Origin of the sequence: Mycolicibacter nonchromogenicus (genome assembly GCF_002101775.1) — a bacterium.
Taxonomy (GTDB): domain Bacteria; phylum Actinomycetota; class Actinomycetes; order Mycobacteriales; family Mycobacteriaceae; genus Mycobacterium; species Mycobacterium nonchromogenicum.
Genome location: NZ_LQPI01000033.1, coordinates 112,913 through 169,548 on the forward strand (window position 1 = coordinate 112,913; position 56,636 = coordinate 169,548).

The window sequence follows — 56,636 nt, forward strand, 5'->3', positions numbered from 1 at the left end:
CAGCCGAATGACCTCCCGGCGGTAACGGGCGAACGCGAACGGGGTCGTGGCGATCGCTTTGCCGTAGAACAGCGTGTGGTCCCCGATGCGGCTCATCGCGGCGATCGGTCGCCGAAGCTGCCGGGCGACACCGGGATAGACCGCGGTCAGAGCTCGAAGCGCCACGGCTCAGCGCGCCGTCATCTTGATGCCGATCGCGGTGACGACAACGTTGACCACGAACAGTGACATGAAGGCGTAGACGACGGTTTCGTTCACCGCGTTGCCGACGGCTTTGGCGCCGCCGCCGGAGATGGTCAGGCCGCGGTAGCAGGCGACCATGCCGGCGATCAGTCCGAACAGCGCCGCCTTGACGCAGGAGATGATCAGCTCGGGAACCCCGGTCAGCAGGGTGATTCCGGCCGCGAACGCGCCCGGATTGACGTCTTGGACGAAGACCGAGAAGACGTAGCCGCCGAGGATTCCGATGATCACCACGAGGCTGTTGAGCAGCAGCGCCACCAGGCCCGCAGCGAGCATCCGCGGCGTCACGAGCCGCTGAATCGGGTTGATGCCCAAGACCTCCATGGCGTCGATCTCTTCGCGAATGGTGCGCGACCCCAGGTCGGCACACATCGCGGTGGCACCGGCTCCCGCCACGATCAGCACCGTCACCATCGGCCCGACCTGGGTCACGGCACCGAACGCCGCGCCGGCGCCAGACAGGTCGGCGGCGCCGAGCTCGCGCAGCAGGATGTTGAGGATGAAGCTGACCAGGACCGTGAACGGTATGGCCACCAGCAGGGTGGGCGCGAGCGAAACGCGCGCCACGAACCAGGACTGCTCGATGAATTCGCGGGCCTGGAAGGGCCGTTTGAACAAGAACCTGACAGCGTCCACCGACATGGTGAACAGGCCCCCGACCGCCTCCATGGGACCCGCCAGGCGAGCCATCGCCGAACCCGGGGACCAGTGGATCAGGTCCTTCATCCCCATCAGGCTCCTCCCGAGACAGTGCGCGTGAATCCTATCCGATTAATACATTCTGCGATACTCGATTCTAATTTCTATGCACACCCATTCTCATCTGAGGCAAATGCCTTCGAGGCCCGTCACAGCCGACCGTCGACGCGCAGATCAGGGTGCACCCACTCCGGTGACCTGCGCTCTTTGAAGGCGCGGAATCCTTCGACGGCCTCCGGCGCACCCAGACTGGTGTTCATCCCGATCCGGTCGAACAGCCCGAGGTAGGAGTCCAGGCTGGACTTGACCACGGCGCGCGCTGCCGGGGCGGTACGACAGCACTGCGCCAGCACATCGCGGGCGGCATCAGCCAGATCCTCGTGCGGGACCACGCGTGCCACCATGCCCCAGTCGAGAGCTTCCTGCGCGCCGAAGGTGCGGCCGGTGAACATCAGGTCGCGGGTGCGGACCGGGCCGATCACCCGCGCCAGCATCTGGCTGTAGTAGGTGTCGGCGATGCCGCGGAACAGCTCGGGCACCCGGAACGTGGCCCGGTCGCTGACCACCGCCACGTCACTGCAGAGTGCGATCTGCAACCCGCCGCCCTGGCACAGCCCGTTGACCGCGGAGACCACCGGCTTGACCGAACTGCGCAGCGTGTCGAAGGGGGTGATGTCCATACCCAACGCGGCCCCGAACGTCAGCCAGTCGTCCGCCCCGCCCCCGCCCATGTCCCCGCCGGGGGCGAACACATCTGCGGTCCCGGTGATCAACAGCCCGGCCAGGTCCGGATCCTGATTGACCCGGCCCACGGCATAGCGCAGGCCGAAGTACATCGCCGGCGTCATCGCATTGCGGGCCTCGGGGCGGTCCAGAGTGCAGACCGCGATCGGCCCCTCACGCCGAAACGTCAGGTACGGCGTTCCCAGCCAGTCCCCCTCGGGGGGCCGTGGCCCCTGCGCATGAGCATCCATCGAACCCCGGCCTCTCTTCTTCGTGCACGACCGGGCTCAGCCGGCCAGCTCGCCCACCAACTCCAGCGTGCCCAGATCGCGGATAGCCTGACACCCGCGCTGCAGCATCGTGACGAACATGTCGTCGCCGCGCTCGGTATCGGTTGCGAACACCAAGCCGAGCGCGCAGATCAACGGTACTTGCAGCGCACCGAACCGGTAGTCCTGCCAACAGGTTTCGCGGTCGTAATCGCGCACACCGTGACCCAGCAACGCGTTGTGATACTCGGTGACCAGGTCAGACTCGATGTCTTTGCGCAGCTCGGGCGTCAAGCTGGTGCCGGTGAAGAAAGCCAGGTCCCGGGCCGGCAGCCCGACACCCAGCGTCTGCCAATCGACCACCCAGATCTGTTCCCCGTCGGGACTGAACAGCATGTTGTCCAGTCGATAGTCGCCATGGATCAACGCGAACCGGCCCAACCGCGCCGACACCCACGGGGTGACCACGTCCAGCGCCGCCGTCAATGTCGCGCAGTCGGTGTCACCGAGCTGGGCGCCGAGCCGCTCCACGCAGGTCTGCGCGCACATCCGGGCGATGTCACCCATGCCCTTGGCGCCGGCCTCGTCCAGCTGGGTCATGGCCAGTCCGGGGAAGGTCAGCCATCGCTGATCGCACCAGGTGGGAGCGTGCAAGCCGGCCAGCGCCCGCACCGCCAGCCGAGCCTGGCGTTCACCGCAACCCGCGATCTGATCGCCCTGGACCGCGGGCGCCCGGTCGGAGAGCAGCAGCGCGTACTCGGTTGCGTCATCGTTGATTTCACAGTGGAAGCACTGCGGTATCGGGATCTGGACGCCGTCGGCCACCTCCTGGTAGAAGGCGCACTCGCTGCGATAGCCCAGGACCACGCGGTCGCGGACGGCGTCGTCGCCGGCGGGCAGTTTGATCACGAAGCTGGCCGGCAGATCCCCCGGGTCGCCCGCGTAGCGGGCCGCCACCCGATAGGTGGCCCCGGTCTGGCCGGTGCCGACCGGAGTGACGTCGACCGAGGCCACCTCGACAGGTTCACCCCGAGCGCTCAACACCGCCGACAGCCACTGACTGGTCACGTCATGCGGATAGCGCGGTATCTGCACGGGAGTCATCGGTCGCGCTCAGGCGCAAGGGAACTCATAGTCAATGCCCGTCCGGGCAGCCAATTCCACCCACGCCGGGTGACGCTACAGTAAGAATTTCAGTATGGTCAACGAAACGAGGCGCTGCAGATGACGAACGGCTGGCAGGAGACCCTGGAGGACCTCGACCGCCGCCGTCGACACACGTGGGCCATGGGTGGCCCGGAGCGGGTCGCGAAGCACCGCGACAAGGGCAAGCTCGACGCACGTGCCCGAATCGCACACCTGCTGGACCCGGGCAGCTTCCGCGAACTGGGCACCATGGTCGGCGGGCAGATCGCCGCGGACGGCATCGTGGTGGGCTCGGGGCTGATCAATGGCTCTCCGGTGATGGTGGGCGCCGAAGATTTCACCACGCTGGCCGGCAGCATCGGCCCCGGCGGCAACGCCAAGCGCTACCGGATCGCCGAGCTGGCGCTGCGCGACAAGATCCCGTTGGTAATGCTGTTGGAGGGCGCCGGATTCCGTCCCACCGGCGAGCATTACGGGCGCACCCCGACCGACCTGCTGGCCCAGGCGCAATGCTCGGGCAAGGTGCCGACCGTCGCCGCGGTCCTGGGTCCCTCAGCCGGGCACGGCGCCCTGGTGGGTCCGGTCTGCGACTTCCGGATCATGAGCCGGCACGGCGCGATCTTCACGGCCGGCCCGCCGGTGGTCAAAGAATCCACCGGCGAAGAAATCTCCAAGGAGGACCTGGGCGGTCCCGAGGTCGCGCTGAACAGCGGTGTGGTGCACAACTTCGGCGCCGACGACGAGACGGTGCTCGACGACATCCGCCGGTACCTGTCGTACTTCCCCTCCAGCGCGTGGTCCTACCCCACGGCGCTGACGCCGGATGCGGCTGCGCAATCGCGGCCCACTCCCGAACTGCTCGACATCGTCTCGCGAGACAATCGCCGGGTCTACGACATGCGGTCGGTGCTCGACGTCGTCTTCGACCGGCCCGACTGGTTCGAGGTGCAGCCGCGGTTCGGCCGGGCGATCATCTGTGCGTTGGCCCACCTGGGTGGCCACCCGGTGGCGGTGGTGGCCAATCAGCCGCAGGTGCTGGCCGGCTCCATCGACACCGACGCCGCGGACAAGGCAGCGCACTTCATCATGGTGGCCGACTCCTTCCACCTGCCGATCGTGTTCCTGGCCGACAACCCCGGCATGCTGCCCGGCAGCCGCTCCGAGCGAGCCGGGGTGTTGCGGGCCGGCGCCCGGATGTTCGCCGCTCAGACCGCGGCCACCACCCTGAAACTGCATCTGACGCTGCGCAAGGCCTACGGCTTCGGTTCCATGGTGATGTCGCTGCTGGGATTCGACTCCCAGGTGGCCACGTTCGCCTATCCCGGTGCGACGATGGGCGCGATGAGTGCCGCCGCGCTCAGCGCGGCCTCGCATGCCGGGGAAGATCTGGCCGCCAAGCTGCGCGACACCGAACTGCAGGCGTCGTATCACTCTGCCCACCAGCTCGGCTTCGATGAACTCATCGATCCCCGGGAGACCCGTGACGCGCTGCTGTCCGCCCTGCAACGCGGGCTGCACAGCCGCCAGGCCGCCGCCGAGCCGGTGACCCGAACCGTCATCATGCCCTGACGGGCACTTTGCGTGAGGCGCTGCTGGGCGGCTGGGAGTTGTCGACGTTCGATTCGGTCGACGTCGTCACCGGCGCGCTGTCACACCCCATGGGCACAGCGCCGCGCGGACTGATCCTCTACACCGCCGACGGGTTCATGTCCGCGCAGCTGACCGGCAGCGCCGACGCCGCGCCGCCCGACGAGACCCTGCCCGCCTACATCGCCTACGGTGGCCGATTCCGCGTCGACGAGGACACCGCCACCGTGCACCACGAAGTGAGCATCTCGATACTGCCGGAGCTGCTGACGGCCCCGCAGCTCCGGCAGGCACGCGTCGACGGCGACCGGCTGACGCTGTCGGCGACGACCACCAACGACGGTGTGACGACGCGCAGCACCCTGGTCTGGGTCAGACGTCGATGATCACCTTGCCGACCGCCTTGCGCTCGGCGACGTAGCGCAAGGCGGTGGCGGTCTCGGCGAGCGGGAAGCGGGCGCCGATGTAGGGGCTGACCTTGCCCTCGGCGAACAGCTGCTGCAGTTCGGCGAGGTCACGTTCATTCTCGGCCGGGAAGTCGGTGGCGAACGTCCGGATCTCCATGCCCTGCACCGTGATGCCCTTGAGCATCACCAGATTCAGCGGGATCGCCGGAATTGCGCCGGCGGCATACCCCAAGGTGATGAACCGCCCGCCGCGGGCCAGGCTGCGCAGTGCCGGCTCGGCGTAGGAGCCGCCGACCGGGTCGAGCACGGCCTGCGCGCCGTCGCCGGTGATCTCGCGGATCCGCGTCTTGAGGTCCTCCCGGTCGTAGTCCACCGTCGCGGCAGCGCCGCGCTGGCGACACACCTCCAGCTTCTCCGGGCTCGACGCCGCGGCAAGCACCTTGGCGCCCAACGCCACCCCCAGGTCGACCGCGGCCAGCCCGACTCCCCCGGCAGCACCCAGCACCACCACCCAATCGCCTTCTTTCACTTGGGCAATGGAGCGCAGGGCGTGATAGGCGGTGCGGTAGGTGACGCCGAAGCCGGCCGCGGCCGCGTAGTCGATGCCGTCGGGGATGCGGGTGGCCACCGCGGCGGGCACCAGCGCCTGCTCGGCGAAGCCGCCCACGAACGACGTTCCGACCACCCGGTCGCCGGGAGCGTAGGGCACGCCGTCGCCGACGGCGATCACCTCGCCGGCCAGCTCACTGCCGGGGGTGAACGGCACCGGGATCTTCAGCTGGTACTTGCCGTCGATCATCAGCACGTCGGGGAAGTTGACCGCCGCGGCGTGCACCCGGACCACCATCGTGCCGGGCGCGGGTGTGGGGTCGGGCAGCTCGCGCAGCACCAGATCTTCGGGCGGGCCGTAGCGCTCGCAGACGATCGCGCGCATCAGGCCACCCCCAGCCCGCGAAGGCAGAACGACACCAGATGATCCACATCGGCCTGCTTCGGTCGCCGGCCGGCATTGAGGTAGCCACGCATGGTCGACAAGGTAGCGCCAAACACCAGATCGGCATCCCGGCGGGGGTCGTCGCCGCCGAGCGCGCTGATCGGACCGGTGAGCAGCTCACGCAACGGCGCCAGAATCTCCTCGTCGGAGCGCTGCCGGTCGGTGCTCACCGGCAGCTGCGTGCTGGCGGCGCGGCTCAGGCTCAGCAGGTGCGGGTCGGAGAGCTGCGCCAAGATGCCGCGAATCCAGCACGCGACTTCAGCTGCAGGCGTCTGCTCCTTCGCCAGTTGATGCTCCAGGTAAGACCCCACGATCGCGACACCACGCTCCATGACTGCCAGGATCACGTCGTCCTTGCCCGCGAAGTAGCGGTAGAACGCCTTGTTCGACGTGCCCGCCTCGGCAACGATGTCGCTCACCCGGGGCGGATCGGGCGCACTGCGCTGCAGCACCGTCACCGTCGCGGCCAGGATCCGTTCCACCTCGGCGGTGGCCTCGCGCTGGCGTTCGTCGAGGGCGCGGTGCACCGCGGCATCGACACGTGAGGTCATGGCACTGCCGGGATCCGGTCCAGGCGGTCGCCGTACTTGGCGCGCGCGGCCTCGATGCGGTTGTCCAGGAATTCGCTGGGCCACTCCGGGTCCTCGGCGTCGTAGTCCTTGAGCAGTAGCCGGGCCAGGTTCACCTTGTGCGCCTCGGTGGGGCCGTCGGCCAGGCCCAGCGCCACCCCGCCCAACAGCACGTTGGTCAGCGGCAGCTGTTCGGTCAGGCCCATCGCTCCGTGCACCTGGATCGCCCGCAGACCGATCGACTTGAGCACCTGCGACGCCAGGATCTTGCAGACCCCGATTTCGGCGCGAGCCGCCTTCTCGTCGCCGGAGTCGATCAGCCACGCCGCGTGCAGAACCGTGAGCCGAAACGGGATCAGCTCGGCGTAGGAGTCGGCGATGAAAGCCTGCACCAGCTGCTTGTCGGCCAACGAACTGCCCTGGGTGAAGCGACTTTTCGCGCGGCGGGCCATCATGTCGACAGCCCGCTGGGCCACCCCGATCGAGCGCATGGCGTGATGCAGGCGCCCGCCGGCCAGACGGCTCTGCAGGATCAGGAAGCCCTGACCCGGCTCGCCCAATATCGCGTCGGCCGGCACCCGCACATTGTCGTAGCGGACCAGTGAATGACCGGCTTCGTGAGGATGCGACCCCACCAGATGATGGGTGGCCTCGATGACCAGACCCGGGGTGCCGGCCGGGATCAAGAACGTCGACGCCCCGCGGTGCACCGGTACATCCGGGTCGGTGATGGCCACCACGATGAAGAACGACGCCACCGACGCGTTGGAGGAGAAGTACTTACGCCCGGTGATCACCCAGTCATCACCGTCGCGGACCGCCCGAGTGGTGAACACCCGCGGGTCGGCTCCGCCCTGCGGCTCGGTCATGGAGAAACAGGAGAAGATCTCCCCTGACAGCAGACCGGCCAGGTAGCTGTCCTTCTGCTCTGTGGTGCCGAACCGTGCCAGGATCTCGGCGTTGCCGGTGTCGGGGGCCTGGGTGCCGAACACGATGGGCGCCCAACTGGACCGGCCCAGGATCTCATTGATGAGGGTCAGTTTGACCGCCCCGAATCCCTGGCCGCCGAGCTCCGGCCCCAGATGCGGTGCCCACAGGCCCTGTTCGCGTACCTGGGCCTTGAGCGGGTCGACTATCCGGCGGCGTTCCTCGGTCAGCGGCAGATATTCGCAGCCGGGAAACAGCACCTCCAGCGGCTCCACCTCGTCACGCACGAACTCCCGAATCCATTCAAGCTTCGCCTCGAATTCCGGCTCGGTTGAGAAGTCCCACGCCATTTTTCGCTCCCTTTCAGTGGGTCAGACACTGCCGCCGTCGACCCGCAGGATCGAGCCGGTGGTGAAACTTGACGCGTCCGACATCAAAAACAGTGCTGCGCCGACGATCTCCGACGGATCCCCGGCGCGCTGCAGTGCGGCGGCACCGAACGGATTGTCGGCCTCGGTGAAGTCCCACGCCTTGGAGATATCGGTGAGGAACGGCCCGGGCATCAAGGTGTTAACCCGCACCGTCGGCCCGAACGCCTGCGCCAGCGCTTCGGTCACCACGTTGAGCCCGGCCTTGGCCGCGGCATACGGGACGAAGGTGGGGTGCGGGCGCAGCGAACCGTGGGTGCTGACGTTGATGATGGATCCGCGGCCCGCGGCCACCATCCGTTCACCGATCAACGCCGACAGGCGAAATGGGCCTTTGAGGTTGAGATTCACCACGGCGTCGAACATCTTCTCGGTGACGTCGGTCTGTCGGGAGTAGACCGGTGACATGCCGGCGTTGTTGACCAGCACGTCCACTCGGCCGAACCGCTCGTAGGCTGCGCCGACCAATCCGTCGAGCTGCTCCCAGCGCCCGACGTGCACCGCGTAGGGCATCGCGGAGCGCCCCGTCTCGGCCTCGATCGCGGCGGCGGTGGCCTGGCAGGCGTCGAGTTTGCGGCTGGCGATCACCACATCGGCACCGCACCGGGCCGCCGCGAACGCCATCTCGCGGCCCAGGCCACGGCTACCGCCGGTGATCAGCACCACCCGATCGGTCAGGTCGAAGAGCGAATCCGCGTAACCCATCTCAGCCTCGCTTCACCGGTAGCGAGCGGGCGAGTTCGGCTGCGGCACTGATCAACTGCGGGATCATCGGGCCCATCGCGGCGGCGATCTGCGGGTCGACCCGGCCGCCGGTGACCGAGGCCGCGTAGGTCTTCTCCAGCACGATTCCCAGCTTCCAGTTGGCCAGCACCAGGTAGTAGTCGATGTTCTCGGTGGACAATCCGCTGACCTGTTCGTAGCGTTCCAGCAGCTCCGAGCGGGTCGGCATGCCCGCGAGGTCGGCGTAATAGCCTTGGGTTCGCGGATTCTCGCCGTCGTAGCCGAGCAGCGCCCAGGCCAGGTCCAAAAGTGGATCGCCGATGGTCGTCATCTCCCAGTCGATGATCGCGACCAGTTTCGCGGGTGCGCCGTGGGCGTACATCACGTTGGCGAACTGGTAGTCGCCGTGCATGATTCCCGGCGTGTAGTGCGCCGGATGGCTGCGGCGCAGCCAGTCCGCGGCTTCGTCCAGGCCGGGCAGGTCGCGTACCCGGTAGCTGTCCAAGAACGCCAGCCAGCGGTCCACCTGGCGCTCGTGAAATCCGTCCGGGCGGCCGAACCCGTCGAGCCCCCGCGCGCGCCAGTCCACGCGTCCCAGTCGGGCCGCTCCCTCGACCAGCTCGAAAGCCAGGCCGCGGCGGGTCTCCAGGTCCGTGTCGAAGGGAGCCGGCCAGGCGTTGCCGGTCGAATTCCAGCCGTCCACCTCGGCCATCACGTAGAACGGTGTGCCGAGCAGTTCGCCGTTGTCGTCGGCGGCGATCAACTGCGCGTGCGGGACGTCGGTGCCCGACAGCGCCCGCACCAGGCGGATCTCCCGACGCAGCCCATCGATGCGGGCGGCGTCCGCCCGGGGGCCCGGCATCCGCAGCACCGCGGTGGCCTCGCCCCGGCGTACCCGGTAGAGGGTGTTCTGCGAGCCACCGCTGAGCGGTTCCAGCACTGGCAGTTCGCCTTTTCCGGGTGTGTCGGGGGCAGCATGGGCGTCGAGCCAGCGGCCCAATGCGCTGCTGTCGAGCCGTGCTGTCTGTTCATCCGCCATCGCCGGCACCTCGCAATCTCTGGGTGGAGAATAGCGTTCTCCACCCGGAGATTGGGCGGTTTGAGCGAGATCCGGGGGTTGGGAAGCCCTCGCCTACTGGCGCGAGCGTGCATGGTTGTACGCGCTACACGGCGTGTCGGCGAGCAGACACGCACGCTCGCGCCAAGGAAAACTAGCCCAGCACGTCGGAGATGGGGGCTCCCGCGGCGATCTTGGCCCGCGCCCCCATCACCTTTCCGGGGCGACCCGCGCCCACCACGCCGGCGAGCACACCGTCGCGTTCGTAATACGCCAGGAACTTGTGACCGTCGTCCTCGACCAGGTGCACGGTGTCGGTGGCCTCCGGCTCGCCCAGGCACTGGATCTTCAGGTCGTACTGGTCGCTCCAGAAGTACGCCGGCACCGCCACGTCATGCAGGGACTCCCGGCCCAGCATGGTCGGAACCATCACGCGGACCTGGGTCACCACGTTGCTCCAGTGCTCAACGCGCACCTGGTGGCCGTCGCGGCCCCGCCAGAACGCCACGTCGCCGACGGCCCACACGTTCGGCACACTGGTGCGCCCGGTCGCGTCGCACACCACGCCGTTGCCGACCTCAACCCCGCTGCCGGTCAGCCACTCGGTCGCCGGCGTCGAACCGACGCCCAGCACCACCACGTCGGCGGCCAGCTCGGTGCCGTCGGAGAGCACCACGGTCTCGACGCGGCCCGAGCCGCGAACCTCGGCGACGCCCACACCGCTGCGGACATCGACCCCGTTGGCCCGGTGCAGCCGCGCCACCAGTTCGCCGATCTGCTCACCGAGCACGGCGGCCAGCGGCGTGGGCTGCGGCTCCACCAGCACGACATCCACGCCCAGCTTGCGCAGGCTGGCTGCCGCCTCACACCCGATGAATCCGGCGCCGATCACCACCGCACGGTCGGCTCCGGCCGCGTCGTCGCGCAGCGCCAGGCTGTCCTCGAACGACCGGACCACGCGGATGCCGTCCAAATCGCCGAAGCTCGGGATGCGCCGCGGCACAAGACCGGTGGCGATCACCAGCTGGTCGTAGCCCAGGACGCTGCCGTCTGCCAGCGTCACCGACTGCGCGGCGGTGTCCACGCTGCGCGCACCGGAACCCAGCCGCAGGGTGATGTTGCGCTCGGCGTAGAACTCCGGGGGCTCCAGCGTGGTCTCGTCACGCTCGCCGCGCAGCACCTCTTTGGTCAGCGGCGGCCGGTCATACGGCGGGCGGGTCTCGTCGGAGACGATCGTGATCGGCCCCGCGTATTCCTCGCGCCGCAATTCCTCGGCCGTGCGCACAGCCGCCAGGCCGCCGCCGACGATAACGATCCCGTTGTCGGGCACCACGATCTCCCTGTTTCTTCCGGCCAGGGGCGATCAGTACTTGAGCGCGCCCTTGTCCACCTGGATCTGAACTCCCGTCAGGATTCCAGAGCCATCGCCAGCCAGCCAAACCACTATGTCGGAGACCTGGTCAGGGGTCATGAACGACTGCGGGTGCAACGGCATCGGAGGGAAGGCGTGCAGGTATTCCGGGCGCTCGGTGAAGATCTCGGCCATCACCTGCGGCTCGATCATCGGGGTGTCCACCGAGTAGGGGTGAATCGAGTTGACCCGGATGCGGTGCGCCCCGACCTCGAGAGCCAGCGTGTTGGTCAGACCCACCAGTGCGTGCTTGCTCGCCGCGTAGTGGCCATTGCCGGGAGTGGCCTTCAGGCCGGCCGACGAGCTGACGATCACGATCGAGCCGCCGTTGTCGGCCTCGATCATCGCCGGCACCGCCGCCCGGATGGTCCGCCAGGTGCCGGTCAGGTTCACGTCGATGACGGTGTTCCACTGCTCGTCGGTGAGCTCCCACAGCCGGCCCCAGCTCAGCACGCCGGCGTTGGCCACCACCACGTCCAGGCGTCCGAACTGCTCGACACCGTCGTCGACCAGCTTGCGCAGACCGGCGTCGTCGCGCACGTCGACCGCGCGGGCCAGCACCTTGCGGCCCTGCGCTTCAACCGCACTGACCGTCTCGGCGAGTTCCTCGGGCGTGGCGGCCGGGTAGGTGATGCAGTCCGAGGCCGGCGCGCAGATGTCCGCGGCGATGATGTCGGCACCGGCGGCCGCCAGCCGGATCGCGTGCGAACGGCCCTGGCCGCGCGCCGCACCGGTGACGAAGGCCACCTTGCCCTGCAGATTGTGGTTCTGGCTCTCACTCACTCGACGAGGCTAGCAGCTGTATATGGAACGTGTTCTAATCCGAGGCCTCAGAGGTCGGCGATGATCTCGGCGCGCTTGCGTGCGTACTCTTCGTCGGTCACCGCCCCGGACGCGTGCAGTGCCGACAACTGCTGCAGGCGCTCCCCGACCGACGGCTGCTCACCGTCCGGGGCGGCTGCCGGGTTGGCTGCCGGCTGCGCGACTGCTCGGCGCACCACCGCGCTGATCTGTTGCCGCAGTGCAGGATTCGCCCGCACATCCACCATCTGGTTCAGCCCCACACCATGGGACTTCAGCAGCTGCAGGATCTCCATCAGCGGACCGGATTGGCCGCTCAGGTCGTAGGTCCGGCCGTCTTCGGCAATCTCAAACTGCGCGGGCACCAGGCCATTGACCAGTGCGCTGCGTTCCCAGTCGATGCGGTGCTTGCCGCTGACCGGGTCCACCAGCACCACCAGCTTGCGGGCGGTGATATTGCCCAATCGGCTGACACTGGCGATGACCCGGTCGTCGCGGTCCATCGGCGCCAGACCCGGGCCGGTGATGTGCAGGCGCAACTTGACCAGCGGTTGGTCATTGATCCGGGTGCCGGTCTCGGTGATGCCGTGGATCTGGGCGAGCGCCAGGATCCCGTCGCGTTCGAGATCCGCGGCGTCGCTGGCCGATTTCGTCCCGACATACACCAGGCCGAGGGCCACCAGTACGTCGGCCACTGTGATCGCGATGCCGGTGTAGAACATCCACCGCGTCACATCAAGTTCGCCGATCGCGTAGTACGCGATCAGGAAGATGGGCCCGACCATGCCGCCGCACAGCAGGACGAGCAACTGCGCCTTGACGTATCGCCACAACATCACGTGACCAGGGTCTAACACCACACGGCCGAACAGACGCAAAATCCCCCTTTTCCCGGAGGAAAAGGGGGACTTTACGTCTGCTCGCGCAGGAACTGCTCGCGCAGGTACTACTTGATGATCTTGGTCACCCGGCCGGCGCCGACGGTACGACCACCCTCACGGATGGCGAACCGCAGACCCTCGTCCATGGCGACAGGCTGGATCAGCTTGACGGTCATCTCGGTGTTGTCACCGGGCATCACCATCTCGGTACCCTCCGGCAGGGTCACCACACCGGTCACGTCGGTGGTGCGGAAGTAGAACTGCGGACGGTAGTTGTTGAAGAACGGCGTGTGGCGACCACCCTCGTCCTTGGACAGGATGTAGGCCTGACCCTCGAACTCGGTGTGCGGGGTGGTGGTGCCGGGCTTGACCACAACCTGGCCACGCTCGACGTCCTCACGCTTGACACCACGGATCAGCAGACCGACGTTGTCACCGGCCTGGCCCTGGTCCAGCAGCTTGCGGAACATCTCGACACCGGTGACGGTGGTCTTGGTGGTCTCCGGACGGATGCCGACGATCTCGACTTCCTCGTTCACGTTGATCACGCCGCGCTCGACACGACCGGTGACCACGGTGCCACGACCGGTGATGGTGAAGACGTCCTCAACCGGCATCAGGAACGGCTTGTCGGTCTCGCGAACCGGGTCCGGGATGGACTCGTCGACGGCCTCCATCAGTTCCTCGACGGACTTGACCCACTTCTCGTCGCCCTCGAGCGCCTTCAGAGCCGACACCCGAACCACCGGGGCCTCCTCGTCGAACTCCTGGGCACCCAGCAGCTCGCGGACCTCCATCTCGACGAGCTCGAGGAGCTCTTCGTCGTCGACCATGTCGGACTTGTTCAGCGCCACCAGGATGTAGGGCACACCGACCTGGCGGGCCAGCAGCACGTGCTCGCGGGTCTGCGGCATCGGGCCGTCAGTGGCCGCGACCACCAGGATCGCGCCGTCCATCTGGGCGGCACCGGTGATCATGTTCTTGATGTAGTCAGCGTGACCAGGAGCGTCGACGTGGGCGTAGTGCCGCTTCTCGGTCTGGTACTCCACGTGGGAGATGTTGATGGTGATACCGCGCTGACGCTCTTCGGGAGCGTTGTCGATCTGGTCGAACGCACGCGACTCGTTGAGGTCCGGGTACTTGTCGTGCAGAACCTTGGTGATAGCCGCGGTCAGCGTGGTCTTGCCGTGGTCAACGTGACCGATGGTCCCGATGTTGACGTGCGGCTTCGTCCGCTCGAACTTCGCCTTCGCCACTTCTTGTCCTCCTGGACTTGTTGGTGCTGGGTTACAGCAGGATTGATCTTTTTGGGTTTGTGCCACCGTAGCGGCACGGGCGGGAAGCTGGTTACTCGCCCGTTGCCTTCGCGATAATCTCCTTCGCCACCTGCGCCGGCACTTCGGCGTAGGAGTCGAACACCATGGAGTAGTTCGCCCGGCCCTGGGTCTTCGACCGCAAGTCTCCGACGTAGCCGAACATCTCCGACAACGGCACCTGCGCCTTGACGACGCGTGCACCGCTGCGCTCCTCCATGGCCTGGATCTGGCCACGGCGGGAGTTCAGGTCGCCGATCACATCGCCCATGTAGTCCTCGGGCGTGGTGACCTCAACGGCCATGATCGGTTCCAGGATCACCGGCTGCGCGGCAGCGGCAGCCTTCTTCAGCGCCTGCGAGCCGGCCACCTTGAAGGCCATTTCGGAGGAGTCGACGTCGTGGTACTGACCGTCGATCAGGGTGACCTTCAGGTTGACCAGCGGGTAGCCGGCCAGCACGCCGTACTGCATGGCGTCCTGGGCGCCGGCGTCCACCGCGGGGATGTACTCGCGAGGCACGCGGCCACCGGTGACCTTGTTCTCGAACTCGTAGGTGGCACCGTCTTCGCCGGTGAACGGCTCGAGGTCGATGAGGACCTTGGCGAACTGGCCCGAGCCACCCGTCTGCTTCTTGTGGGTGTATTCGACCTTCTCCACCTTGCGGCGGATGGTCTCCTTGTAGGCCACCTGCGGCTTGCCGACGTTGGCCTCGACCTTGAACTCGCGGCGCATGCGGTCCACCAGGATGTCCAGGTGCAGCTCGCCCATGCCGCCGATCACGGTCTGGCCGGTCTCCTGGTCGAGGTGGACCTTGAACGTCGGGTCCTCTTCGGCCAGCTTCTGGATCGCCAGGCTCAGCTTTTCCTGGTCACTCTTGGTCTTGGGCTCGATGGCCACCTCGATGACCGGAGCCGGGAAGGTCATCGACTCCAGCACGATCTGGTTGTTCGGGTCGCACAGGGTGTCGCCGGTGGTGGTGTCCTTCAGGCCGATCACCGCATAGATGTGGCCGGCAGAAACGCTTTCGACCGGGTTCTCCTTGTTGGAGTGCATCTGGAACAGCTTGCCCAGCCGCTCCTTCTTGCCCTTGGTCGAGTTGACCACCTGAGCACCGGACTCCACCTTGCCCGAGTACACCCGGACGTAGGTGAGCTTGCCGAAGAACGGGTGCACCGCGATCTTGAACGCCAGCGCCGAGAACGGCTCCTCGATGCTGGGCTTGCGGCTGATGACCTCGTCTTCCTTGCCGGGCACGTGGCCCTGCACCGACTCGACGTCCAGCGGCGACGGGAGGTAGTCGATCACGGCGTCCAACATCGGCTGGACACCCTTGTTCTTGAACGCGCTGCCGCACAGCACCGGGTACAGCTCCGAGGTGACCGTCAGCTTGCGAATGCCGGCCTTGATCTCCTCGACGGAGAGCTCCTCGCCCCCGAGGTACTTCTCCAGCAGGGCCTCGTCGCTCTCGGCGACGGCCTCGAGCAGGGCGGTCCGGTACTCGTCAGCCTTGTCGGCCAGATCGGCCGGGATGTCGATGGTCTCGTAGGTCTCGCCGAGCTTGGTCTCGCCGCGCCACACCTTGGCCTTCATCTCGACCAGGTCGACGATGCCCTCGAAGTCGTTCTCCGCACCGATCGGCAGCTGGATCACCAGCGGACGGGCGCCGAGGCGCTCTTCGATGGTGCGCACGGTGAAGTAGAAGTCCGCACCGAGCTTGTCCATCTTGTTGACGAAGCAGATCCGGGGCACGTCGTACTTGTCGGCCTGCCGCCACACCTGCTCGGACTGCGGCTCCACGCCCTCCTTGCCGTCGAACACGGCAACGGCGCCATCGAGCACCCGCAGGGAGCGCTCCACCTCAACGGTGAAGTCGACGTGGCCCGGAGTGTCGATGATGTTGATCTGGTTCTTGTTCCAGAAGCAGGTCACCGCGGCGGAGGTGATGGTGATGCCGCGCTCCTGCTCCTGCTCCATCCAGTCGGTCGTGGAGGCACCGTCGTGCGTCTCACCGATCTTGTAGTTGACGCCGGTGTAGTACAGGATCCGCTCGGTCGTCGTCGTCTTACCCGCATCAATGTGCGCCATGATGCCGATATTGCGGACCTTGTTCAGGTCAGTCAGCACATCCTGTGCCACAGCAGTCTTCCCACTCTTTCGGTTACTTCAATTGCTTGTTGTCGCAGGTGCTTCGGCGGTCAGTCCGCCGACGTGATCACCAGCGGTAGTGCGCGAACGCCCGGTTGGCCTCGGCCATCTTGTGGGTGTCTTCACGACGCTTGACTGCAGCGCCCAGGCCATTGCTGGCGTCCAGGATCTCGTTGGCCAGGCGCTCGATCATCGTCTTCTCCCGGCGCGCCCGCGAGAAGCTCACCAGCCAGCGCAGGGCCAGGGTGGTGGACCGCTCGGCCCGCACCTCGACCGGCACCTGGTAGGTGGCACCGCCGACGCGGCGGCTGCGGACCTCGAGGGCCGGCTTGACGTTGTCCATCGCGCGCTTGAGCGTCACGACCGGGTCGGTGCCGGTCTTTTCCCGAGCCTGCTCGAGAGCGCCGTAGACGATGCGCTCGGCCAGCGACTTCTTGCCGTCCAGCAGCACCTTGTTGACCAACTGGGTGACCAGCTGGGACCCGTAGACGGGGTCGTTGACCAACGGACGCTTGGGTGCGGGGCCCTTGCGCGGCATTAGCTCTTCTCCTTCTTCGCGCCGTAGCGGCTGCGGGCCTGCTTGCGGTTCTTGACTCCCTGGGTGTCCAGCGAGCCGCGGATGATCTTGTAGCGCACACCCGGCAGGTCCTTCACACGACCACCACGCACCAGCACCATCGAGTGCTCCTGCAGGTTGTGACCCTCACCCGGGATGTAGGCGGTCACCTCCACCTGGCTGGTCAGCTTGACGCGCGCCACCTTGCGAAGCGCCGAGTTCGGCTTCTTCGGGGTGGTGGTGTACACGCGGGTGCACACGCCCCGTCGCTGCGGGCTGCCCTTGAGGGCCGCGGTCTTCACCTTGGCGACCTTGTCGCGGCGGCCCTTACGGACCAGCTGCTGAATGGTTGGCATCTACCGGCTTCCTGTATCGCTGTTCAAACTCTGTAAATCCTGCAGGTCTGTGCCCTACCGCTACCCCGCGGTCGGGCGTGTCGCATGGACCGCCGCGGATCACTCCGCTGCATAATGGACATGCGAATTAGGCCAAGCGCGCGCGTTATGTCACCAAACGCGCATCAGTGGCCAGGCACGAGCTACCACAATACCCGTCAGCACTCCGGCAGGTCAAAGCGCGTCGAAGCGGGCCCCCTGACCCCCTCCGCCACCTACTGGCTGCGGTTGTCCATAGCCGATGCCAGCCTGCGGACCATGTCGGCGAAGACGGCGTCGGTGTCCACGTCATCCATCACGCCGGTCATCTCCAACAGCACGAATCCGTGCATCGCCGCCCAGAATTCCAGCGCGGCGTGAAACGCCTTGTCTCCCTCGAGCCCGTAGGACGCCAGCACCTCGATAACCGGGGCGGCGGCGCGGGTGGCCGCGGCCGTGTACTCCGGGTCGTCGCCGCCCAGCGGCATCCGGGTGAAGGCGGAATACCGGCCCGGGTGGTGGTGGGCATAGCTGCGGTAGGCGCCGGCCATCACCAGCACTGCGTCGTCGCGCGCGCGGCCCTGTCCGACCTGGGTCAGCATCTCCAGAATGTCGTCGATGACCCGCATCCGCATGGCGCGGCGCAGATCGCCCAGGCTGTGCACGTGGTTATAGAGCGACGGCCCCTTGGTGCCCAGCTGGGTGGCCAACGCATTGATGGTCAGCGCATCCCAGCCCTCACGGTCCAAGAAATTCAGTGCGGCGTTGACGATGACCTCGCGGCTGAGCTTGACCGGTCGCGCCCCCGATTTGCCGTTGTTGCGCGAGCGACCCGCCGCTGCGGACGGGTCTGGTCGAGCTGACATGGCGTGGGCCCTTCGTATTGCACAGCAGGATGAGATCAGCACTGAACTCTAGTGGACCGATTAGGAGGGGAACCCGAGTACGCGCCGCCGGGTGCGACGTAAGCTTTGCCGAGATTGCGTCCGGTGAGAGGGGCTCGGAGATGAAGTGGTCCGCGCTGGCTGGTGTGTTGCTGGGTCTGGGCGCCGGTTCACTGGGAGCAGCCGCGAGCGTGCACGCCGTGCCCGGCGACATTCACATCTACGGGGTGCACGAGACCCACGTTCTGGACTGCAACGGCGGGACCCTGTTCATCAACGGCGTCAACCTCACCATCCACGCGATGGGCACCTGCTATGCGGTGACCACGCAGGGCTCGCAGAACACCGTGATCGCCGACACCATCCTCAACGATGTGACCGTCTACGGCTACGACACGACCGTGTACTACCACAATGGCGACCCGCTGCTGTTCGACCGCGGACGCGAGCTGGGGATGACCAACCGGCTCCAACGCGTACCGGCGTGACTCGCAGGCTCCGGGTAAACCTCTGCTCGCTGATGGCCGCCGCGACGGCGCTGCTGTCAGCGGTGCTCGCCGGCTGCGAGTCGCAAGCGCCGCCTGCTAAGTCCTCGCGGATCTCCCAGAACTACGACGGCCGGTTCGCAAACACGATCCGATATGAGTCGTTCGGCGCGACCTCGGCTTTGGACTGCGCCGACGGCAAGTCGCTGCACGTGCTCGGTTCCAACAACAAGCTGACGGTCCGCGGCCGCTGCGAGGCGGTGAACGTGGCCGGTGCCGACAACCGCATCACGATCGAGCGCATCGACAAGACGCTGACGCTCAGCGGACTCAACAACACCGTCACCTATTACGGCGGCGATCCCAAGGTCGACGACCGCGGGGTGCGTAACACCGTCGCCGACAAGCGCTGAGCGGGTCAGGCTGGCCGCCGGCGTCAAGCACTTCCCGGCGGTCGCAAGCGCGGCGCAGCCGGGCGCCGGGCGCCCGCCGGCGTCAAGCCTTAGCGCCGTGGCGGCCGGCCCCATCAGCGAATCGGCCCGCCCCGCGCAATGCCTCGTCGGCCACCCGCTCGATGCTCTCGAATTCGGCGTCCATCGCATGGGCTTCGGTCAGGCCCCACTGCCGCAGCGCGGACAGCCGATCCGCGCGCAGGCACCCCTGCGGCAACTCGGCCAGTTCCAGCGCCAGTTGCTCGGCCGCGCGGCGCGCCTCCCCGGTGGGGACCACCCGGTTGGCCAGCCCGATCGCCAGCGCCTCCTCGGCGTCCACCGCACGGCCGGTGAGGATCATGTCCATGGCGCGACTGTGGCCGATCAGCCTGGGCAGCCGCACGGTGCCACCATCGATGAGCGGAACCCCCCAGCGTCGGCAGAAGACGCCGAAGGTCGCGTCGGCCTCGACCACACGCATGTCGCACCACAGCGCCAACTCCAGGCCACCGGCTACCGCGTAGCCGCTGACCGCGGCGATCACCGGTTTGGACAACACCATTCGGGTCGGACCCATCGGTCCCGGCCCGCTGCGATGGGTCTTATTGGTATTCGGCGTCCCCAGGGCTTTGAGATCAGCTCCCGCACAGAAGGTTCCGTGGTCGCCCCACAGTACGGCCACCGATGCGCTTGCATCGCGGTCGAATTCGTCGAAGGCCTGATACAGCGCGGCGGCCGTCGGGCCGTCGACGGCGTTTCGGGCGTGCGGCCGATCCAAGATCACCGTGGTGACAGGCCCACTGCGCTCCACACGCACCGCATTCATCGCAGCACCCCCTCTCGGTCAGCGTCGCGTCGCGCGACTAATTCATCGGCGAATTCCGCGTAGCGACTGCGGATTCGCGTCCCCGGCCAGTCCGCCGGAAGCAGTTCGGGTGGCAGCACCGGGTCGCGGCGCAGGTGGCGAACCATGGCCGCTGCGACGATGAACCGGCTCGGCACGTCCTCGGCGTCGGCCATCGCGGCGAGCAGCTCGTGGCCGGTCTGCGCCCACCCCGGCAGATCCCACAGCGTGGCGGCCAGCTCGGCCGGTTGCTCATCGCGCGCGGTGAGCAACCGGGTGTGCAGCTCGAGCCCCTCGCCCAGCTCGACGTCGATATTGTCCGGGCGCATCCAGAATCCCTCGCGCAGCTCGGCGAACCGCCGGTCGGTCAGTCCTGAACGCAGGGTGGCCCGAGTTCGCGCGTCGCAGCCGATGCTGGTGATCACCACGGCAAGCCAGGTGCCGTCCCAAGCTCTGGTCTGCGGATTCAGTGCCGCGTCCTGCAGGCGCTGGCGCTCCAGCAGACGCTCGGACAACCCGTACCCCGCGCTTGAGCGGACCAGGTCTCCGGCCGCCACCAGTCGGGTCAGCGCCACCCGCAGGGCTGTCTCCTTGATGCCGAAATCTGTTGTCAGTCGTAGCAATTCACCCGCGGTGGCCGACGCGGGGTGGGCCCCCAGCAGCACGGACAGGACTACCGAGCGGGCCGTCATACGCACTGTGTCAGCCATCCGGTCTCCGCCTAAACCCCCGAGGTCTTTCGGCCATAATCCCCGAACGGCTCGTCACGGTGTCGCACCGCCTCGCGGAATCCGTGTTGCACCGCGTCGGCGACAAAGGCGTGCCCCTCCGGCGTGTGCCGCGCCACCCCGTCGAACACGGTGCTGACCATCCGGCTGGTGGCCACACCCTGCTGCAGCAGGGCGGTGTTGAGCGCGAGTTTGGCCATGATCAGTTGGTTGACCGGCATCGCGGCGATCCGGGCGACCAGGCGCTCGGTGCGTTCGTCGAGATCAGCCGGGTCGGGGGCCTCGATCGCCAGACCCCATTCGGCGGCCTGGGCTCCGGTGATGCAGTCTCCGGTCAGCAGGAGGCGTTTGGCACGCTGATCGCCGAGCCGGTGCGCCCACAGCCCGGCCGCCGGCACCCCCCACACCCGCATCGGCGGGTAGCCGATCTTGGCGTCGGACGCCGCGATCACCTGGTCGGCGTGCAGGGCGATGTCGGTGCCGCCGGCCACGCAGTAGCCGTGGATCTTGACCACGGTGGGCTTGTCACAGTGCATCAGCGAGGCGAAGCCGCGAACGAATCGGCTCATCATCTGGTAGTCGATCATCGGGTCCCACGGCTGATCCGAGCGGTGGTTGGTGGCCTGGGTCTTACCGTCGAGCACAGTGCCCCGGTTGTGCTCTCCGCCCGCCGACGACGAGCCTTCGGCGTAGGCACCCAGGTCGAAACCGGCGCAGAACCCCTCGCCGCGGCCCGACACCAGAATCACGTGCACGTTCGGATCCAGGTCGGCGCGTTCCACCAGTGCTGAGAGTTCCAGCGGGGTGTCGGCGGTGATCGCGTTGCCGTGCTCTGGGCGGTTGAAGGTGATGCGGGCGACGCGGTCGGCGACCTCGTAGGTCATCGTCCGCAGGTTGTCGAATTCGACCGGGGCGATGTGGTGTCGCATGGCCTGCGCTGACCTCAGCCCTTGACCAGAGCCCGCTCAAGGATGGGTCCGAGATCGAGGCCGGCCGGCAGGGTGCCGAACGCCCCTCCCCATCGGCCGCCGAGCCGGGTCGCCAGAAACGCCTCAGCGACGGCGGGGTGGCCGTGGCGCACCAGCAACCCGCCCTGCAGTGCCAGGCAGATGTCCTCGGCGACCTTGCGGGCCTGGTATTGGGCGGCGGCCACGTCACTGCCCAGGCCCGACAGCTGGGTCTTCAACGCCTCGACGTGGGCGTCGAGCCGTTGATCCTGCCCGGTGGTCTGGGCCAGCTCGTCGAGGAGCACGGCCACCGATTGCGGTTGGGTGGCCAGGGCGCGCAGGGTGTCCAGGGCGCTGACGTTGCCCGACCCCTCCCAGATGCCCATCAGCGGCGCCTCCCGGTACAGCCGCGGCATCAGGGAGTCCTCGATGTAGCCGTTGCCGCCCAGGCATTCCATGGCCTCCGCGGCGTGCGGGGTGGCGCGCTTGCACACCCAGTACTTGGTGGCCGCCAGCCCGATCCGGCGCAGCAGCCCCTCCCGTTCGTCGCCGCGGACCGCCTTGTCGGTGGCACCGGCCATCCGCATCGAGACCATGGTGGCGGCCTCGGCTTCCACGGCCAGATCGGCCAGCACGTTGCGCATCAGTGGCTGATCGATCAGGTACTCGCCGAATGCCTTGCGGTGCTGGGCGTGGTAGGTGGCGCGCGCCAGGCCCATCCGCATGCTGGTGGCACTGCCCAGCGCGCAGTCCAGGCGCGTGAGGTTGACCATCTCGATGATGACCGAGACCCCGCGGCCCTCCTCCCCCACCAGCCAGGCGGTCGCGCCGTCGTACTCGATCTCGCTGGAGGCGTTGGCGTGGTTGCCGAGCTTGTCCTTGAGCCGCTGCAGCCGCATCCGGTTGCGGGTGCCGTCGGGCAGGATCCGGGGCAGGAAGAAGCAACTCAGGCCTCCGGGCGCCTGCGCCAGCACCAGGAACACGTCGCACATCGGCGCGGAGGTGAACCATTTGTGCCCGGTCAGGGTGTAGCTGCCGTCGGCGTTCGGCACCGCCTGGGTGGTTCCGGCGCGCACGTCGGAGCCGCCTTGTTTCTCGGTCATCGACATGCCCGCGGTGATGCCGGCCTTGGCGGTCGGCACCTTCAGCTCGGGGTCGTAGACTGGGCTGGTCAGCAGGGGCTCATAGATCTTGGCGAGTTCGGCGTTGTTGCGCAGCGCGGGGACCACCGCGTAGGTCATCGAGATCGGACACATGTGGCCCGGCTCCGCGGTCCACACCCCGGTTTGAGCGGCGCGAACCACATGCGCACCGGGCCGCGGGTCGGCCCAGGGCGCGGCGTGCAGGCCGTGGGCGATCGCGGCGCGCATCAACTCGTGGTAGGCCGGGTCGTATTCGACTTCGTCGATCCGATTGCCGACCTTGTCGTGGGTGTGCAGCACCGGCTTGTTGCGGGCGGCCAGCTCGCCCCAGCGTTGCACCTGTTTGGACCCGGACAGGGCCCCGAGGTCGGTGACCTGGTCGACGCCCCATTGCCCGCCCTCGCGGATCAGCGACTCGACAAGGACCGGGGAGGACGCCGGGTTGTAGTCCTCCAGCGGCTGGACCTGGTTGATGACGATGTGCGTGTCAGCCATAACCGAATATTACAGTTTTTGCACGCACGAACAATAGGTGTAATCACATTGGTGCCGAACTTCCGGCAGACATAAACGACGGTCACGGCCCGGGGTCGGGAGGTTCCGGGCTGTGACCGTCGTCGTTTTTGGGGCGCCGGACTGGGCGCTACGCACTCCCCCCACACCGAATCCGGTGTTGCTCAGGCATATGGACCCCCTCCAGTCCTGAGACGTGCGTAGCCGCCACGGTCACGGCGCCTGCATACAGTTGTAGCACACAACCAACTCAATGTCGCCTACTGAGGAACAAATCAGTCAAAACGGATGTTTTTGGCGGGGTCGGCGTGCCTCAGCCCAGCCGTTCGCGCAGGAACGCGATGTCGGCCGCGCGGCCCTCCTCGGCGGTCTCGCAGATCACCGGAGCGCCCGCGGCCGCGACCACCGCGACCAGCAGGTCCGGGTCGATCTGGCCGGTCCCGAAGTTGGCGTGGCGGTCCCGGCCGGAACCGGGCGCGTCCTTGGAGTCGTTGCAGTGCACCAGATCGATGCGTCCGGTGATCGCCCTGATGCGTTCCACGGCGTCGGGCAGGGATTCCCCGGCCGCCCAGGTGTGGCAGGTATCCAGGCAGAACCCCACACCGGTGTCACCGATGTGGTCCCACAGTTTGGCGATGGTGTCGAAGTGCCGGGCCATCGCATAGTCACCGCCGGCGGTGTTCTCCAGGTACACCGGGACAGTCGTCTCCAAGCGATCCAGCGCCTTGCGCCACCGCGCGAACCCCGCCTGCGGGTCGTCATCGTCGGCGGTCACGTGCCCGCCGTGCACGATCACCGCGGCCGCGCCGATGTCGGCGGCAGCGTCACAGGTCTGCTGCAACACGGTGCGCGACGGGATGCGCACCCGGTTGTTCGGGGAGGCCACGTTGATCAGGTACGGCGCGTGGACGTAGATCGGCAGCGCCGCCGCGCGAAGTTCCGCCGCGTCCTCGCGGGGTTTGGGGGGCTTCCAGCTCTGCGGGTTGCCGAGGAAGATCTGCACCACGTCGGCGCCCTCGGCCTCAGCGGCTGCCAGCGGATTCTGCGGGCGCACATGGGAACCGATCAACACGGCGGCCAGCCTAGTCCGAGCCGGACCCCTCCGTCGGCCAGGTGTGCACCGGCTCGTTGGTGTGCATGTGCGCGCAATAGCGCCGCAGCATCTCCACCAGCGCGGCCGACCGGCTCAGGCCCTGCGCCTGCAGCGCGCGGACCGTCGACACCTGCCAGGTGGCGCCGTTGCGTCCGGTGGCCACCCGGTCGGCGATGATGCCGAGGAACCGGTCGATCACCTCGGTGGCCACCCCCCACTCCTCGAGTCCCTGGCGGGCCAGCGGCAGCAGTTCGCGCTGGGTCAGTTCCGCCACGCTCACCTCGCCCAGCTCCGGCCAGAACAGGCGGGCATCCATACCCAGGCGCGCCGCCCGGCGGAAGTTGTCGTGTGCCACCGCAAAACTCATCTGGGTCCACAACGGGCGCTGGTCACGGGCCAGCCTGCGCAGCAGGCCGTAGTAGAAGACCGCATTGGCCACCATGTCGGCCACCGTCGGGCCCGACGGCAGGACCCGGTTCTCCACCCGCAGGTGAGGCCGACCGTCGACGACGTCATAGACCGGCCGATTCCAGCGGTACACCGTGCCGTTGTGCAGACGCAGCTCCGAGAGCTGCGGGGTGCGTCCCTGGGCGAGTTCGGCGGCGGGATCTTCCTCCGACACCTCGGGCAGCAGCGACGGGAAGTAGCGCACGTTCTCCTCGAACAGGTCGAAGATCGAGGTGATCCACCGCTCGCCGAACCACACCCGGGGCCGCACCCCTTGGTTTTTCAGTTCGTCGGGGCGGGTGTCGGTGGACTGAGCGAACAGCTCCACGCGGGTCTCCGCCCACAGGCGATGGCCGAAGAAGTACGGCGAGTTGGCGCCGATCGCCAGTTGCGGGCCGGCCAGTACCTGAGCGGCGTTCCAGTGGTTGGCGAAGTTGGCCGGCGAGACCTGCAGGTGCAGTTGCATGCTGGTGCACGCAGATTCCGGCGCAATGTCGCCCACATGCAGGTTCAGCGGCTCGGGGCCGTCGATGTCGATGTCGATGTCTTCACCGCGCGCGGCGAAGATCGAGTCGTTGAGAGCCGCGTACCGCGCCGAATCACTCATCCAGTCACCGGTCAGGTGCTCGGGCATCAGGGTGGGCAGGATGCCGATCATGACGATGCCGGCGTCGTGTGTGCGGGCTTTGGCCTGCGCGTCGTTGAGGCTGGCGCGCACCTCGGCTTCCAGATCCAGTGCGGCACGCTTGGTGAACTGACGGGGAGGAACGTTGAACTCGATGTTGTAGGAACCCAATTCGCGCTGAAACGCCGGGTCGTCGATCGAGGACAGCACACCGGCGTTGGACATGGCCGGCCGATAGTCGTCGCCGATCAGGTTGCCCTCGATCTCCATACCGGTCAGCGGGGGCTCACACTCGAAGCTGGCCTGCGCCAGCATCGTCTCGAACACATCCAGGCACTGCTGAATCTTGTGCCGGTATTGGCGCCGCTGGCTGCGGGAGTAGGTGGTGCGGCTGATTTCGTCCCCCATCCCACGATGCAACCCGGTCTGCCGCCCCGCCGCAACCTGGTGCGTGCTGTTTCCCCCCGCGAGCAGACGTGAAAGCCCCCAATTTGTCCTCGAAATTGGGGCTTTCACGTCTGCTCGCGCAGGAGAAATCACGCGGCCAGACGCTGGTTCAAGTGCCTTGCGATCCGGGCGACCAGTCGCGACGGATCGCCGCGGACGTCGCTGACCGTCATGGGAACCGACAGCCAGCCGCACTCTTGTAAGCGCGCGATCTTCAACCGGTCATGCAACAGGGCCTGGGGCCCCATATGCCAGTCGACACTGTCGTACTCGGCCGCCAGCCGCGCCTCCGGCCAGGCGAAGTCGGTACGCCAGCGGTCACCGCATCGGTCCACGATCTCGTATTGCAGCTCCGGCTGGGGCAGGGCCGCATCGATGAACACCAGCCGAGCCTCGCTTTCCATCGCGGACTCAGAACGCCCGTCGATGTGGCCGATCAATTCACGGACTTTGACGATGCCCCGGCGGCCCTTCTGCTCCGCGACTGCGTCGGCCAACTCCGACGGCGTGCACGCCCCGACACGTACCGCGGCGTCGAGGGTCGCCAAGGCACGGGCCGCCATAGCGTCCGCGCCACCTCGATGGCTGTCCACGCCGGCGCGGTGGCGAGGCGCCCCGCGACCGGCCGCAGCGGGGCGCCAAGACGCTGGTGGACCATGACATCGGCCGAGGGCCGTAGCCGGATGCCAGGGTCCAGCACGTGCAACCGGGAATCGGGTTCGGTGTCAAAGCCGTAGAGGCCTGCTGCGGTGCCCATGCACGCGACGATCCGAGCACCGGTGGCAAGGTCCAGCGCGGCGAGCTGACCGAACACGTCGGGTGGGGCGGCCGCGTAGACGCCGCGGCGCAACCGCACCATGCGGCCCTCTCGCACGTGACAGGCCAGCGCCTTTCGGCTGATGACGTCGAGGAGTTGCCGGGTAGTTGCCACACCACCGTTGGCTGCGAAAACCTGCTCAGGTGACACGAGCCGAGGTTGGCGCAGACCCGCCCGACGGGAAAGTCACCCTGTGGATAACTCCCCGGCAAGGGGTCACCACGCTCACCACCCGACGGGTCACCAACCTCGCCCAACAGACGCGAAAGCCCCCATTTCGGCCTCGAAATGGGGGCTTTCGCGTCTGCTCGCGCAGGAAACCGGACTACCGGTAGTCGCTGTACCCGTAGTCGTCCAGCGGCACCGCGGCACCGGTGGCGGCGCCGAAGTCCGGGCTGTAGTACTGATCCTCGTAGGACGGGATCGTGTACGCAGCGGCCCGGGCCTCTTCGGTGGGCTGCACGGCGATGTTGCGGTACCGGTTGATGCCGGTGCCGGCCGGGATCAGCTTTCCGATGATCACGTTCTCCTTCAGGCCCTGCAGCTTGTCGCTGCGGCAGTTGATCGCCGCATCGGTCAGCACGCGGGTGGTCTCCTGGAAGGAGGCCGCCGACAGCCACGAGTCGGTGGCCAGCGACGCCTTGGTGATACCCATCAGCACCGGACGGCCGGCCGCGGGCTCCAGGCCCTCGGCCACCGCACGACGGTTCGCCGTCTCGAACTCGGCCCGCTCGGTCAGCGAACCGGGCAGGAACTCGGTGGCGCCCGAATCGATGATGGTCACCCGCCGCAGCATCTGCCGGACGATCACCTCGATGTGCTTGTCGTGGATCGACACACCCTGGGCCCGGTAGACCTGCTGGACCTCGTTGACCAGGTGGATCTGCACCTCGCGCGGGCCCTGCACACGCAGCACCTCGTGCGGGTCGGCCGAGCCCTCCATGAGCTGCTGGCCAACCTCGACGTGGTCGCCGTCGGACAGCAACCGCTCCGAGCCGTCCTCGTGCTTGAACACGCGCAGCCGCTGACGCTTGGGCAGCTTGTCGTAGACCACTTCCTCGCCACCGTCGTCCGGCACGATCGTGATCTTGTAGAACTTCTCGCCCTCTTCGAGCTGCACCCGTCCGGCGACGTCGGCGATCGGCGCCTTGCCGCGCGGGATGCGGGCCTCGAACAGCTCCTGCACACGCGGCAGACCACCGGTGATGTCGTCACCGACACCACCCTGGTGGAAGGTACGCATGGTCAGCTGAGTACCGGGCTCACCGATGGACTGGGCGGCGACGATGCCGACCGCCTCACCGATGTCGACCAGCTTGCCGGTGGCCATCGAGCGGCCGTAGCAGGTGGCACACACGCCGGTTCCCGTGGCGCAGGTCAGCACCGAGCGCACCTTGACGCTGGCGATGCCGGCAGCCAGCAGGGCCTCGATCGACGGGTCGCCGAGGTCATGGCCGCGCTCGATGACGACCTTGCCCTTCTCGTCGACCGCGTCAACGGCCAACGTGCGGGCGTAGGCCGACGTCTCGATGAAGGGGTTGCGGATCAGCGATCCGTCGGCCTGGACCTCGGCCAGGTCGACGACGATGCCGCGCTCGGTGCCGCAGTCGTGCTCGCGCACGATCACGTCCTGGGAGACGTCGACGAGACGACGCGTCAGGTAACCCGAGTCAGCGGTACGCAACGCGGTGTCCGCCAAGCCCTTTCGAGCACCGTGGGTGTTGATGAAGTACTCCAGCACCGTCAGGCCCTCACGGAAGGAGGACTTGATCGGGCGCGGGATGAACTCACCCTTCGGGTTGGTCACCAGACCCTTCATGCCCGCCAGCGTCCGGGTCTGGGTGAAGTTACCCGTAGCACCGGAGTCGACGATCGTGATGATCGGGTTGTCGGCCGGGTAGTGGTCACGCAGCGCCTGACCCACTTCCTCGGTGGCTTCCTTCCAGATCTCCACCAGCGCCTCGTTGCGCTCCTCGCGGTTGAGGGCACCACGCTGGAACTGCTTCTCCAGCTTGTCGGCACGCTCCTCGTAGGAGTCGAGGATCTCCTTCTTGCGCGGCGGCACCAGCACGTCGGCCATCGAGACCGTGACACCCGAACGGGTGGCCCAGTGGAAGCCCGCGTCCTTGAGCTTGTCGACGGTCTGGGCGACCACGATCATCGGGTAGCGCTCGGCCAGGTCGTTGATGATGACGGCCTGAACCTTCTTGTGCATCTGCTTGTTCACGAACGGGTACCCGGTCGGCAGCAGTTCGTTGAACAGCACCCGGCCCAGCGTGGTCTCGGCGACCCAGGCCCCGCCCGGACGCCAGCCGTTCTCGCCGAACAGCTCGGTCTCCACGTCGGCCGGCGGCCGCAGCTGGTCCAGACGCACCTTGATCTTGGCCCGCACGCTCAACGCACCGCGGTCGACGGCCATGATCGCCTCGGCCGGCGAGGAGTACACGCCGGTCTCCGGGCGGTCCTTGGCGGCCGGGGTGTATTCGCCTGTGTCACCTTCGATCTCGGTGGTCAGGTAGTACAGCCCGGTAACCATGTCCAGACGCGGCATGGCCAGCGGACGACCCGAGGCCGGCGACAGGATGTTGTTGGAGGACAGCATCAGGATGCGGGCCTCGGCCTGCGCCTCAGCACTCAGCGGCAGGTGCACGGCCATCTGGTCACCGTCGAAGTCGGCGTTGAAGGCCTCACACACCAGCGGGTGCAGCTGGATCGCCTTGCCTTCCACCAGCTGCGGCTCGAAGGCCTGAATACCCAGGCGGTGCAGCGTGGGTGCGCGGTTGAGCAGCACCGGGTGCTCGGCGATGACCTCTTCGAGGACGTCCCACACCTGGGGACGCTGCCGCTCCACCATCCGCTTGGCGCTCTTGATGTTCTGCGCGTGGTTGAGGTCAACCAGTCGCTTCATCACGAACGGCTTGAACAGCTCCAGCGCCATCAGCTTGGGCAGACCGCACTGGTGCAGCTTGAGCTGCGGACCGACCACGATCACCGAACGGCCCGAGTAGTCGACACGCTTACCGAGCAGGTTCTGACGGAACCGGCCCTGCTTGCCCTTGAGCAGGTCGCTCAGCGACTTCAGCGGACGGTTGCCCGGTCCGGTGACCGGCCGGCCGCGACGGCCGTTGTCGAACAGCGCGTCCACGGACTCCTGCAGCATCCGCTTCTCGTTGTTGACGATGATCTCGGGGGCACCGAGGTCGATCAGTCGCTTGAGGCGGTTGTTGCGGTTGATGACCCGGCGGTACAGGTCGTTGAGGTCCGACGTGGCGAACCGGCCACCGTCGAGCTGCACCATCGGACGCAGCTCCGGCGGGATCACCGGCACCGCGTCGAGCACCATGCCCATCGGGGAGTTGCCCGACTGCTGGAACGCGGCAACAACCTTGAGGCGCTTGAGGGCGCGAAGCTTCTTCTGCCCCTTGCCGTTCTTGATGATGTCGCGCAGCGACTCCGCCTCGGCGTCGATGTCGAAGTTCTCGATGAGCTTCTGGATCGACTCGGCGCCCATGGCACCGGTGAAGTACTCGCCGTAGCGGTCCACCAACTCGCGGTAGACGGTCTCATCGACGATCAGCTGCTTGGGAGCCAGCTTGACGAAGGTGTCCCAGATGTTGTCGAGACGGTCCAGCTCACGCTGGGCACGGTCGCGGAGCTGACGCATCTCGCGCTCGCCGCCGTCGCGCACCTTGCGGCGCACATCGGCCTTGGCGCCCTCAGCCTCGAGCTCGGCCAGGTCGGCCTCGAGCTTCTGGGCGCGGGCCTCCAGGTCGGCGTCCCGCTGGTCCTCGACAGCCTTCTTCTCGACGACCATCTCGGCTTCCAGAGTGGACAGCTCGTTGTGGCGCATCTCGGTGTCGACGCTGGTGATGACATAGGCCGCGAAGTAGATGATCTTTTCGAGGTCCTTGGGCGCCAGGTCCAGCAGGTAGCCCAAGCGCGACGGCACGCCCTTGAAGTACCAGATGTGGGTGACCGGGGCGGCCAGTTCGATGTGGCCCATCCGCTCACGACGCACCTTGGCGCGAGTCACCTCGACGCCACAGCGCTCACAGATGATGCCCTTGAAGCGCACGCGCTTGTACTTGCCGCAGTAGCACTCCCAGTCGCGAGTCGGTCCGAAGATCTTCTCGCAGAACAGGCCGTCCTTTTCCGGCTTGAGCGTGCGGTAGTTGATTGTTTCCGGCTTCTTGACCTCACCGTAGGACCATTGCCGGATGTCCTCCGCGGTGGCCAGGCCGATGCGGAGCTCATCGAAGAAGTTGACGTCGAGCACGTAACTCCCTTTCCCCTTGCGGGTTTAGTAGCTGGTAATTAAGCGAGGTCTTCCACCGAAGCGGATTCGTTGCGGGACAAGTTGATTCCCAGGTTGGCGGCTGCCCGCTCCAGGTCCTCGTCCTCGCCTTCGCGCAATTCGATCGCCGCACCGTCCTTCGCCAGCACCTCCACGTTCAGGCACAGCGACTGCAGCTCCTTGAGCAACACCTTGAAGGACTCCGGGATACCCGGCTCGGGGATGTTCTCGCCCTTGACGATCGCCTCGTAGACCTTGACGCGACCGACCGTGTCATCGGACTTGATCGTCAGCAGCTCCTGCAGCGTGTACGCCGCACCGTAGGCCTGCATGGCCCAGCACTCCATCTCACCGAACCGCTGGCCACCGAACTGCGCCTTACCGCCCAGCGGCTGCTGGGTGATCATCGAGTACGGACCGGTGGAACGCGCGTGGATCTTGTCGTCCACCAGGTGGTGCAGCTTCATGATGTACATGTAGCCGACGGTCACCGGGTACGGGAACGGCTCACCGGAGCGGCCGTCGAACAGCGTGGCCTTGCCGTCACCGTTGACCATGACCTCGCCGTCGCGGTTGGGCAGCGTCGAGGACAGCAGGCCCTGCAGCTCGGCCTCCCGCGCACCGTCGAACACCGGGGTCGCGGTGCGCGTGTCGGGCCCGGCGGAGTACAGCTCCTCGGGGAGCTTGTCCGCCCAGTCCGGCACGCCGGCCGCCACATCGATGTTCCAACCGGTCTTGGCGATCCAGCCCAGGTGGGTCTCCAGGATCTGACCGATGTTCATGCGTCGCGGCACACCGTGGGTGTTCAAGATGATGTCGACCGGGGTGCCATCCGGCAGGAACGGCATGTCCTCGACGGGCAGGATCTTGCCGATGACGCCCTTGTTGCCGTGGCGACCGGCCAGCTTGTCACCGTCGGAGATCTTGCGCTTCTGCGCGACGTAGACGCGCACCAGCTCGTTGACGCCGGCGGGCAGCTCGTCGTCGTCCTCGCGGGAGAACACCCGGATGCCGATGACCTTGCCCGACTCACCGTGCGGCACCTTCAGCGAGGTGTCGCGGACTTCGCGGGCCTTCTCGCCGAAGATCGCCCGCAGCAGCCGCTCCTCGGGGGTCAGCTCGGTCTCACCCTTGGGGGTGACCTTGCCGACCAGGATGTCGCCGTCGCGGACCTCGGCGCCGATGCGGACGATGCCGCGCTCGTCGAGGTCAGCCAGCACCTCGTCGGAGACGTTCGGGATGTCCCGGGTGATCTCCTCGGCGCCCAGCTTGGTGTCGCGGGCGTCGATCTCGTGCTCCTCGATGTGGATCGAGGTGAGCACGTCCTCCTCCACGAGCCGCTGGCTCAGGATGATGGCGTCCTCGTAGTTGTGGCCTTCCCACGGCATGATCGCCACGAGCAGGTTCTTGCCCAGGGCCATCTCACCGTTGTCGGTGCACGGCCCGTCGGCGATCACCTGGCCGGCCTCGACACGCTGGCCGGCGTCGACGATCGGACGCTGGTTGGCGCAGGTGCCGTGGTTGGACCGGTTGAACTTGCGCATACGGTAGGTCTGCCGGGTGCCGTCGTCGGCCATCACCGTGACGTAGTCGGCGGAGACTTCCTCGATGACACCGGTCTTGTCGGCGACGATCACGTCGCCGGCGTCGATCGCGGCGCGCAGCTCCATGCCGGTACCCACCAGAGGTGCCTCGCTGCGCACCAGCGGAACCGCCTGGCGCTGCATGTTGGCACCCATCAGGGCACGGTTGGCGTCGTCGTGCTCGAGGAACGGAATCATGGCCGTGGCCACCGACACCATCTGGCGCGGCGAGACGTCCATGTAGTCGACCTCGGACGACGACACGTACTCGACTTCGCCACCCTTACGGCGGACCAGAACGCGGTCCTCGGAGAAGCGGCCGTCGTCCTCCAGCGGCGAGTTGGCCTGCGCCACGACGTGGCGGTCCTCCTCGTCGGCGGTCAGGTACTCGATGTCGTCGCTGACCACACCGTCGTTGACCTTGCGGTAGGGGGTCTCGATGAAACCGAACGGGTTGACCCGCGCGTACACCGACAGCGATCCGATCAGACCGATGTTGGGGCCTTCCGGCGTCTCGATCGGACACATCCGGCCGTAGTGGGACGGGTGCACGTCACGAACTTCCAGGCCGGCGCGCTCACGCGACAGACCACCGGGGCCCAGCGCCGACAGACGCCGCTTGTGGGTCAGACCTGACAGCGGGTTGTTCTGGTCCATGAACTGCGACAGCTGGCTGGTGCCGAAGAATTCCTTGATGGCGGCGACCACCGGGCGGATGTTGATCAGGGTCTGCGGCGTGATGGCCTCGACGTCCTGGGTGGTCATCCGCTCGCGGACCACGCGCTCCATCCGGGACAGCCCGACCCGGATCTGGTTCTGGATCAGCTCACCCACGGTGCGCAGACGCCGGTTGCCGAAGTGGTCGATGTCGTCGACCTCCACGGGAACCTCGACGCCGCCCGGCACCGTCATGGTGGTGGACACGCCCTCTTGAGCGGCCTGGTGCAGGCGCACCAGGTACTCGATGGTGGCCACGATGTCCTCTTCGGTCAGCGTGGTCGGCTGCGCCTCACCCGGGTTGGCGGTCAGGCCCAGCTTCTTGTTGATCTTGTAACGACCAACCCGCGCCAGGTCGTAGCGCTTCTCCTTGAAGAACAGGTTCTCCAGCAGCGTCTGCGCGGACTCCTTGGTGGGGGGCTCGCCCGGACGCAGCTTGCGGTAGATGTCCAGCAGCGCCTCGTCGGAGTTGGCCGCGTTGTCCTTCTCCAGCGTCGACATCATGATCTCGGAGAAGCCGAAGCGCTCCCGGATCTGCTCCGAGGTCCAGCCCAGAGCCTTGAGCAGCACGGTCACCGGCTGGCGACGCTTGCGGTCGATACGCACACCGACCAGGTCGCGCTTGTCGACGTCGAACTCCAGCCAGGCACCACGGCCCGGGATCACCTTCACCGAGTGCAGCGTCTTCTCGGTCGACTTGTCGATGTTGGCGTCGAAGTACACACCGGGCGAACGCACCAGCTGGGAGACCACCACCCGCTCGGTGCCGTTGATGATGAAGGTGCCCTTCTCGGTCATCATCGGGAAGTCACCCATGAACACCGTCTGGCTCTTGATCTCGCCGGTGTTGTTGTTGATGAACTCCGCGGTGACGAACAGCGGGGCCGCGTAAGTCATGTCCTTGTCGCGGCACTCCTCGACCGGGGCCTTGACCTCGTCGAACCGCGGGTCGGAGAACGACAGCGACATCGAGCCGGAGAAGTCCTCGATCGGGGACAGTTCTTCGAGAACCTCTTCGAGGCCACCCTTGGGCGCCGAGCCGGTCTGCTCGGTCATCTTCTCGCGCCATTCCGGCGCCCCGATCAGCCACTGGAACGAGTCGGTCTGCACGTCGAGCAGACCCGGAACCTCGAGAGGTTCACGCAGCTTGGCGAAGGAGACCCGGTTCGGGGCTCCGGGCACGGAACTATTGGGAGAATTCTGGGTGGTAGTACCTGAAGCGTTCTTTTTGCTCTGGCGGGAGACTGCCAAGATGCATCCTTCCAGCACCTAATGCGGCCAGCGGATTCCGGCTAACCGGGCTCCGTTCGCTGCGAATATTCGACCGTTGGTTCGGCTGGCGAACGCACTGTCCGGTCTCACGCACAACCAAACCACGACGTAACAAGCCGAAACGAGCCGTTAACGTGACTCGGGCTGGAACTGCGGTGTTCGGGTGCGAGTAAGGGATGGGCAGGAGGAAGCCAGCGCAACGTCCAACAATAGCGCAGGCTGACGCAATCCTCAACTGCGATGCCCCGGGGCCCTGCCGATGCTGGCTACCTCCGCCGGGCTCTCCGCACATGTGCTGGTGAACAGATTGAACCGTTTAGGTCCGTCCGTCAAGAGCTGACACGTCGTGAACCTGCGAAGACTCAGCCGGGCGGGGTCGGGATCGACGCAGTGGGGGCGTCTTCGTCGGCCGGGAACTCGTGCACGGCGTAGCGGTGAGTGCCCTCGAGATCGTCCCGGATGGCCGCCTGCGCGTTGGGCGGCAGGGTGTGCAGAATCTCGCGCACCCGAGCCCGGCGGCGCGCCACACCCTTGCGCTCCGGCAGGCCGGGGGTCGCGCTGAGCTGGGGCGGCACGCCCTCGATCTCTTCGACGCCGCCGTCGCTCTGGCCGGCGGCGATCATGGCCTCCTCGGCCGCCGCGGTCGCCTGGTCCTTCTCCTCGGACATGCCGATCGGGCCGATACGCCGCCCGTTGAGGAACTGGCGGACCACCGGCTCGTCGGACGTCAGCAGCACCTCGCGGGGCCCGAACATCACCAGCTCCTTGCGGAACAACATGCCGATGTTGTCCGGCACGGTGCGCGCGATGTTGATGTTGTGCGTGACGATGAGGATGGTGGCGTCGATCTGAGCGTTGATGTCGATCAGCAGCTGGCTCAGGTAGGCCGTGCGGACCGGGTCCAGACCGGAGTCCGGCTCATCGCAGAGGATGATCTTCGGGTCGAGCACCAGCGCGCGGGCCAGGCCGGCACGCTTGCGCATACCACCGGAGATCTCACCCGGGAACTTGTAGCCGTCGTTGGGCATACCGACCATCTCGAGCTTCTCCATGACGATGTCACGGATTTCCTTCTCGGACTTCTTGGTGTGCTCGCGCAGCGGGAAGGCGGTGTTGTCGTAGATGTTCATCGACCCGAACAGTGCGCCGTCCTGGAACAGCACGCCGAACAGGGTGCGGATCTCGTAGAGCTCCTTGGCCGAACACTGCAGGATGTCGGTGCCGTCGATCACGATCGAGCCGCGCTCGGGGCGCAGGAGGCCGATCAGCGACTTCAAGAACACGGACTTGCCGGTACCGGAGGGGCCGAGCAGAACGCTGACCTCTCCCTCGGGAATCGTCATGGAGACGTCTTCCCAGATCCGGGCCGATCCGAAGGACTTGGTAAGCCCCTGTACCTCGATGGCGACGCCCATTAGTGAGGTCCTTCCGCAACGTCTGTTCGTGCCACGACTGGCTTGTGGCTTGGGCCACTGTAGCGCACAGGTGCGGCGCGTATCGGCGGTCCGCCTCAGTCTGTGGGTGTCCAATTGCGATGAAAGTCGATCGGAACCCGTTGCGGCAGGTCCACCGTCACCGCGTGGAGGTCTGTCGCGGTCTGCTGATTGCCCCGAGGAACACTCCGCTGGGGGCCGAAGGGTCGCCGGGCGCCACGGCTGAGCCGAACAGCCCCGCGACAGCAGAAGCCCCCGGAACCTCGTGGGTTCCGGGGGCTTCGACCGTAGAACGAACTACTTGACGGTGACGGTGGCGCCGGCCGCCTCGAGCTTGGCCTTGGCCTCCTCGGCAGCCTCCTTGGCGACCTTCTCCAGCAGCGGCTTGGGCGCGCTGTCGACCAGGTCCTTGGCTTCCTTGAGGCCCAGGCCGGACACGACCTCGCGGACGACCTTGATGACGCCGATCTTCTTCTCGCCGGCCGACTCCAGGATGACGTCGAACTCGCTCTGCTCCTCGCCGGCCTCAGCGGCGGCCGGGGCAGCGCCGCCGGCGGCGGCCACGGCGACCGGAGCCGCAGCGGTGACGTCGAAGGTCTCCTCGAACTGCTTCACGAACTCCGACAGCTCCAGCAGGGTCATCTCTTTGAAGACGTCCAGCAACTCTTCGGTGGAAATTTTGGCCATGATTCGGTCCTTTCTGATTCCGGATTAGGGAAGTTGGTTGGGGTTGTACCTAGTTATTCGGCAGCTTCGGCCGGAGCGTCGGCGGTCTCCGCCGCAGCTTCGGTTTCGGCCGGAGCCTCGGCCTCCGCGGGAGCCTCGGCCGGGGCCTCGGCGGCAGGTGCTGCCTCGGCGGGCTTCTTCTCCTGCAGCGCGGCTGCCAGGCGGGCCATCTGCGACGCCGGGGCGGCGAACAGACCGGCAGCCTTGGACAGGTTGCCCTTCATGGCACCGGCCAGCTTCGCCAGCAGCACCTCGCGCGACTCCAGGTCGGCGATGCGCTCCACTTCGGCGACGGTCAGCGCGCGACCGTCCATGTAGCCGCCCTTGATGACCAGCGCCTTGTGGTCCTTGGCGAACTTCTTGATGGCCTTGGCCGCGTCGACCGGCTCACCCTGGACGAAGGCGATAGCCGTCGGGCCGGTGAACAGCTCGTCGAGCCCTTCCACTCCGGCCTCGGCCGCGGCCAGTTTGACCAGGGTGTTCTTCGCCACCGCGTAGGTTGCCGCACCGCTGAGCGAACGCCGCAGCTCCGCCAGGTTCGCAACCGTCAGACCGCGGTACTCGGTGATCACGGTGGCAGTCGAGCCGTTGAACTGCTCGACGATTTCCGCGACGGCGGCGGTCTTGTCAGCCCGCGCCATGCATACCTCCTCGGTGTCTCTGTTGTCGTCTCACGTTGTCCCACCCGGAAATGACGAACGCCCCGACGCAGGATGCGGTCGGGGCGTCACAATGCGTGCCGGTGGAACCGGTGCCTCGTCCTCCTGCGTGGGCCGCCGGGATATTCCCGGACCTTCAACCGATTGCTCGGTGACCGACGGTCTTTGGTGGATCGCCACACACCATAGCCTGACAAGGCCCGATCAGCCAAAACGGCGTCAACCGGGCTAGACGTTCACGACACCGACCGCGAGCAACACGAAGATCACCGCCAGCATCGCCACGCGCACCCAGTGCAGCCGGTCCCAGCGCGCGGCCAGCGCTCGCGACACATCGTCGGCGGTGCGCCACGCCGCGATCTTGTTGTTGATCGGCACCAGCACGGCCACCGACAGCACCACGACGGCCGCCATCAGTGCCACGCCGGCACCGATGAGCCAGCGCTGTGAGCCCACGACGGCGACCAGCACCGCCAGCAGCGCGAATGAGGCCACGTACCAGAACGGCATCACCTTGCCCATCAGCCCGGCGCCGCCGCCACGCGCAACCCGGAAGGCATCGTCGGGCAGCCGATCGAAGATGGGCCGAAGAAATGCCGCCACCGCGAACTCGGCACCCACCAGGGTCCCCACCACCACCAACGCAACCAACTCCACACTCTGCTTCACAGCAGCCACTGTGATGGTTATGCTGACAAAAAACAAGGTACTGACAAATTAGTCAGCATAAGGAGCGCTGGTGGCAGCATCGAAGACGACCGTGAGCGACTGCCCGATCGATGCCGCGCTGTCGGTCATCAACGGCCGTTGGAAGGGCACCATCCTGTGGCGCCTGACCGACGGACCCATGCGCACCGCGGAGTTGCGGCGCAGCATCCCGGGCATCACCGAACGCATGCTGATCCGCCATCTGCAGGAGCTCGTCGCCGACGGCATCATCGACCGCCACGACGCCGGCACCATTCCGCCGTGTGTGCACTATTCGATCTCCGAATACGGGCAAACACTGGCCCCCGTGCTGGCCCAGTTGTGCGAGTGGGGCCGCATTCACCTCGCTCGCTGAGACCCCAGCGTCACGGCAGCGTGGCCAGCACCGCCGCCCCCACCAGGCCGGCGTCTCCGCCGAGTTCGGCGGGCACCACGCGCAGCCCGGCCAGGAAGTCCAGCCCGGCACGCTCGGCCAGTGCTGCCCGCAGCGGGTCGAACAACAAGGCGCCGGAGCGGGCGACTCCCCCGCCGATCACCACCAGATCCAGGTCGCACACCGCCGCCACCGAGGTGATCATCACCGCCAGCGCATCGGTGCCGCGCCGGAATGCCCGCAGCGCCACGGGGTCGCCGGCGTCGGCGGCCGCGGCGAGCGCCTTGGCGTCTGCCCCGCCGGCCTCCGGCGTCCAACCGTTGGCCAGCGCCCAGCGCACCATCGACGGGCCGGAGGCGATGGCCTCTACGCAGCCGCGGCCCCCGCAGCGGCACCGCTGCCCGTCGGGATCGACGACGACGTGCCCGACGTGGCCGGCGTTGCCGGTACGGCCGTGCAGCGGCGCGCCATCGAGCACCAGGCCGCCGCCCACACCGGTCGAGACCACCATGCCGAGCATGGATCGGGTGCCACGCCCGGCGCCGTGCCGGTGTTCGCCGAGCGCCATGCAGACGCCGTCCCCGCCCAGTCGGACCGGAGCCCCGGGCACCGCGGCGGCCACCCGGTCGCGCAGCGCGAACCCGCGCCAGCCCGCGATGTTGACCGGGCTGACGGTTCCGGCTGCGACGTCGATGGGCCCGGCCGAGCCGATGCCCACCGCCGCCACCCGCCCGCCGGCCCGCTCCAGGGCGTTCTCGATCAGCTCGGCCACCACCGACCACACCACCTCGGTGCCCTGATCGGCCTGCGTGGGCAACGCCAGGGTGTAGGTCAGCGTTCCGTCGGGATTGACCAGGCCGACGGCGATCTTGGTGCCGCCCACATCCAGCGCCAGGACCGCGGCCATCAGATCACCTCCACGGGTTCGCGCACCGCCAGCGGCACCGCGGCCGAATAGGCCAGCACGCCCGCGCCGCCCACCCGGACCAGCGCCCACCAGGTGCCTGGTGTCGCCCACACCGGCGGAGCGACGTCGAAGCTCAGCTCCACGTGACCACCCGCGGGCACCACGGCACCCTGCGCCGGAGGCCCGGCCCATTCCCAGGTGCCCCAGGGGCTGACCAGGTGTGCCTCGACCGCCAGGTCGGCGTGTGCGTCGGTGCCGGCCCGCACGGTCAGCCGGGCGGAGCGCCCGGCGGCGACCTCGATCCCGGACGGGTCCTCGACGTACAGCAGCCGGTCGGGCCCCGGATCGCCGACACGCACCACCGCCACGTCTTCGACCGGCTGGCGCCAGGCCCGCGGCACATCGCCGGACAGCTCGAGTCGCGCGCGCAGTGGATAGAGCCCCGGAGCGGCCTCGGCCGCAACCGTCACCCGCACCGGGACGCGCAGGTGGTCCCCGGCCGCCAACCGCACCGGTTGTTCGGCCGGCGCGACCGCCCAGCCCACCGGGCACTGCCACGTCACCGCACCGGAGACGCCTGCGTCGACGCAGTCACTGGCCACGGTCAGCTCCAGGCTCAGCTCGGCGCCCGCATCCGCGTCGAGCCGGTGCGGATGCAGCGCCGGGGTCAGCGGCAGACCGCCCAGCGGCGCCGGGCCGCGGTTGTGCAGCCAGTAGCGGGCGTAGAGCGGTTGTGCCGCCTCGCGTTCGGGACCCAAGGAGCTACCGGCACCCAGGGTGGCCACGTCGAGGCGAGCGGTGACGGTGGCGATCTCGTAGCCGTGCAGCCGATCGGGGTGCGGATGCTCGCGCGACTGTTCCAGCACGTCGGCCCGGCCCGACACGGTCACCGGCCCCAGGTCACTGCGCAGCGTGACGGCGACGTCGGAGCCGCGGGTCTCCACCAAACGCAGCGTGACGGTGTTCGGGTCGACGGGCCGTGCGCTGCCGCACGCCGTGGGGTTACCGGCCGCCTTGAGCGCCCCCACGGCGACCCCGTCGCCGGGGTCGATGCGCAGCAGCGAACCACTCGCCGGGAGCGGACCCGGCCCCCCGGTCACCGCCACGGCCTGCAGCGGGTCGGCGAACTCCGCACTGCGCTCGGGGATCTGCGCCTGGCGCCAGTCGCCGTCGCCGGCCACCAGCGCGTAGTCGAAGGTGTGCGTCCAATGCTGCAGCTGGAAGGCGCTGCCGTCGGGCGCGGTGCGGCGGGGGTCGTCTTCCCAGGCCGCCGACGGCCAGCTGGTGCAGGATCGCATCAGGGCGGTGTGCAGCGTGCCTGCGGAATCCACCGCGAAACTGGGCACCCCGCGGTTGATCAGCGCAACGGTGCGCGCCTCGAAGGGCTCCATCTCGGCGGGGACGTCCTGGGCCACCGTGATCTCGGCGTCGGCCAGATCGTCGGCCACCCGGGCGATCTCGGCGGCCAGGGCGTCGTCGTCGCGGCCGGCGATCACCAGCACCGGCAAAGCCCGCGGACCGGTGAGGTCCGCACCGCGAACCCAGACCTCGGCGAGGGGTTTGTCCGCCGGCACCCACACCCGGGCCCGGCCGTGCCGGTCGAGCTGGCGCCGCAGCTCGGTGGTGTAGGCCGGATCGGCGGCGTTCAGCACGGCGCGGGTGAAGGCGTTGCGGTCCGGCCCTCCCAGCGCGATGCGGGTGTCGGGCAGGTTGGAGTCGACCTCGAGGTTGCCGTATCGGGGGCCGTCGGCGTCCGAGCAGGTCGCGGTGACCCCGGCACGCACCAGCGCGACCATCAATGCCCGCGCGGACGGGGCGGCCGCGGTGATCACTTCGGCCACCGAGACCGCTCGGCCGGCGTCGCCGACGCTGATCCGCGCGGTGGCCGACAGCCCGAACCAGCGGTGGGCGGAGGTGTCGAGGGTGCGCGGGTGCTGCGCGGTGTCCACCGAGCGTCCGCTGGGCTCGTGCAGCAGGCCGAAGCCGCGGCCGATCACGGCGCCGGCCACCTCGGCGACCGGCAGCGCGCCGGGCACCGGGCACGGCCAGCGCAGCCGCAGCAGGTGGTCGGCGCCGGTGAACTCATCGATGGTGGTGGAGCAGTCCACCCGGTCCACGCCGTGCCACAGCGTCAGCGTCTGGGTGTAGGTCAGCACGCCGCGGATGCGCCCGGAGACCACCAGCCGCTCCCCCAGCGGGCCGCGATAGGCCTGCACCATCACGTCGCGGGCGACCGCGGAGGTGAACAGGTTGCCGCTGGGCACCAGGTGCCACGGGCCCTCACCGGATTGGGGGTGTTTGGGGTATTCGTCGTAGACGGCGAGCTGGTTGCCCAAGCCTCCCTCGATGATCATTTCGCGGCCCTGCCGGAGCCAAGAGCAGATTCCGCCGCCGCGATCGGGATCCGCGGTCAGCTGGTGGTGCTCGTTGCTGATGCGGGTGCCGGTCACCGGTTGCCAGCCGTGCGCGTCCGGGGCGGGGGTAAGCCGGTAGGCCTGCCAGCCCAGGGACGGCACCTCGTGGGCGAGCCAGCGGACGGTGCTGCCGCCGTGCTCGATGTGGGTGGGCAGTTCGGTGCCGTCGGGGGCGAGCACGCGCGCCCCGGCCGCCAGCGGGGTCGCCAGGTGCACGGTGGCGATGTCGCTGCGATCACGCGCCACCGGATTCCACACCACGACGCCGGCGTCGGCGTGGCTGTCGACCAAACCCGACAGCACCGCAAGCGCGTTGTCGCGGATGTCGGCGCCCAGCTGCCAGGCGTCGCGCCAGCCGGTCAGCAGGTCCAGGTAGACCTGGTCGGCCTCGGAGCCGGTGATGGCGTCGTGGTGGGCGCCGTAGGACAGTTGCGCCCAGGCTTTGGCCAGTGCCGCCTCCGGGTAGTCCGCGCCGGTCAGCGCCGCGGCGAACACCGCGAAGCGCTCGGCGCCCAGGACCGCCTGTTCGGCGGCCCGGTTGGCCTGCTTGGTGTCGATGTAGGAGACGTGGCAGCCGGTGTAGATCGGATTCATGTCGCGGGTCTGCGGGCTCGGATGAGCGCCGCGCTGCGCCAGTTCGGCGCGCACCGCGGCGAAGAACTCCTTCGGCAGGGCGCAGACGAACTTCGGCCAGGTGTAGCGGGCGTTCCAGTCTCGGTGGATCTTGGTGATCCAGCGGTTCGGCGGGGTGAAGTCGGTGCCCACCGGCAGCAGCACGTTGCGGGTGGCGGCGACCTTTTTCATCTCGGTGAACAACCGGTAGACGTCGTCCTCGGCGTCGGCCAGGGTCGCGTTGCCGTCCATCCACCAGCCGGCCGCGTAGTGCGCCGGCATGTAGTGGGTCAGCAGGCCGCGCCCGGACGGCGCGATCCATTCGAACTCGGACGCGAACTGCATGCGGCGCGGATCGCCCCCGTCGGCCATCGGGCCCCACTGGTGAAACGGTCCGCGCGCCCAGGCACTGGAGGACAGGCCGGCGTCGGCGACCAGCCCGGGGAACTGCGGGTCGTGGCCGAACACGTCGAGCTGCCACGCCGTGGCCGGATCAGCGCCCATGATGTCGCGCTGAAACCCCATCCCGGCCACCAGGTTGCGGATGGTGGTCTCGGCGTCGGTGAGGTTGGTCGACGGCTCGTTGTAGGTGCCGCCCATCACCTCGACTCGGCCCTGCGCGATCAGCCGGCGCAGCTCGCCACGATCCTGCGGGTGGGTGTCCCAGTACGGCTTGAGGTAGTCGACCTCGGCCAGCACGAACTTGTACTCGGGGTTGTCGCGGGCCCAGTCCAGGTGGCCGCGTACCAGGTCGAAGCCGTTGGTCTGCCGGCACGCGCCGAGCGGGCTCTCGGTCCACTCGCTGGTGTAGTGGGCCTGGGTGTTCCACCACACCGGGTCGTAGTGGAAGTGGCCGACCATGAACATCGTCCAGCCCGGCTCGGCCACGGTGAACGTGAAAGGGCTGCCGTTGACCTGCGCGGCCCGCTGCTGCCCGGGCACCGGGTGCTCGACGGTGACCGGCACCTCGAGGACACCGCCGCCGGGCTCGGCTACGGCTTGGCCGGCCAGGCCCTCCCCGTCGATCCGCAGCGGGGTCGCCACATCGGCGTCGCGGTAGTCGATCCGGACCAGCTGTGCGGGCGCGTCGGACGGTCCGACGAACTTCTCGGTCGACTCGACGTCGAGGATCCGCATCCCCCAAACCTACGGATGCGCGCCCGCCGCGCGGAGCCTTTCGGCCGGACGTGGGAATTGTCCGACCGGGCTGGCAGGCTCGAGTCATGCCCGTCTCACCTGACCTGCTGGCCGACCAGCTCGACTGGCACTGGCAGGGCCAGCTGCGCCCACGCTTGGACGGCCTCACCGACGACGAATACCTGTGGGAGCCGGTGAACTGCTGGTCCGTTCGCCGCGGCGGCATCGACTATGCCGACCCGCCGCCCGAGCCGGCACCGTTCACCACGATCGCCTGGCGGATGGCGCACGTCATCGTCGGTGTGTTCGCCGTGCGCAACCATCACCACTTCGGCGGGCCGCCGGCCGACTACCGAAGTTGGCCGTATGCCCTCGATGCCGCCACCGCGCTGCGCCAGCTCGACGACGCCTACGCGGGCTGGATCGCCGGGGTACGTGGCCTCGACGAGCCCGCGCTGGACCGGCCGATCGGCGCGTCGGAGGGGCCGTGGGCCGACCGCACCATGGCGGAGCTGGTCTTGCACATCAACCGCGAAGTCATCCACCACGGCGCAGAGATCGCCTGCCTGCGCGACCTTTACGCACACCGATTCGATCGAGAGGACTAGAGCATGCCTGGGCTTGCCCCACCGGTGACCGACGAACGTGACGCGCTGCGCCAATTCGTGGCCTATCACCAAAGCGCCTACTTCGCGGTGGCCTACGGCCTGTCCGATGAGCAGGCCCGCGCCACCCCGACCGCCAGTGCCCTGTCGATCGGCGCGCTGATCAAGCACGCCACCGGTATGCAACACAGCTGGATGGCCCGCGTCGCCGCCGCGCCGGCGGCACCGGCCGCCGACGGCCGATCACTCGAGGAGCGGGCCCACGAGTACCAGGACCAGTACGTATTGCGCCAGGACGAAACCCTGCCCGGAGCGCTGGAGGCGTTCGCGGCGCAGAACGCCGAGACGCTGCGCCTGCTGGAGACCGCCGACCTGGACGCCGCGGTGCCGGTGCCGCGTGACGCACCGTGGTTTCCCGCCGACATCGATGCGTGGACGGTGCGCTGGGTCTTTCATCACGTGATCAACGAGCTGGCGCGGCATGCCGGGCACGCCGACATCATCCGGGAAAACATCGACGGCGCCACCATGTACGAACTGATCGCCGGGGTCGAAGGCTGGGAACCGACCGCTTGGCTGACCCCCTGGCGACCGGGCGCCACGGCGTAGCTGAAGTGCGCTGGCGGAGAACTTCTGCCGGTGATTTGGCAGACTGCAGCAATGAGTTCGACCCCACCCCGCCAGGTGGCCCAGCTGGACCGGGTGCCTCTGCCGGTTGAGGCGGCCCGTATCGGTGCAACGGGCTGGCAGCTCACCCGCGCCGCCGGCCGAGTCTTCACCCGGTTGCTCGGCCCCGGTCCGATCCAGCAGAAGGTGATCCGCGAGCTGCCTCAGACGTTCGCCGACCTGGGCCCCACCTACGTGAAGTTCGGTCAGATCATCGCCTCGAGCCCCGGTGCGTTCGGCGAACCGCTGTCGCGGGAGTTCCGCGGCCTGCTCGACTCCGTGCCGCCGGCCGACCCGGCCGAGGTCCATGCCCTTTTTCTCGAGGAACTGGGCGCCGAACCCCAGGAGCTGTTCGCGAAGTTCGACGAGACCCCGATCGCGTCGGCCTCGATCGCTCAGGTGCATTTCGCCACCCTGCACAGCGGCGAGGAGGTCGTGGTCAAGATCCAGCGGCCGGGCATCCGCCGACGGGTGGCGGCCGACCTGCAGATCCTCAAACGCTTCGCCCAGCTCGTGGAGCTGGCCAAGCTGGGCCGGCGACTGTCGGCCAGTGACGTGGTCGCCGACTTCGCCGACAACCTCGCCGAGGAACTGGACTTCCGGATCGAAGGCCAGTCGATGCAGACCTGGGTGTCACACCTGCACGCCTCCCCGCTCGGCAAGAACATCAAGGTCCCCGACGTGCACTGGGACTTCACCAGCGAGCGGGTGCTGACCATGGAGCGGGTGTCGGGCATCCGCATCGACGACGCCCCGGCCATCCGCAAGGCCGGTTTCGACGGCGTGGAACTGGTCAAGGCGCTGCTGTTCTCCACCTTCGAGGGCGGGCTGCGGCACGGGTTGTTCCACGGCGACCTGCACGCCGGCAACCTGCTGGTGGACGACCAGGGCCGGGTGGTGTTCCTGGACTTCGGGATCATGGGCCGCATCGACCCGCGCACCCGCTGGCTGCTGCGCGAGCTGGTCTACGCGCTGCTGGTCAAAAAGGACCACGCCGCGGCCGGCAAGATCGTGGTGCTGATGGGCGCGGTGGGCACCGTCAAGCCCGAGGGTCAGGCCGCCAAGGATCTCGAGGCATTCGCCACCCCGCTGACCATGAAGTCGCTGGGCGACATGTCCTATGCCGAGATCGGCCGGCAGCTCGGAGCGCTGGCCGACGCCTACGACGTCAAGCTGCCGCGCGAGCTGGTGCTGATCGGCAAGCAGTTCCTGTACGTGGAGCGCTACATGAAGCTGCTGGCGCCGCGCTGGCAGATGATGTCCGACCCGCAGCTGACCGGTTATTTCGCCAATTTCATGGTCGACGTCAGCCGCGAGCACAAGGACAACGAGCACATAGCGAACGACGACCTGGGAGTCTGACCGTGGTGGAGATACGCAGTGGCACGGCCCGCTCAGGCGATCTGGAGATCTTCTACGAAGACATGGGCAGCCCCGGGGATCCGGCCGTGCTGCTGGTGATGGGGCTGGGCGCGCAGCTGCTGCTGTGGCGTACCGGGTTCTGCGAGAAGCTGGTCGCCCAGGGGTTGCGGGTGATCCGCTTCGACAACCGCGACGTCGGCCTGTCCAGCAAGCTGGGCCGCGAACATGCCCGTGGCGCACTGGTGCCCCGGATGGCGCGATTCTGGCTGGGCAAGCCCAGCCCGGCGGTCTACTCCCTGGAGGACATGGCCGACGACGCCGCCGCGCTGCTGGATCACTTGGGCATCAAGCAGGCGCACGTGGTGGGCGCATCGATGGGCGGCATGATCGCGCAGGTGTTCGCCGCCCGGTTCGCACACCGGACCCGCTCGCTGGCCGTCATCTTCTCCAGCACCAACCAGCGTTTCCTGCCGCCACCCGCTCCCCGGGCGCTGATGGCGCTGCTGACCGGGCCGTCACCGGATTCCCCCCGCAAGGTGATCATCGACAACGCGGTGCGGGCCAGCCGAATCATCGGCAGTCCGCGCTACCCGACGCCGGAAGAACAACTCCGGGCCAACATCATCGAGGCCTACGAACGCAGCTACTACCCGTGGGGCGTCGCTCGGCAGTTCGGCGCCATCCTGGCCACCGGCAGCCTGACCGCCTATGACCAGCTGATCGCCACGCCCACGGTGGTCATCCACGGCCTGGCCGACAAGTTGATGCGGCCCGCGGGCGGACGGGCGGTCGCCAGTGCCATCGATCGCGCCCGACTGGTGCTCTTCGACGGCATGGGCCACGACCTGCCCGAAGAATTGTGGGATCCGGTGATCAGCGAGCTGACCACTACGTTCGCCACCGGCAGTTAGCTCTCGGGTGGTTTTGCAGCGGCCAAAGCCACACCGAAGTGCTTATAACAGTCCGACAACGGTAGTCTGTGCACACTCTCTCCCCCCTTTCGAGAAGATCGCGAGCAAACTGAGCCATGCCAAAATTGGAACCGAAGTACGAGGAACTGCAGTCGATCTACGACATCTCCAATGAGTTCTACGAGCTGTTCCTGGGTCCGACGATGGGCTACACCTGCGGGTTTTACCCGCACAAGGACACCACCTGCGACGAGGCGCAGATCGCCAAGTTCGACCTGGCACTGGGCAAGCTGGGCCTGGAGCCCGGCATGACGCTGCTGGACATCGGCTGCGGTTGGGGGGCCTGCATGCAGCGGGCGGTGGAGAAGTACGATGTCAACGTCATCGGCCTCACGCTCAGTGGTGAGCAGCGCGAGTACGCCATCGACAAGCTGTCCAAGCTGGACACCAACCGCAACATCGAGGTGCGGCTGCAGGGCTGGGAGGAGTTCACCGACAAGGTGGACCGGATCGTGTCGATCGGCGCGTTCGAGCACTTCGGCCGCGACCGCTGGCCGGCTTTCTTCGAGACCGCTTACAACGCGCTGCCCGAAGACGGTCGGATGCTGCTGCACACCATCACCGCGATCAGCGGTCAGGACGAGGCGCAGGCCAAGGGCATTCCGATGACCATGTCGCTGGCCAAGTTCACGCTGTTCATCATGCGGGAGATCTTCCCCGGCGGGCAGCTTCCGTCGGCCTGGTTGCCCCGCAAGTTCGCCGCCGAGGCCGGTTTCACCGTGACTCGCGACGACGAGATCGGTTTCCACTACGCACGCACCCTGCAGGACTGGGCGGCAATGTTGGCGGCCAACAAGGAGCGGGCGATCGAGGTGCAGGGCCAGGAGGCCTACGACCGCTTCGACAAGTACCTCAACGGCTGCGTGGAACTGTTCCAGAACGGAAACACCAGCGTCCACCAGTACACCCTGCAGAAATAGTGAGGATCGGCCTGCCGCGGGTTTCCGGCTTGGCTAAATTTCACGTCAACCGTTTCACCCTCGACCCGCTAAGCTGCAACAGTTGACCGGCACGGACAACGAGGCGGTTTCCCCGTCCGGTCACAGCGGGTTTCATCAGGAAGGCAATCAGTCACAGATGGTGGACAAATCGACCCGGACCGCAGATATGCGGCCGAAATTCGAGAACATTCAGGCCCACTACGACCTGTCCGATGACTTCTTCGCGCTGTTCCAAGACCCGTCTCGCATGTACAGCTGCGCGTATTTCGAGACGCCGGACGCCACCTTGGAAGAAGCTCAACTCGCCAAGCTGGATCTCAATCTCGACAAACTGGACCTGCGGCCGGGCATGACGCTGCTGGACATCGGGTGCGGCTGGGGTGCGACCATGAAGCGCGCCGTCGAGAAGTACGACGTCAACGTCATCGGCCTGACCCTGTCGAAGAACCAGCACGCCTACTCGCAGGCCCTGCTGGACGGCCTCGACACCGACCGAACGCGGCGGGTGCTGCTGCAGGGCTGGGAGCAGTTCCACGAGCCGGTGGACCGGATCGTGTCGATCGAGGCGTTCGAGCACTTCGGTTTCGAGAACTACGACGACTTCTTCAAGAACAGCTACGACATCCTGCCCGAAGACGGCCGGATGACGATCCAGAGCAGCGTGAGCTTCCACCCCTATGAGCTCAATGCCCGCGGCAAGAAGCTGACGTTCGAGACGGCGCGGTTCATCAAGTTCATCCTGACCGAGATCTTCCCGGGGGGCCGGCTGCCCACCACCAAGATGATGGTGGAGCACGGCGAAAAGGCCGGTTTCATTGTGCCCGAGGCGCTTTCGCTGCGGCCGCACTACATCAAGACGCTCAAGCTCTGGGGCGACGCTCTGGAGGCCAACCACGACCAGGCCGTCGAGATCCAGTCCGAAGAGGTCTACGAGCGGTACATGAAGTACCTGCGCGGCTGCGAGTACTACTTCACCGACGAGTCGCTCGACGTCAGCCTGGTGACCTACACCAAGCAACCCGTCTGACCCGATCACAACGAAAAGCCCCCGCACGCTGACGCGTGACGGGGGCTTTTCGCGTATGCGCTATTCGGCCGCGAAGTTACGGGTGACGGCCGGGTCCACCGGGATGCCGGGGCCGGTCGTCGTCGAGATGGTGACCTTCTTGAGGTAACGGCCCTTGGACGACGACGGCTTGAGCCGCAGCACCTCGTCGAGGGCGGCGCCGTAGTTCTCCGCCAGCTTGGTCTCGTCGAACGAGGCCTTGCCGATCACGAAGTGCAGGTTGGCCTGCTTGTCGACACGGAAGTTGATCTTGCCGCCCTTGATGTCGGCGACGGCCTTGGCGACGTCGGGGGTGACGGTGCCGGTCTTGGGGTTGGGCATCAGACCACGCGGGCCCAGCACGCGGGCGATACGACCCACCTTGGCCATCTGGTCCGGGGTGGCGATCGCGGCGTCGAAGTCGAGGAATCCGCCCTGGATCTTCTCGATCAGGTCGTCACTGCCGACCACGTCAGCGCCGGCGGCCACGGCCTGCTCGGCCTTCTCGCCGACCGCGAACACCGCCACGCGGGCGGTCTTACCGGTGCCGTGCGGCAGGTTGACGGTGCCGCGGACCATCTGGTCGGCCTTGCGGGGGTCGACACCGAGGCGGATGGCGACCTCGACGGTGGCGTCCTGCTTGGTCGAGGACGTCTCCTTGGCGAGCTTGGCCGCCTGCAGCGGGGTGTAGAGGTTGTCGCGGTCCACCTTCTCGGCGGCGGCGCGGTATGCCTTGCTGTTCTTGCTCATTGGTTATCCAATCTCAGTGGTTGGTTGTGGTGACGTCGGGCCGAAGCTGGCCCTCCCACGGGTTACTGCTACTACTCGACGGTGATGCCCATGGAGCGGGCGGTACCGGCGATGATCTTGGCGCCGGCCTCGATGTCGTTGGCGTTGAGGTCGGCCTTCTTGGTCTCGGCGATCTCGCGCACCTGGTCCCAGGTCACCTTGGCGACCTTGGTCTTGTGCGGCTCGGCCGAACCCTTGGCGATACCGGCGGCCTTGAGCAACATCCGTGCCGCGGGCGGGGTCTTGAGTGCAAAGGTGAAGCTGCGGTCCTCGTAGACGGTGATCTCCACGGGGATGACGTTGCCGCGCTGGCCTTCTGTCGCAGCGTTGTACGCCTTGCAGAACTCCATGATGTTCACGCCGTGCTGACCAAGTGCGGGTCCGACCGGCGGCGCGGGGTTGGCCTCGCCCGCCTTGATCTGAAGCTTGATCAGCCCGGCGACCTTCTTCTTCGGGGCCATGAGAGGGTGTTTCCTTTCCTACGTACTAAATCTTGGAGACCTGGTTAAAGGCCAGTTCCACGGGTGTCTCGCGCCCGAAGATGGACACCAGCACCTTGAGCTTCTGCTGCTCGGCGTTGACCTCGCTGATCGAGGCGGGCAGCGTGGCGAACGGGCCGTCCATGACGGTCACCGACTCGCCGACCTCGTAGTCGACCTCGATGACCGGCCGCTCCAGACCGCCCTCGTTGGCGGCCGCCGCGGCGCTCGCCGTGCCCCGCGCCTGCTTCTTCGCCGCACCTTGGGGCAGCAGGAACTTGACCACGTCGTCCAGTGGCAGCGAGGTGGGCCGCGACGTGGCGCCGACGAACCCGGTGACGCCCGGGGTGTTGCGCACCGCGGACCAGGAGTCGTCGGTCAGGTCCATCCGAACCAGGATGTAGCCCGGCAGCACCTTGCGGTTGACCTGCTTGCGCTGGCCGTTCTTGATCTCGGTGACCTCTTCGGTGGGCACTTCCACCTGGAAGATGTAGTCGCCGACGTCGAGGTTCTGCACACGGGTCTCGAGGTTGGCCTTCACCTTGTTCTCGTACCCGGCGTAGGAGTGGATGACGTACCAGTCGCCCGGCTTGGAGCGCAGTTCGGCCTTCAGCGCCACCGCGGGGTCGAGTTCCTCGGCCGGCTCTTCCTGGGCCGCCTCAGCGGCCTCGGGTGCGTCAGCGTCCGGGGTGGTCTCGGCCTCCGCGGACTCGGTGGCCTCCACCGCGGAGTCCTCAGCGGCGTCCGCCACGTCGACCGGCTCGCCCGCGGGCGTGTCGCCGTCGAAGGTAGTCACGGTTGTCAGTCCTTCCTATAACTTCACTCGCCGAACACCAGCAGCACCAGCCGGGCGAATCCGTAGTCTGCCCCGGCGACCAAGGCCACCATGAAGACCAGGAACGCCAGCACCACCGCGGTGTAGGTGACCATCTGCTTGCGGTTCGGCCAGATCACCTTGCGAAGTTCGCCGACGACCTGCTTGAGGAAGTTCAATACAAAGACGAACGGGTTACGCGAAGGCCCTTCGGCCTTCTTCTTCGCCTTCTTCTTGGCCTTCTTGGCGTCCGCGGCGTCTTCCGCGTCCAATTCGGTAGCCGTCGACTCCACGTCTTCGGCGCCATCACCGGTGGCACGACGCCGCGAACGCTTGCCGGTGGGCCGCAGTGGTTCGCCGACCTGCCGGCTCACCACGGCGGTGCGACTGCTGCTGCCGGATTCGGCATCGCTATCGCCGTCGCCTGCGGCGTCGGGACGGTCGAGCTCGTCGGTCACCGCATGCTCCTTCGTTGTTCGCGCTTACCTCATTGCCGTATGGGCCATGGTGTCCAGTGTCCACCATGACACGTCTGCAGGGGCGACAGGACTTGAACCTGCAACCTGCGGTTTTGGAGACCGCTGCTCTGCCAGTTGAGCTACGCCCCTTCGCGGTTGGCGCACCAACCTGCGGGTTCGGAAGCTTTACCTGTGCGCCGTCTCCGGCTCACACAATTCGCGCGCCCCCCGTTCGCCTCACGGAAAGCGCGCTAATGCTGGGAAAACCCCGAAGTCCGAGTGTACCTCGCCGGTATGGCCAGTTACCAATCAGGCTGTTCGGACGACCTGACCGGATTCCGCGTCCCAGCGCAGATTGACCGAAGCGTCGCCGTCGTGACCCATCATCGTGGTGAACGCCTCCAGCACGGTGTCACCGTTATGGTCGGTCAAGATGTTGCGGGTTGTGACGATGTCGGCGCCGAACCGCTCAACCACCGAGGCGATCTCCATCCGGGCGTACAGCTTGTCGCCGGCCTTGATCGGCTTGAGGAACTTGAAGCCCTGGTCCACCTGGACCATCTGCATCGTGGTGTAGCCGGTGTCCACATGGCGGAAGAAGTCCGACTGCACCAGCTTGGCCAACGTCGCCACGAATGTCGGCGGCGCCGGAAGTGCGTCGTGGCCCAGCTCCGCAGCCTCCGCCTCGTCGTAGTAGGCGGGGTCCTCAGCCTTGACCGAACGAGCGAACTCGCGGATCTTTTCGCGGCCCACCACAAACGCTTCCGGGTACCGCCAGATCATCCCCCTGATGTCAGTTTTGATAGCCATAGCTGCGCTCTCCCCTAAGCCAGCTTGGCCGAAGCAACCGCCCGCCCGAAGATCTTCTTGCCACCGGTGGTGGCGGTCAGCGCAATGGTCACCGTCTTCGTCTCCGGGTCCACGGACTTCACCCGGCCGCTGAAGGTGATCTCGGCGCCCTTGCCGTCGTTGGGCACCGGCACCACAGAGGTGAAACGCACGTTGTACTCGGTCACCGCACCCGGGTCCCCCACCCAGGACGTGACGTAGCCGCCGCCGATACCCATGGTCAGCATCCCGTGGGCAATCGCGGTGTCCAGGCCCACCTGCTGGGCGATCTCGTCGTCCCAGTGGATCGGGTTCAGGTCGCCGGACACGCCGGCGTAGTTGACCAGGTCCTGCCGCGACAGCGGGATGACCCGCTCGGGCAGCTGATCGCCGACCTTGACCGAACTGAACTCACGCAGCGCCATCGGTGAAACCCTTATCTCCATCGCCGGCGCGACCCGCCAGCGTCGTATACGTCTTCTGCACGATCTCGCCGGCGTCATTGGTGACGACCTGCTTGGTCATGATGATGTCCGTACCATGCGCGCGACGGATCGACTCGACCGACACATCGCAGAACAGCCGGTCGCCCTCTTTGATCGGCTGAAGAAACTCCAGCCTCTGATCGACCTGGACGATCTGGGCATCAGAAACCGCGACGCCGCAGTATTCGAAGAAGCTCGAAATCGCCATGTGCCCGAAGACCGAGATGTAGGTCAGGGGGGCGACCAGGCCTTTGTAGCCGAGTTCAGCGGCCGCCCGAAGGTCAAAGCTCGCCGGATCGGTCGCCTTGACGGCACGTGCGTATTCGCGGATCTTCTCCCGGTCGACCTCGTAGAAGTCGGGATACCGATACTGCTTCCCAGCGAGACGGTCTGCCAACGACACGACTCGGCCTACCTTAGCGAGATTCGCGGTGCGACTCGTGCTTGCCGCAGTTGGGGCAGAATTTCTTCAGCTCCAGCCGGTCGGGGTCGTTACGGCGGTTCTTCTTGGTGATGTAGTTACGGTGCTTGCACACCTCACAGGCCAAGGTGATCTTCGGCCGCACATCAGTACTGGAGGCCACGTCTGTCGTCCTTCTTCACATGTCGTATTGCTTGCAGTAGCGGTGGGGAGGCTCGATCTCCCGACCTCACGATTATGAGTCGTGCGCTCTAACCAGCTGAGCTACACCGCCCCGATCGGCGCTAGTCGGCGCACCGACTGGCGTCCACCGAGCCCCCTAACGGAATCGAACCGTTGACCTTTTCCTTACCATGGAAACGCTCTGCCGACTGAGCTAAGGGGGCCTTCACCCGCAGCGACCCCTGTGGGCGCTGCAAGCCTGTAGAAGGTTACAACCTCGCCCACGAGGTCTCCAAACCGCGACGGCAGACCCCGACCTGAGACCGCAGGGCCCGATGAGGCTTCAGCGGCGCGCCCTCTTTGCGCGAGCAGACGCGTAGGCCCCCATTTTCACGCCGAAACGGGGGCCTTCGCGTCTGCTCGCGGCTTGGACGCGCCGGCAATCGGCGCTGCTCTAGGCTGGGGAGCGTGCCCGAATCCGACCGGCTGTATTTCCGCCAGCTGCTCTCCGGACGCGATTTCGCGGCCGGTGACCCGATGGCGGCCCAGATGCGCAACTTTGCCTACCTGATCGGCGACCGGCAGACCGGCGACGCCGTCGTGGTCGATCCGGCCTACGCCGCCGGCGATCTGCTCGACACGCTCGAGGCCGACGGCATGCACCTGTCCGGCGTCCTGGTCACCCATCACCACCCCGATCACGTCGGCGGCAAGATGATGGGCTTCGAACTCAAGGGCCTGGCCGAGCTGCTGGAACGAGTCAGCGTTCCGGTACACGTCAACACCCATGAAGCACAGTGGGTTTCGCGGGTCACCGAAATTCCGTTGACGGACCTGACCGCGCATGATCACGGCGACAAGGTCAGCGTCGGCGCCATCGACATCGAGCTGCTGCACACACCCGGCCACACCCCGGGCAGCCAGTGCTTCCTGCTGGACGGGCGGTTGGTCGCCGGCGACACCCTGTTCCTGGAGGGCTGCGGGCGAACCGATTTCCCGGGCGGCGACTCCGACGAGATGTACCGCAGCCTGCAGCAGTTGGCCGCACTGCCGGGCGACCCGACGGTGTTCCCCGGCCACTGGTATTCGGCCGACCCGAGCGCGGCACTTTCGGAAGTGAAGCGATCCAACTACGTATTCAGCGCCGGAAGTCTGGACAGGTGGCGCATGCTGATGGGCGGATGAGGGGATAGCTGATGGAATCAGTTGAGGACCGCTTGTACGACGTCGCGCACGCCGGTGCGGAGGCCTGGCTGGCCTGGGCGGCCTGGCTGGCCATCGCCATCACCGTGCTGGCGCTGTTCTATCTGCACCGTCAACTGCAGCGCAACCGTCGATTGGCCACCGAGCAGACCCGCCCGCACGTGGCGATGTTCATGGAGCCGCACGCCGCCGACTGGCACGTCATCGAGCTGGTGGTCCGCAACTTCGGCAAGACCGCCGCCTATGACATCCGGTTCTCCTTCGACCAGCCGCCGACCGTGGCCCGCTACGAGACCGCCTCGGACGGCTACGCGGACGTGGTCGCGCTGCAGCTGCCCGAAGAACTGACGGTGCTGGCGCCGAATCAGGAATGGCGAACGGTGTGGGACTCGGCGATCGACCGCGCCGAACTCGGTGAGGGCATCGAGTCGCGGTTCACCGGGACGATCAGCTACGCCGACAGCCCCGGCGAGCCGAAGGGCTGGTTCGGGCGGCGTGGCAAGCAGCCTCGCTACGAGAACAAAGTGGTCCTCGACTGGGGCGATCTGCCCCCGGTGCGCCGGGTCGAGTTGATGACGACGCACGACCTGGCCAAGCGCGAGAAGCAGAAGCTGGAGCTGCTGCGCAGTCTGCTCAGCTACTTCCACTACGCCAGCAAAGAGACCCGGCCTGATGTTTTCCGCGCCGAGATCGAGCGGATCAACGGCGCGGCCCGCGAGATCCAGGACCGGTTGCGGGGCCGCGAGCAGCTGGAGGCTTCGGGCAACACCGACATCACGGTGCGACTCGGCGACGCCAGCGCCGAGCTGGGCAAACACCGCAACTAAAGGCCCGGCGTCAGTCGCTGCCGGGGGTGTCCTCGGTGGGGTAGTGCGACGCCCGGAAACGTTGCAGGTAGGACTCCCAATCCCAGGTCGACAGAAACTCGTTCGCGGCGGTGTAGCCGTTGTCGTAGAGCTTTTCGAGCCGGTCTCGGGAGATGTCGAAGTCCAGCACGCTGACATCGGTGGAATGGACCCTGATGGCCCGCACACTGACCCACGGCTGGTTCAGGTAGGTCTGATCGTGCCCGACCAGCATGGTGCTGATCAGGTTCTCCAGCAGCAGCGACTGCCCGAACAATCGCAGCGGCCGTAACACCGGAACCATGGCGCCGATGCCGTCGGAGAGCTCCGGGACCACCGTGACGCCGAAGGTGGGCCACTGTGGTGGCCGGCCGTCGAGCCGGTCAAAGGTGTAGATCGGGAAGTTCGACAGCACCCCACCGTCTACCAGGGTGGATCGCAGCCCGCCGGCGCTGGTCAGCGTCACCGGTCGGTAGAAGAACGGCACCGCCATCGAGGCGCGCACCGCGTCGGCGACGGGCTGTTCGTCGGGATCGAGCCCGTACACCCGCCGGTAGTCCCACGGCAGCCGGACCAGCTGCCCGGTCGTCACGTCGGTCACCGTGACCACGGCGCGGTAGCGCCGCTCGGGCATCAGGTTGTCGGCCGGGTAGGCCAGATCTCCCCAGGTGCGCACGCCCAGGTTCGCCAGCTCCCCGCGGATCCACTCATGGGCGACGTCGCCGCGATAGAGGGCGCTGTCGCGCAGGAACCCCCACACCGGACCGACCAGGGGGATCGGCCCCGCGTCACGCCAGGTGTGCAGTGGTACCGACAGCGCCAGATCTTTGACCTGCGCCGCGGTCAACTGATCGCCCTGGGCGGCGGCCGCCAGGATCGTGCCCACCACCGAGCCGCCGGACACCCCGGAAATGCGCTGCACCGAGTAGCCGGCGTCCATCAAAGCGACCACCGCGCCGACCAGCCCGATGAAGCGCACTCCCCCGCCGGACAACACCAGATCGGCGGTCAGTGGCTGGGTGCTGCGCGCGGCCATCTCCAGGCTTCTCAGTCCGCTGAGTTCCATTCGT

The 56,636-nt window shown here is 67.2% G+C and carries 54 protein-coding genes, 3 tRNA genes and 1 pseudogene (2 of these 58 running past the window's edge); 13 read left to right on the forward strand and 45 right to left on the reverse strand.

All coding sequences use genetic code 11. The features are described 5' to 3' along the window. From AWC18_RS06895 to AWC18_RS06910, 4 genes are all read right to left on the reverse strand, one after another. Nucleotides 1-96, reverse strand: partial view of an ABC transporter permease gene (locus AWC18_RS06895; RefSeq protein ID WP_208858333.1) — the beginning only. It extends 690 nt beyond the left edge of the window; only the first 96 of its 786 coding nucleotides appear in the window; it begins with the start codon at nt 94-96; its stop codon lies off the left edge, out of view. Between the two features lie 72 nt (nt 97-168). Then, a complete protein-coding gene (locus AWC18_RS06900; protein ID WP_109470416.1) occupies nt 169-969 on the reverse strand; it encodes an MlaE family ABC transporter permease in 801 nt (266 codons plus the stop codon). A 122-nt stretch (nt 970-1,091) separates the two neighbouring features. Next, nucleotides 1,092-1,916, reverse strand: a complete 825-nt coding sequence (locus AWC18_RS06905; RefSeq protein ID WP_085138197.1) for an enoyl-CoA hydratase/isomerase family protein — start codon at nt 1,914-1,916, stop codon at nt 1,092-1,094. 36 nt (nt 1,917-1,952) lie between these two features. Continuing rightward, nucleotides 1,953-3,038 carry a phosphotransferase family protein gene (locus tag AWC18_RS06910; protein WP_085138198.1) on the reverse strand — a complete coding sequence of 362 codons (1,086 nt, stop codon included), beginning with the start codon at nt 3,036-3,038 and terminating at the stop codon, nt 1,953-1,955. A gap of 120 nt (nt 3,039-3,158) precedes the next feature. On the opposite strand from AWC18_RS06910, the gene AWC18_RS06915 reads away from it, so the two are divergent. Beyond that, nucleotides 3,159-4,649, forward strand: coding sequence for an acyl-CoA carboxylase subunit beta (locus tag AWC18_RS06915; protein WP_085138199.1), 1,491 nt, complete (start codon nt 3,159-3,161; stop codon nt 4,647-4,649). Nucleotides 4,650-4,657: 8 nt separating this feature from the next. After that, nucleotides 4,658-5,053 (forward strand): lipocalin-like domain-containing protein, encoded by a 396-nt coding sequence (locus tag AWC18_RS06920; protein WP_234806447.1) that lies wholly within the window; start codon nt 4,658-4,660, stop codon nt 5,051-5,053. Here the strand turns inward: AWC18_RS06920 and AWC18_RS06925 are convergent. The 13 genes from AWC18_RS06925 to AWC18_RS06985 form a co-directional block, all read right to left on the reverse strand. Next, nucleotides 5,040-6,008, reverse strand: a complete 969-nt coding sequence (locus tag AWC18_RS06925; RefSeq protein WP_085138201.1) for an NADPH:quinone oxidoreductase family protein — start codon at nt 6,006-6,008, stop codon at nt 5,040-5,042. The two genes, AWC18_RS06920 and AWC18_RS06925, sit on opposite strands and share 14 nt — an antisense overlap. Next, complete coding sequence (locus AWC18_RS06930; protein ID WP_085138202.1) at nt 6,008-6,619, reverse strand: TetR/AcrR family transcriptional regulator; 612 nt, start codon at nt 6,617-6,619, stop codon at nt 6,008-6,010. Before AWC18_RS06930 ends, AWC18_RS06925 begins: the two co-directional genes overlap by 1 nt. Continuing rightward, nucleotides 6,616-7,914: an acyl-CoA dehydrogenase family protein gene (locus tag AWC18_RS06935; protein WP_085138203.1), complete on the reverse strand. Its 1,299-nt coding sequence runs from the start codon at nt 7,912-7,914 to the stop codon at nt 6,616-6,618. Before AWC18_RS06935 ends, AWC18_RS06930 begins: the two co-directional genes overlap by 4 nt. Nucleotides 7,915-7,935: 21 nt before the next feature. Beyond that, on the reverse strand, nt 7,936-8,697 hold the full coding sequence (locus AWC18_RS06940; RefSeq protein ID WP_085138204.1) for an SDR family NAD(P)-dependent oxidoreductase: 762 nt from the start codon (nt 8,695-8,697) through the stop codon (nt 7,936-7,938). Nucleotide 8,698: 1 nt separating this feature from the next. Then, nucleotides 8,699-9,754 (reverse strand): phosphotransferase family protein, encoded by a 1,056-nt coding sequence (locus tag AWC18_RS06945; protein ID WP_085138205.1) that lies wholly within the window; start codon nt 9,752-9,754, stop codon nt 8,699-8,701. A gap of 172 nt (nt 9,755-9,926) precedes the next feature. Then, the gene (locus tag AWC18_RS06950) at nt 9,927-11,105 is read right to left on the reverse strand and encodes an NAD(P)/FAD-dependent oxidoreductase (protein ID WP_165757980.1); all 1,179 of its coding nucleotides are present in this window, start codon (nt 11,103-11,105) and stop codon (nt 9,927-9,929) included. A 30-nt stretch (nt 11,106-11,135) separates the two neighbouring features. Further along, nucleotides 11,136-11,966 carry a mycofactocin-coupled SDR family oxidoreductase gene (locus AWC18_RS06955; RefSeq protein WP_085138207.1) on the reverse strand — a complete coding sequence of 277 codons (831 nt, stop codon included), beginning with the start codon at nt 11,964-11,966 and terminating at the stop codon, nt 11,136-11,138. Between the two features lie 47 nt (nt 11,967-12,013). Then, a complete protein-coding gene (locus AWC18_RS06960) occupies nt 12,014-12,820 on the reverse strand; it encodes an SHOCT domain-containing protein (protein ID WP_085138208.1) in 807 nt (268 codons plus the stop codon). Nucleotides 12,821-12,930: 110 nt separating this feature from the next. Beyond that, nucleotides 12,931-14,121 carry an elongation factor Tu gene (gene tuf, locus AWC18_RS06965; RefSeq protein ID WP_064997886.1) on the reverse strand — a complete coding sequence of 397 codons (1,191 nt, stop codon included), beginning with the start codon at nt 14,119-14,121 and terminating at the stop codon, nt 12,931-12,933. A 91-nt stretch (nt 14,122-14,212) separates the two neighbouring features. Next, nucleotides 14,213-16,315: an elongation factor G gene (gene fusA / locus AWC18_RS06970; protein WP_085138209.1), complete on the reverse strand. Its 2,103-nt coding sequence runs from the start codon at nt 16,313-16,315 to the stop codon at nt 14,213-14,215. A 76-nt stretch (nt 16,316-16,391) separates the two neighbouring features. Further along, the gene (gene rpsG, locus AWC18_RS06975) at nt 16,392-16,862 is read right to left on the reverse strand and encodes a 30S ribosomal protein S7 (RefSeq protein ID WP_064997884.1); all 471 of its coding nucleotides are present in this window, start codon (nt 16,860-16,862) and stop codon (nt 16,392-16,394) included. Further along, entirely contained in the window at nt 16,862-17,236 is a 375-nt protein-coding gene (gene rpsL / locus AWC18_RS06980) for a 30S ribosomal protein S12 (RefSeq protein WP_007767794.1), read from the reverse strand. Before rpsL ends, rpsG begins: the two co-directional genes overlap by 1 nt. 254 nt (nt 17,237-17,490) lie before the next feature. After that, the gene (locus AWC18_RS06985) at nt 17,491-18,120 is read right to left on the reverse strand and encodes a TetR/AcrR family transcriptional regulator (RefSeq protein WP_085138210.1); all 630 of its coding nucleotides are present in this window, start codon (nt 18,118-18,120) and stop codon (nt 17,491-17,493) included. A 140-nt stretch (nt 18,121-18,260) separates the two neighbouring features. Between AWC18_RS06985 and AWC18_RS06990 the strand changes: the two genes are divergently transcribed. Further along, the gene (locus tag AWC18_RS06990) at nt 18,261-18,626 is read left to right on the forward strand and encodes a DUF3060 domain-containing protein (protein ID WP_085138211.1); all 366 of its coding nucleotides are present in this window, start codon (nt 18,261-18,263) and stop codon (nt 18,624-18,626) included. A 32-nt stretch (nt 18,627-18,658) separates the two neighbouring features. After that, nucleotides 18,659-19,036, forward strand: a complete 378-nt coding sequence (locus AWC18_RS06995) for a DUF3060 domain-containing protein (RefSeq protein WP_085138212.1) — start codon at nt 18,659-18,661, stop codon at nt 19,034-19,036. Between the two features lie 82 nt (nt 19,037-19,118). Here the strand turns inward: AWC18_RS06995 and AWC18_RS07000 are convergent, their stop codons facing one another. The 13 genes and pseudogenes from AWC18_RS07000 to AWC18_RS07060 form a co-directional block, all read right to left on the reverse strand. Beyond that, a complete protein-coding gene (locus AWC18_RS07000; protein ID WP_064997880.1) occupies nt 19,119-19,880 on the reverse strand; it encodes a crotonase/enoyl-CoA hydratase family protein in 762 nt (253 codons plus the stop codon). Next, entirely contained in the window at nt 19,877-20,590 is a 714-nt protein-coding gene (locus AWC18_RS07005) for a PaaX family transcriptional regulator C-terminal domain-containing protein (protein ID WP_109470357.1), read from the reverse strand. The genes AWC18_RS07000 and AWC18_RS07005 overlap by 4 nt, the downstream gene beginning before the upstream one ends. A gap of 29 nt (nt 20,591-20,619) precedes the next feature. Then, the gene (locus AWC18_RS07010) at nt 20,620-21,555 is read right to left on the reverse strand and encodes a crotonase/enoyl-CoA hydratase family protein (protein WP_064997878.1); all 936 of its coding nucleotides are present in this window, start codon (nt 21,553-21,555) and stop codon (nt 20,620-20,622) included. A gap of 14 nt (nt 21,556-21,569) precedes the next feature. Continuing rightward, entirely contained in the window at nt 21,570-23,210 is a 1,641-nt protein-coding gene (locus tag AWC18_RS07015; RefSeq protein ID WP_085138213.1) for an acyl-CoA dehydrogenase family protein, read from the reverse strand. A gap of 331 nt (nt 23,211-23,541) precedes the next feature. Further along, nucleotides 23,542-24,300: a deoxyribonuclease IV gene (locus tag AWC18_RS07020; protein ID WP_085138214.1), complete on the reverse strand. Its 759-nt coding sequence runs from the start codon at nt 24,298-24,300 to the stop codon at nt 23,542-23,544. A gap of 10 nt (nt 24,301-24,310) precedes the next feature. Continuing rightward, on the reverse strand, nt 24,311-25,801 hold the full coding sequence (locus AWC18_RS07025) for a glutamate-cysteine ligase family protein (protein ID WP_085138215.1): 1,491 nt from the start codon (nt 25,799-25,801) through the stop codon (nt 24,311-24,313). 128 nt (nt 25,802-25,929) lie between these two features. Continuing rightward, nucleotides 25,930-26,807 (reverse strand): annotated as a pseudogene (locus tag AWC18_RS07030) (type IV toxin-antitoxin system AbiEi family antitoxin). A gap of 175 nt (nt 26,808-26,982) precedes the next feature. After that, nucleotides 26,983-30,933, reverse strand: coding sequence for a DNA-directed RNA polymerase subunit beta' (locus AWC18_RS07035; RefSeq protein WP_085138216.1), 3,951 nt, complete (start codon nt 30,931-30,933; stop codon nt 26,983-26,985). Nucleotides 30,934-30,971: 38 nt separating this feature from the next. After that, nucleotides 30,972-34,520 (reverse strand): DNA-directed RNA polymerase subunit beta, encoded by a 3,549-nt coding sequence (rpoB, locus tag AWC18_RS07040; RefSeq protein WP_085138217.1) that lies wholly within the window; start codon nt 34,518-34,520, stop codon nt 30,972-30,974. Nucleotides 34,521-34,885: 365 nt separating this feature from the next. Beyond that, complete coding sequence (locus AWC18_RS07045) at nt 34,886-35,938, reverse strand: ABC transporter ATP-binding protein (RefSeq protein WP_085138218.1); 1,053 nt, start codon at nt 35,936-35,938, stop codon at nt 34,886-34,888. A gap of 315 nt (nt 35,939-36,253) precedes the next feature. Further along, a complete protein-coding gene (rplL, locus tag AWC18_RS07050) occupies nt 36,254-36,643 on the reverse strand; it encodes a 50S ribosomal protein L7/L12 (protein WP_064997870.1) in 390 nt (129 codons plus the stop codon). 53 nt (nt 36,644-36,696) lie between these two features. Next, nucleotides 36,697-37,323, reverse strand: a complete 627-nt coding sequence (rplJ, locus tag AWC18_RS07055; protein WP_064997869.1) for a 50S ribosomal protein L10 — start codon at nt 37,321-37,323, stop codon at nt 36,697-36,699. A 246-nt stretch (nt 37,324-37,569) separates the two neighbouring features. Further along, nucleotides 37,570-38,010: an anthrone oxygenase family protein gene (locus tag AWC18_RS07060; RefSeq protein WP_085138219.1), complete on the reverse strand. Its 441-nt coding sequence runs from the start codon at nt 38,008-38,010 to the stop codon at nt 37,570-37,572. A gap of 70 nt (nt 38,011-38,080) precedes the next feature. On the opposite strand from AWC18_RS07060, the gene AWC18_RS07065 reads away from it, so the two are divergent. Continuing rightward, nucleotides 38,081-38,404: a winged helix-turn-helix transcriptional regulator gene (locus AWC18_RS07065; protein ID WP_085138220.1), complete on the forward strand. Its 324-nt coding sequence runs from the start codon at nt 38,081-38,083 to the stop codon at nt 38,402-38,404. 10 nt (nt 38,405-38,414) lie between these two features. On the opposite strand, the gene AWC18_RS07070 is transcribed toward AWC18_RS07065, so the two are convergent. Together AWC18_RS07070 and AWC18_RS07075 are read right to left on the reverse strand one after the other, a co-directional pair. Beyond that, nucleotides 38,415-39,329, reverse strand: coding sequence for an ROK family protein (locus AWC18_RS07070; RefSeq protein ID WP_085138221.1), 915 nt, complete (start codon nt 39,327-39,329; stop codon nt 38,415-38,417). Then, complete coding sequence (locus AWC18_RS07075) at nt 39,329-43,492, reverse strand: glycoside hydrolase family 38 N-terminal domain-containing protein (RefSeq protein ID WP_085138222.1); 4,164 nt, start codon at nt 43,490-43,492, stop codon at nt 39,329-39,331. Before AWC18_RS07075 ends, AWC18_RS07070 begins: the two co-directional genes overlap by 1 nt. A gap of 86 nt (nt 43,493-43,578) precedes the next feature. Here AWC18_RS07075 and AWC18_RS07080 point away from each other — a divergent pair, with 86 nt between their 5' ends. From AWC18_RS07080 to AWC18_RS07105, 6 genes are all read left to right on the forward strand, one after another. Then, nucleotides 43,579-44,100 (forward strand): DinB family protein, encoded by a 522-nt coding sequence (locus tag AWC18_RS07080; RefSeq protein ID WP_085138223.1) that lies wholly within the window; start codon nt 43,579-43,581, stop codon nt 44,098-44,100. A gap of 3 nt (nt 44,101-44,103) precedes the next feature. Continuing rightward, nucleotides 44,104-44,706 carry a DinB family protein gene (locus AWC18_RS07085; RefSeq protein ID WP_208858329.1) on the forward strand — a complete coding sequence of 201 codons (603 nt, stop codon included), beginning with the start codon at nt 44,104-44,106 and terminating at the stop codon, nt 44,704-44,706. Between the two features lie 51 nt (nt 44,707-44,757). After that, complete coding sequence (locus tag AWC18_RS07090; protein ID WP_208858330.1) at nt 44,758-46,125, forward strand: ABC1 kinase family protein; 1,368 nt, start codon at nt 44,758-44,760, stop codon at nt 46,123-46,125. 2 nt (nt 46,126-46,127) lie between these two features. Further along, nucleotides 46,128-47,036 (forward strand): alpha/beta fold hydrolase, encoded by a 909-nt coding sequence (locus AWC18_RS07095; RefSeq protein WP_272937687.1) that lies wholly within the window; start codon nt 46,128-46,130, stop codon nt 47,034-47,036. 116 nt (nt 47,037-47,152) lie between these two features. After that, complete coding sequence (locus tag AWC18_RS07100) at nt 47,153-48,016, forward strand: cyclopropane mycolic acid synthase family methyltransferase (protein WP_085138226.1); 864 nt, start codon at nt 47,153-47,155, stop codon at nt 48,014-48,016. Between the two features lie 157 nt (nt 48,017-48,173). Then, nucleotides 48,174-49,064, forward strand: a complete 891-nt coding sequence (locus AWC18_RS07105) for a cyclopropane mycolic acid synthase family methyltransferase (RefSeq protein ID WP_085138267.1) — start codon at nt 48,174-48,176, stop codon at nt 49,062-49,064. Nucleotides 49,065-49,124: 60 nt separating this feature from the next. On the opposite strand, the gene rplA is transcribed toward AWC18_RS07105, so the two are convergent. The 11 genes from rplA to AWC18_RS07160 all read right to left on the reverse strand — a co-directional run bounded on the left by rplA (nt 49,125) and on the right by AWC18_RS07160 (nt 53,742). Next, nucleotides 49,125-49,832 (reverse strand): 50S ribosomal protein L1, encoded by a 708-nt coding sequence (gene rplA / locus AWC18_RS07110; protein WP_085138227.1) that lies wholly within the window; start codon nt 49,830-49,832, stop codon nt 49,125-49,127. Between the two features lie 71 nt (nt 49,833-49,903). Then, on the reverse strand, nt 49,904-50,332 hold the full coding sequence (gene rplK, locus AWC18_RS07115) for a 50S ribosomal protein L11 (protein WP_046285412.1): 429 nt from the start codon (nt 50,330-50,332) through the stop codon (nt 49,904-49,906). Nucleotides 50,333-50,357: 25 nt separating this feature from the next. After that, nucleotides 50,358-51,146 carry a transcription termination/antitermination protein NusG gene (gene nusG / locus AWC18_RS07120; RefSeq protein WP_085138228.1) on the reverse strand — a complete coding sequence of 263 codons (789 nt, stop codon included), beginning with the start codon at nt 51,144-51,146 and terminating at the stop codon, nt 50,358-50,360. 23 nt (nt 51,147-51,169) lie between these two features. After that, nucleotides 51,170-51,622 carry a preprotein translocase subunit SecE gene (gene secE, locus AWC18_RS07125; protein ID WP_085138229.1) on the reverse strand — a complete coding sequence of 151 codons (453 nt, stop codon included), beginning with the start codon at nt 51,620-51,622 and terminating at the stop codon, nt 51,170-51,172. Nucleotides 51,623-51,699: 77 nt separating this feature from the next. Then, nucleotides 51,700-51,772: transfer RNA gene (locus AWC18_RS07130), tRNA-Trp, on the reverse strand. Nucleotides 51,773-51,931: 159 nt separating this feature from the next. Next, complete coding sequence (hadC, locus tag AWC18_RS07135; protein WP_085138230.1) at nt 51,932-52,432, reverse strand: (3R)-hydroxyacyl-ACP dehydratase subunit HadC; 501 nt, start codon at nt 52,430-52,432, stop codon at nt 51,932-51,934. A gap of 14 nt (nt 52,433-52,446) precedes the next feature. Next, nucleotides 52,447-52,875, reverse strand: a complete 429-nt coding sequence (hadB, locus tag AWC18_RS07140; protein WP_064997856.1) for a (3R)-hydroxyacyl-ACP dehydratase subunit HadB — start codon at nt 52,873-52,875, stop codon at nt 52,447-52,449. After that, complete coding sequence (hadA, locus tag AWC18_RS07145) at nt 52,862-53,338, reverse strand: (3R)-hydroxyacyl-ACP dehydratase subunit HadA (protein WP_085138231.1); 477 nt, start codon at nt 53,336-53,338, stop codon at nt 52,862-52,864. Before hadA ends, hadB begins: the two co-directional genes overlap by 14 nt. A 13-nt stretch (nt 53,339-53,351) precedes the next feature. Then, a complete protein-coding gene (gene rpmG / locus AWC18_RS07150) occupies nt 53,352-53,519 on the reverse strand; it encodes a 50S ribosomal protein L33 (protein ID WP_024440978.1) in 168 nt (55 codons plus the stop codon). Between the two features lie 37 nt (nt 53,520-53,556). Then, nucleotides 53,557-53,630 (reverse strand) — tRNA-Met (locus AWC18_RS07155). Between the two features lie 39 nt (nt 53,631-53,669). Beyond that, a tRNA-Thr gene (locus AWC18_RS07160) sits at nt 53,670-53,742 on the reverse strand. 244 nt (nt 53,743-53,986) lie between these two features. Between AWC18_RS07160 and AWC18_RS07165 the strand changes: the two genes are divergently transcribed. Together AWC18_RS07165 and AWC18_RS07170 are read left to right on the forward strand one after the other, a co-directional pair. After that, the gene (locus tag AWC18_RS07165; RefSeq protein WP_064997854.1) at nt 53,987-54,703 is read left to right on the forward strand and encodes an MBL fold metallo-hydrolase; all 717 of its coding nucleotides are present in this window, start codon (nt 53,987-53,989) and stop codon (nt 54,701-54,703) included. An 11-nt stretch (nt 54,704-54,714) separates the two neighbouring features. Further along, on the forward strand, nt 54,715-55,548 hold the full coding sequence (locus AWC18_RS07170; RefSeq protein ID WP_085138232.1) for a DUF8453 domain-containing protein: 834 nt from the start codon (nt 54,715-54,717) through the stop codon (nt 55,546-55,548). A 10-nt stretch (nt 55,549-55,558) separates the two neighbouring features. Here the strand turns inward: AWC18_RS07170 and AWC18_RS07175 are convergent, their stop codons facing one another. After that, complete coding sequence (locus AWC18_RS07175) at nt 55,559-56,602, reverse strand: patatin-like phospholipase family protein (RefSeq protein WP_085138268.1); 1,044 nt, start codon at nt 56,600-56,602, stop codon at nt 55,559-55,561. 11 nt (nt 56,603-56,613) lie between these two features. Next, nucleotides 56,614-56,636, reverse strand: the 3' end of a protein-coding gene (gene cynS / locus AWC18_RS07180) for a cyanase (RefSeq protein ID WP_474627572.1). Its footprint extends 427 nt past the window's final position; the window shows 23 of its 450 coding nt (coding positions 428-450); its start codon lies off the right edge, out of view; the stop codon is at nt 56,614-56,616.

What these genes read in the sequence shown, in the direction of transcription:
- AWC18_RS07080 (WP_085138223.1), top strand. Translation starts at nt 43,579, where the DNA reads ATGCCCGTCTCACCTGACCTGCTGGCCGACCAGCTCGACTGGCACTGG.
- rplA (WP_085138227.1), bottom strand. Translation starts at nt 49,832, where the DNA reads ATGAGCAAGAACAGCAAGGCATACCGCGCCGCCGCCGAGAAGGTGGAC.
- AWC18_RS07085 (WP_208858329.1), top strand. Translation starts at nt 44,104, where the DNA reads ATGCCTGGGCTTGCCCCACCGGTGACCGACGAACGTGACGCGCTGCGC.
- AWC18_RS06945 (WP_085138205.1), bottom strand. Translation starts at nt 9,754, where the DNA reads ATGGCGGATGAACAGACAGCACGGCTCGACAGCAGCGCATTGGGCCGC.
- AWC18_RS07025 (WP_085138215.1), bottom strand. Translation starts at nt 25,801, where the DNA reads ATGGGGGACGAAATCAGCCGCACCACCTACTCCCGCAGCCAGCGGCGC.
- AWC18_RS06915 (WP_085138199.1), top strand. Translation starts at nt 3,159, where the DNA reads ATGACGAACGGCTGGCAGGAGACCCTGGAGGACCTCGACCGCCGCCGT.
- rplJ (WP_064997869.1), bottom strand. Translation starts at nt 37,323, where the DNA reads ATGGCGCGGGCTGACAAGACCGCCGCCGTCGCGGAAATCGTCGAGCAG.
- AWC18_RS07100 (WP_085138226.1), top strand. Translation starts at nt 47,153, where the DNA reads ATGCCAAAATTGGAACCGAAGTACGAGGAACTGCAGTCGATCTACGAC.
- AWC18_RS07170 (WP_085138232.1), top strand. Translation starts at nt 54,715, where the DNA reads ATGGAATCAGTTGAGGACCGCTTGTACGACGTCGCGCACGCCGGTGCG.
- rplL (WP_064997870.1), bottom strand. Translation starts at nt 36,643, where the DNA reads ATGGCCAAAATTTCCACCGAAGAGTTGCTGGACGTCTTCAAAGAGATG.
- AWC18_RS06935 (WP_085138203.1), bottom strand. Translation starts at nt 7,914, where the DNA reads ATGGCGTGGGACTTCTCAACCGAGCCGGAATTCGAGGCGAAGCTTGAA.
- hadC (WP_085138230.1), bottom strand. Translation starts at nt 52,432, where the DNA reads ATGGCTATCAAAACTGACATCAGGGGGATGATCTGGCGGTACCCGGAA.
- AWC18_RS07000 (WP_064997880.1), bottom strand. Translation starts at nt 19,880, where the DNA reads ATGAATGCGGTGCGTGTGGAGCGCAGTGGGCCTGTCACCACGGTGATC.
- AWC18_RS06960 (WP_085138208.1), bottom strand. Translation starts at nt 12,820, where the DNA reads ATGTTGTGGCGATACGTCAAGGCGCAGTTGCTCGTCCTGCTGTGCGGC.
- AWC18_RS06985 (WP_085138210.1), bottom strand. Translation starts at nt 18,120, where the DNA reads ATGTCAGCTCGACCAGACCCGTCCGCAGCGGCGGGTCGCTCGCGCAAC.
- AWC18_RS06940 (WP_085138204.1), bottom strand. Translation starts at nt 8,697, where the DNA reads ATGGGTTACGCGGATTCGCTCTTCGACCTGACCGATCGGGTGGTGCTG.
- AWC18_RS07010 (WP_064997878.1), bottom strand. Translation starts at nt 21,555, where the DNA reads ATGCGACACCACATCGCCCCGGTCGAATTCGACAACCTGCGGACGATG.
- rplK (WP_046285412.1), bottom strand. Translation starts at nt 50,332, where the DNA reads ATGGCCCCGAAGAAGAAGGTCGCCGGGCTGATCAAGCTTCAGATCAAG.
- AWC18_RS07045 (WP_085138218.1), bottom strand. Translation starts at nt 35,938, where the DNA reads ATGGGCGTCGCCATCGAGGTACAGGGGCTTACCAAGTCCTTCGGATCG.
- AWC18_RS06925 (WP_085138201.1), bottom strand. Translation starts at nt 6,008, where the DNA reads ATGCGCGCGATCGTCTGCGAGCGCTACGGCCCGCCCGAAGATCTGGTG.
- AWC18_RS07005 (WP_109470357.1), bottom strand. Translation starts at nt 20,590, where the DNA reads ATGACGGCCCGCTCGGTAGTCCTGTCCGTGCTGCTGGGGGCCCACCCC.
- rpsL (WP_007767794.1), bottom strand. Translation starts at nt 17,236, where the DNA reads ATGCCAACCATTCAGCAGCTGGTCCGTAAGGGCCGCCGCGACAAGGTC.
- AWC18_RS07070 (WP_085138221.1), bottom strand. Translation starts at nt 39,329, where the DNA reads ATGGCCGCGGTCCTGGCGCTGGATGTGGGCGGCACCAAGATCGCCGTC.
- AWC18_RS06910 (WP_085138198.1), bottom strand. Translation starts at nt 3,038, where the DNA reads ATGACTCCCGTGCAGATACCGCGCTATCCGCATGACGTGACCAGTCAG.
- hadB (WP_064997856.1), bottom strand. Translation starts at nt 52,875, where the DNA reads ATGGCGCTGCGTGAGTTCAGTTCGGTCAAGGTCGGCGATCAGCTGCCC.
- AWC18_RS07175 (WP_085138268.1), bottom strand. Translation starts at nt 56,602, where the DNA reads ATGGCCGCGCGCAGCACCCAGCCACTGACCGCCGATCTGGTGTTGTCC.
- AWC18_RS06995 (WP_085138212.1), top strand. Translation starts at nt 18,659, where the DNA reads ATGGCCGCCGCGACGGCGCTGCTGTCAGCGGTGCTCGCCGGCTGCGAG.
- AWC18_RS07075 (WP_085138222.1), bottom strand. Translation starts at nt 43,492, where the DNA reads ATGCGGATCCTCGACGTCGAGTCGACCGAGAAGTTCGTCGGACCGTCC.
- AWC18_RS06900 (WP_109470416.1), bottom strand. Translation starts at nt 969, where the DNA reads ATGAAGGACCTGATCCACTGGTCCCCGGGTTCGGCGATGGCTCGCCTG.
- AWC18_RS06930 (WP_085138202.1), bottom strand. Translation starts at nt 6,619, where the DNA reads ATGACCTCACGTGTCGATGCCGCGGTGCACCGCGCCCTCGACGAACGC.
- AWC18_RS07090 (WP_208858330.1), top strand. Translation starts at nt 44,758, where the DNA reads ATGAGTTCGACCCCACCCCGCCAGGTGGCCCAGCTGGACCGGGTGCCT.
- AWC18_RS07105 (WP_085138267.1), top strand. Translation starts at nt 48,174, where the DNA reads ATGGTGGACAAATCGACCCGGACCGCAGATATGCGGCCGAAATTCGAG.
- rpsG (WP_064997884.1), bottom strand. Translation starts at nt 16,862, where the DNA reads ATGCCGCGCAAGGGCCCCGCACCCAAGCGTCCGTTGGTCAACGACCCC.
- AWC18_RS06990 (WP_085138211.1), top strand. Translation starts at nt 18,261, where the DNA reads ATGAAGTGGTCCGCGCTGGCTGGTGTGTTGCTGGGTCTGGGCGCCGGT.
- AWC18_RS06905 (WP_085138197.1), bottom strand. Translation starts at nt 1,916, where the DNA reads ATGGATGCTCATGCGCAGGGGCCACGGCCCCCCGAGGGGGACTGGCTG.
- AWC18_RS07015 (WP_085138213.1), bottom strand. Translation starts at nt 23,210, where the DNA reads ATGGCTGACACGCACATCGTCATCAACCAGGTCCAGCCGCTGGAGGAC.